The organism is Paraburkholderia sp. BR10141, from assembly GCF_056155635.1.
In genome coordinates this window covers 1-57,017 of sequence record NZ_JBMIQH010000044.1, presented here as the reverse complement: position 1 = coordinate 57,017, position 57,017 = coordinate 1, and the positions used below count along the sequence as shown (strand labels likewise).

Here is a 57,017-nt window from a genome sequence, read left to right as displayed (position 1 = left end):
TGCGCAACCGTCGACTTCTCGACGTGCGTCGCCCCCATCGTGCGCAGGTAGTACGTGGTCTTCAGACCGCGCACCCATGCGAGCTTGTAGATCTCGTCGAGCTTCTTGCCCGATGCGCCCGCCATGAAGATGTTCAGCGACTGCGCCTGGTCGATCCACTTCTGGCGACGCGATGCGGCTTCGACGAGCCACGTCGGGTCGACTTCGAACGCCGTTGCATACACAGCGCGTAGATCGGCCGGCACGCGGTCGATGCGCGAGAGCATGCCGTCGAAGTACTTCAGGTCGGCGACCATGACTTCGTCCCACAGGCCGCGCGCCTTCAGGTCGCGCACCAGGTAGTCGTTCACCACCGTGAATTCGCCCGAGAGGTTCGACTTCACATAGAGGTTCTGGAACGTCGGCTCGATGCAAGGCGACACGCCGATGATGTTCGAGATGGTCGCGGTCGGGGCGATCGCGATGCAGTTCGAATTGCGCATGCCGTGCGTCGCGATGCGCGCGCGCAGCGACGTCCAGTCCATCGATTCGCTCGAGTCGACTTCGACGTAGCCGCCGCGTGCTTCGGCGAGCAGCTTGAGCGTGTCCTGCGGGAGGATGCCGCGATCCCACAGCGAGCCGCGGTAGGTCGAGTAGCGGCCGCGCTCGGCTGCCAGCTCCGTCGACGCCCAGTACGCGTAGTAGCAGACGGCTTCCATCGAGCGGTCGGCGAACTCCACGGCTTCCTGCGAAGCAAACGGCGTGCGCAGAACGTGCAGGCAGTCCTGGAAGCCCATGATGCCCATGCCCACCGGACGGTGCTTCAGGTTCGAGTTGCGTGCCTTCGACACCGCGTAGTAGTTGATGTCGATGACGTTATCGAGCATGCGCATCGCCACGCTGATGGTGCGCTTGAGCTTGTCGTGGTCGAGCGCGAACGTGCCGTCGGCCTGTTCCACCATGTGCGCGACGAGGTTCACCGAGCCCAGGTTACACACGGCGATTTCGCTGTCGCTGGTGTTCAGCGTGATTTCCGTGCACAGGTTCGACGAGTGGACGACGCCCACGTGCTGCTGCGGCGAACGGATGTTGCACGGATCCTTGAACGTGATCCACGGGTGACCCGTTTCGAACAGCATGCCGAGCATCTTGCGCCACAGTTGCGCGGCCGGCAGCTTCTTGAACAGCTTGATCTCGCCGCGCGCGACCTTTTCTTCGTAAGCCGTGTAAGCCTGTTCGAACTCGGCGCCGAACTTGTCGTGCAGATCCGGGCAGGTCGAGGGCGAGAAGAGCGTCCAGTCGCCGCCTTCCATCACGCGCTTCATGAACAGGTCGGGAATCCAGTTCGCCGTGTTCATGTCGTGGGTGCGGCGGCGGTCGTCGCCCGTGTTCTTGCGCAGCTCGAGGAATTCTTCGATGTCGAGGTGCCACGATTCCAGGTAGGCGCACACCGCGCCCTTGCGCTTGCCGCCCTGGTTCACGGCGACAGCCGTGTCGTTCACGACCTTCAGGAACGGCACGACGCCTTGCGACTTGCCGTTGGTGCCCTTGATGTGCGAGCCGAGCGCGCGCACACGCGTCCAGTCGTTGCCCAGACCGCCGGCAAACTTCGAGAGCAGCGCGTTGTCCTTGAGCGCTTCGTAGATGCCGTCGAGGTCGTCGGCCACCGTCGTGAGGTAGCACGACGAGAGCTGCGAGCGGTGCGTGCCCGAGTTGAACAGTGTGGGCGTGGACGACATGAAGTCGAACGACGAGAGCACGTTGTAGAACTCGATCGCGCGCGCTTCGCGGTCGATCTCGTTGAGCGAGAGGCCCATCGCGACGCGCATGAAGAATGCCTGGGGCATTTCGATGCGCGTGCCGCCGACGTGCAGGAAGTAGCGGTCGTACAGCGTCTGCAGACCGAGGTAGCCGAACTGCAGGTCGCGGCTCGCGTCGAGCGCGTTGCCGAGTCGCTTGAGGTCGAACTGCTGGAGCTTGTCGTCGAGCAGGCCCGCTTCCACGCCGCGCTTGATGAACTGCGGGAAGTAGTCGGCGTAACGCACGGCCATTTCGGCTTGCGTCACTTCCTCTTCGAGAATTTCGCGACGGATCGTGTGCAGCAGGATGCGCGAGGTCACCTGGCTATACGCCGGGTCCTTTTCGATCATCGTGCGCGCAGCGAGGATGGCCGAGTCGTAGACCTGGCTCATCGGCACGCCGTCGTACAGATTCTTGACCGTCTCCGCGACGATCGGGTCGGCGTTGACCGCGTCGCCGAGACCGTCGCACGACGAGTCGATCAGCGCGCGCAGCGCCTGCATGTCGAGCGGGCGCGTCACGCCGTTGTCCGTGACGTTGATGCCGGGCGCTGCGCTCGCTGCCGTTTCCGGCGCGTTGGCGCGCTCCTGGTTGCGCTTCTCGCGATACAGCACGTAGGCGCGCGCGACGTTGTGCTCGCCGCCGCGCATCAGCGCGAGTTCGACCTGATCCTGGATGTCTTCGATGTGGAACGTGCCGCCGTTCGGACGGCTGCGCACGAGTGCGCGCACGACGTTCTGCGTGAGCTGTTCGACGAGCTCGCGAATGCGCGCAGACGCCGCGCCCTGGCCGCCGTTCACGGCGAGGAAGGCCTTCGTCATCGCGATCGCGACTTTCGAAGGTTCGAACGACACCACGCTACCGTTGCGGCGAATCACCTTGTGGTCGGCGAACTGCTGCGCGCTCGTCTGGCCGTCTTGCGGTTGGCCACCCAGCGTGTGCGCGGCGGGCGCGCCTTCATACCGGGTCGAGACGTTATCGGTCGTTTGCATGTGCAAAGCTCCTGGGTCCTGGAAAGGTGCGAAGAGAGTTCGCGGATTAAGACGGACGCCGACGTCGTGCCCCCGTGTGCACGCTCGATCGGGCAGAGAAAAAAGTCCAGCCTGGCGAGGCTGCCGGATGCGACAAGGCAGATGAATCACGGACTGCTTCGGTCTTCATCGTGGATGTCGCGATCATTGGCTGTACCTTCTCTCTCGATTACAGCCGGTGCGCCGGTTCTCTCGGCCGGCGGCACCGTACAAAGTTTCTGTTTTTTCTATGCCGGTAACGCACGCGGCGCCTTGCGAGTGAAGCGGGGCGCCGCGGTACAACACAACATATGGTGTGAAGCCTTGTTTCGGGTACCAAGTATAGTGGAAGAAACAGTACGATCAAATGGCTTTTTTTGCTGGTCCTATCTTGACAAGACCACAAGCCAAGCGGCGCGGGGCCTGGCGGCGAATGCCCCTTCGAGTGGTCTGCGAGGCGCGCGCGAAGACCCTGCGTTTGCGCGCAAAAGGTGCTTATTTCTTGTGCAGCTTGAGAGGGTTCAGCAGGCGATCGAACGTGTCACGACGCCGCGTTCGGCGCGCCGTGCCCCTGGATATAGGGGAAGCTGGCATCGGCGAGCTGCGTATCGTGTTTGAGGCGCGCCCAGTCGAAGTGCGGGCCGGGATCGGTCTTGCGCCCGGGCGCGATGTCCGAATGGCCCGCCAGCGCCTCGATCGGATAGTGCGCGACGAGCGCCTTCACGAGCGCCGCGAGCGTCGCGTATTGCGGCGCCTCGAAGGCCGTCGTGTCGCTGCCTTCCAGTTCGATGCCGATGGCGAAATCGTTACAGCGCTCGCGCCCGAAGAAGCTCGACGCGCCCGCGTGCCACGCGCGCTCGTCACACGACACGAACTGCTCGAGCGTGCCATCGCGATGAATGACGAAGTGCGCCGAGACGCGCACGCCGCGCAGGTTGGCGTCGAAGTACGGATGCGCGTCGCAGTCGAGGCGGTTGAGGAAGAGATCGGCGATCTCGGGGCCGCCGAAGACGTTGGGCGGCAGGCTGATGTTGTGGACGACGATGAGCGTCGGCACGGCGCCTGGCGGGCGGGCCTCGAAGTTGGGCGAAGGCAGTTGGCGCGCGCCGGGCACCCAGCCCTGCGCATCGACTGCGTACGCGCGCGATCCTGGCAGTCCTGGCGATCCAGCAGCGCTCATCGTGCGGGGCGATCCTGGGCCGTGGTGCGCGCGTCCCAGGCACGCGCGTGCTCGGAACTGCAGAACGAGCGCGCGCCGACGTCCACCGATTCACTGCGCGGCGCATGCACGCCACACTCGGCGCAGCGCACCATCGGCTCGGGCAGCGCAGCCTTGCCGCTCGTGCTCGCGCCGCCAGTGGCGCTTTGCGCGGCGCCCTGTCCCGGCTGCGCGCCCTGTCCCGGTTGCGCACCGGCGCGCGTCTGCGTCTGCGCACGGCGCAGCGCCTTGACGAACCACTGTCCGACCACGAACAGCAGGACGAGGAGAAGAATCTGTCTCATCGGAACACGCGACTCACACGACTCAAACCACAGGGCGGTGCAGCAGCACCTCGAAGACGAAACGGCTGCCCACATAAGCGAGCAGCAAGGCGATGAACGATGCGATCACCCAGCGCAGCGCAGCGCGGCCGCGCCAGCCGGAAATCTTGCGCGCGGTGAGCAGCGCGCCGAACATCAGCCACGAAAGAATCGCGAAGACGGTCTTGTGATCGAGCGAAAGCGGCCGGTCGATCAACTGCTCGCTGAACACGATGCCCGAGACGAGCGTGGCCGTGAGCAGCACGAAGCCCGCGCCGATCAGGCGGAACAGCAGCTTTTCCATCGTGAGTAGCGGCGGCAACGTCTCGATCCAGTTCGAGAGCCAGCCGCCGCCGCGATTGCCCGCGTTGCGCTGGAAGCCGGCGCCCTTGAGCGCATGCAGCCGGCGCTCGACGGCGAGCATCAGCACCGCATGCAACGCGGCGATCGCGAAGAGCCCGTAGGCGATGTTCGCGATGACGAAGTGCAGCTTGAACATCGGCGCGGCCGCGTAGGGCAGCACGCGCACGCCGCCGAACACGAGCGGCAGGATCGACGCGACGGCCGCCAACGGCAGCAGCAACAGACGCAGGCCGTCGAGCGAAAAGAAAAAGCTCTCGATCCAGTAGATGCCCGCGCCGAGCCAGAACATGGCCGACAACGCGAAGGCGAAGCCGAACACCATTTCGTTGGCGGGGAAGATCGTCATGTGCAGGAGCACGCCGTGCGCGGCGAGCGCGGCGAACAGCAGCGCGCGCGAAAGCGGGCCGAAGGTCCGCGCGCGCAGGACGTCGCCGCCCGCGCCGAGCGTCACCGGAACGGGAGGCACGCTGCCGAGCAGCGGCGCGGTGCCCGCGCGGCGCAGCGCGCGCCAGTCGGCGGCGCACAATCCGCCGTACAGGAGCACGGTGAGGGCATACAGTACAATATCCATGTTCGAAGTTTACTATAGGCCCCCTGGCCGCGCGCTCACCTAACGAATCGGCGACGAAACGCGGCGCATTCCCGTTTTGCGCGCGCGGGCCGGGCCGCACTGCTCACCGCCTCCCCATGCTCGACAATCTCACTCAACGGATGGCGCGCGTCGTCAAGACGCTGCGCGGCGAAGCCCGGCTGACCGAAGCCAATACGCAGGAAATGCTGCGCGAGGTGCGTCTCGCCCTGCTCGAAGCGGACGTGGCGCTGCCCGTCGTGCGCGAATTCATCGCCAAGGTGAAGGAGAAGGCGCTCGGCGAAGAAGTGATCTCCAGCCTTTCGCCGGGCCAGGCGCTCGTCGGCGTGGTGCAGCGCGAGCTGACCGCCGTGATCGGAGGCGACTACGAAGGCCGTGCCGCCGAACTCGATCTCGCCGTCACGCCGCCAGCCGTCATCCTCATGGCGGGTCTGCAGGGCGCCGGTAAGACCACCACCACCGGCAAGCTCGCCAAGCTCCTGCGCGAGAAGTACAAGAAGAAGGTCCTCACCGTTTCGTGCGACGTCTACCGCCCTGCCGCTATCGCGCAGTTGAAGACGGTGACGGAACAGGTCGGCGCCGACTTCTTCCCCTCGCAGCCGGACCAGAAGCCCGTCGAGATCGCCGCCGCCGCGGTCGACTGGGCCAAGCGCCACTATCACGACGTGCTGCTCGTCGACACGGCCGGCCGGCTCGGTATCGACGAGGCGATGATGAACGAGATCACCGCGCTGCACGCCTCGCTGAAGCCCGCCGAAACACTGTTCGTGGTCGACGCCATGCTCGGTCAGGACGCGGTCAACACCGCGAAGGCGTTCAACGACGCCCTGCCGCTCACCGGCGTCGTGCTCACCAAGCTCGACGGCGACTCGCGCGGCGGCGCGGCGCTCTCCGTGCGCCACATCACGGGCAAGCCGATCAAGTTCGTCGGCGTCGCGGAAAAGCTCGATGGCCTCGAGGTGTTCCACCCGGACCGCATGGCGAACCGTATTCTCGGCATGGGCGACATTCTCGCGCTCGTCGAGGAAGCGCAGCGCGGCGTGGACGTCCAGGCCGCGCAAAAGCTCGCCGACAAGGTCAAGAAAGGCGGCGACTTCGACCTCAACGACTTCCGCGCGCAGCTCTCGCAGATGAAGAGCATGGGCGGCCTGTCGTCGCTCATGGACAAGCTGCCCGCACAGTTCCAGCAGGCCGCCTCGGGCGCCAACATGGGCCAGGCCGAGAAGCAGATGCGCCGCATGGAAGGCATCATCAATTCGATGACGCCCGCCGAACGCGCCAAGCCCGAGCTCATCAAGGCCACGCGCAAGCGCCGCATTGCGGCGGGCGCTGGCGTGCAGGTTCAGGAAGTGAACCGCATGCTCAACCAGTACGAGCAGATGCGCACCATGATGAAGAAGCTCAAGGGCGGCAATCTGCAAAAGATGATGCGCGGCATGAAGGGCATGATGCCCGGCATGCGCTGATCTTGCGGGCCGCGCGGCGCACATCGCGCGCACGGCGGCCCCACTCGACGCGGCGCGCGACGGACCGAATGCGCGGGTTTATGCTGTAGCGCGCGCCGCCGTTATTTTCCACACTTCAATAGCTACAGCTACCTTCCCGCCAGAGTCATGAATCGCGAAGAAGCCCTGCACATTTTCCGCCACTCCGAAGAGATCGTTTCGGAGGGCGACGTCAATGCGTCGATCGGCCGGATGGCCGAAGCCATCCGCGCCGAAATCAGCGAGGACTTCCCGCTCGTGCTGTCGGTGATGGGCGGCGCCGCCGTGTTCACCGGCATGCTGCTGCCGCACCTCGACTTCCCGCTCGAGTTCGACTACATCCACCTCACGCGCTACCGCAACGCGATCAAGGGCAGCGCCGAGATGCAGTGGCGCGTGGCGCCGCGCGAGTCGGTGAAGGACCGTGTGGTGCTCGTGCTCGACGACATCCTCGACGAAGGCGAGACCATGGCCGCGATTCGCGACCGCATCATGGACATGGGCGCGAAGCGTTTCCTTTCGGCCGTGCTGTGCGAGAAGACGCTCACGAAGGCCAAGCCGCTGCATCCCGACTACTGCGGTTTTTCGGTGCCGGACCGCTACGTGTTCGGCTGCGGCATGGACGCCAAGGGTTACTGGCGCAATCTGCCGACTATCCGTGCGCTGACCGAAGGCGCGTGAAGCGCGCATCGACTGTCTGACGCACCATGAAAAAAGCAGCCCGCGGGCTGCTTTTTTGTTGCCTGCGACGCGCGCTGCACGCGGCGTCAGAGGTGATGCACGAAGGTCGCGATGCCCGCGAGGATCATCTCCACCGATATCGCCACGAGCACGAGGCCCATCAGCCGCTCGAAGGCCGTCACTACGCGCTCGCCGAGCCACTGCTGGATGCGCTCCGCCATCACCAGCACGACCGCGCAGATCACCATCGTCACGACGAGCGCGGTCATCCATTCGTAGAGTTTGCCCGGCGCCTGAGAGGTGAGCAGCATGACCGTGGCAAGCGCCGAAGGCCCGGCCAGCGCAGGAATGGCGAGCGGCACGATGAGCGGCTCGCCGCCCTTGTCGCCGCTGCCGAACGGGCCGCCCGGATGCGGAAAGATCATCCGGAGCGCGATGAGGAACAGCACGATGCCGCCGCCGATGCGCAGCGAGGTATCGGTGAGCCCCATCATGCGCAGGAAGCTGTTGCCGGCGACCATGAAGATCAGCAGGATCACGAACGCAATCGCGACCTCGCGCAGGATCACGACCGCGCGGCGCTGCTTGGCAACGCCGCGCAGGCAACTGATGAAGAGCGGAATATTCCCGAGCGGGTCGGTGATGAGGAGCAGCAGGACCGTAGCGGACAAAAAACTGTACTCCACGCTCGCAGCGCTCCTTTAACCGGGATGGATCGTCGTTAAACCGCGAGCGCCGCGCGGATCTTCTGCGCCACCGTCTGCGCGGCCTCATCGGCCGCGAGCAGCGTCGCTTCGGTATCGCGGCGGCCCTGGTACTCGATCTTGCCGTCCTTCAGGCCGCGCTCGCCGATCACGAGACGATGCGGCACGCCGATCAGCTCCCAGTCGGCGAACATCACGCCCGGGCGCTCGCCGCGGTCGTCGAGAATCACGTCGACGCCCGCTTCGAGCAGTTCGTTGTAGACGCGCTCGGCGTGCTCGCGCACGAGCTCGCTGCGGTCCATGCCCATCGGGCACACGACGACCTGGAACGGCGCGATCGACTCAGGCCAGATGATGCCCTTCTCGTCGAAGTTCTGCTCGATGGCTGCACCGAGGATACGCGTGACGCCAATGCCGTAGCAGCCCATCTGCATCGGCGCGGGCTTGCCGTTCTCGGCGAGGAACGTGGCGTTCATCGCTTCCGAGTACTTCGTGCCGAGCTGGAACACGTGGCCCACTTCGATGCCGCGGCAGATGTCGATCACACCCTTGCCGTCCGGCGAGGGATCGCCCTTCTTCACGTTGCGGATGTCGGCAACGACCGGCTCCGGCAGATCGCGGCCCCAGTTCACGCCCGTGGTGTGGAAATCGACTTCGTTCGTGCCCACTACGAAATCGCTCATGTTCGCGACCGTGCGATCGGCGATCACCTTGACCGGCTTCTTCGTGCCCAGCGGACCGAGGTAGCCGGGCGGCGTGCCGAACCACTCGACGATTTCCGCTTCGGTCGCGAAGCGGAAGCCGCTCAGGCCTTCGAGCTTGCCGACCTTGATCTCGTTCAGATCGTGGTCGCCGCGCAGCATCAGCAGCCAGATCGTGGGCTCGGCGCCTTCGTTGTCCGTCGCGAGGATGATCGACTTGATCGTGCTTTCGAGCGGGATGCCGAGAAGTTCAGCCACAGCCTCGCATTTCGCCGCGCCCGGCGTGGGCGTCTTCGTGAGCGCTTGCGTGGGGGCGCCGCGCTGCGCGATGAGCGGCAACGCTTCGGCGGCTTCGACGTTGGCCGCGAAGTCCGAGGTCGGGCAGTAGGCGATGTCGTCCTCGCCCGTTTCCGCGATCACGTGGAATTCGTGCGAGCCGCTGCCGCCGATCGAGCCGTTGTCGGCCGCGACTGCGCGGAACTGCAGGCCGAGACGCGTGAAGATGCGCACGTAGGCGTCGTACATTTTCTGGTACGAGAGCTTGAGACCTTCGACGTCCTTATCGAACGAATACGCGTCCTTCATCATGAATTCGCGCCCGCGCATCACGCCGAAACGGGGACGGATTTCGTCGCGGAACTTCGTCTGCACCTGATAGAAGTTCACCGGCAGTTGGCGATAGCTCTTGATCTGGCCGCGCGCGATGTCGGTGACGACCTCTTCGTGCGTCGGGCCCATCACGAAGTCGCTCTGCTTGCGATCCTTGAAGCGCAGCAGTTCCGGCCCGTATTGTTCCCAGCGACCCGACTCCTGCCACAGCTCGGCCGGCTGCACGGCCGGCATGAGCAGCTCGATGGCGCCGGCGCGGTTCATTTCTTCGCGCACGATCTGCTCGACCTTGCGAATCGAACGCAGACCGATCGGCAGATAGTTGTAAATGCCGCCAGCGATGCGACGGATCATGCCCGCGCGAACCATCAGCTTGTGGCTGACGATTTCCGCGTCAGCGGGCGCTTCCTTCAGGGTGCCGATAAAGAAACGGGAGGCTTTCATTCAAATTATCCAAAAGCGGCGGCCCGGTGCAGACCGCCCGAAGAAGTGACCAACGGAGGAGTTCACGAACCCGCCATTATGACAACGTGCCGCATGCCGCGCCGATGACGCGGGCCAGATGCCAGACCGATCGCGCCCCGAGACCGTTTTGCGCGGCCGCGGCCATTCGCTCAACTTTCCGGACGGCGGGTCACGGACGGCGGGTGCGTGAGGGCCGTTATCTGTTTATAATCAAAGCAATTTTAAAGGATTCGAAGGTGGTTGTATGCTGGATCGTGAGGGGTTTCGCCCGAACGTCGGCATCATCCTCTTGAACGCGCGAAACGAGGTGTTTTGGGGCAAGCGGGTTCGCGAACATTCCTGGCAGTTTCCGCAAGGGGGCATCAAGTATGGTGAAACCCCCATGCAGGCAATGTTTCGGGAGTTGCACGAAGAAACCGGTTTGCATCCGGAGCACGTCAAGATCGTCGGTCGCACACGCGACTGGTTGCGTTATGAGGTGCCGGACAAGTTCATCAAGCGCGAAGTGCGCGGCCATTATCGCGGCCAGAAACAGATCTGGTTTCTGCTGCGGATGGTCGGGCGCGACTGCGATATCTGCCTGCGGGCAACGGAGCATCCTGAGTTCGATGCGTGGCGCTGGAATGAATACTGGGTGCCGCTAGAAGCGGTCATCGAGTTCAAGCGTGACGTCTATCAACTCGCGCTGACCGAACTCTCGCGCTTCCTGCGCCGGCCCGCGCCGCGTCAGGAGCGTCTGGGCGTGCAGGCTCACGAGGTGCGCTACCCGCGCATCGTGACGTCGGCGCACGCAGACGCGGTGCACGCCGAGCCGTATGAGGCCATGCCGGAAGGCGTAGCCGCACGGACAGCGCGCACGCCGATCGAAAGCGATTGCGAGTCGGCGCAGAGTATCATCGAGCCTGCGCAGGACGAGCAGGATCAAGGGGCTTGAGCCAACGCAAAGAACGCCCGAACCGGCGGGGTCCGGCGCATCACGCGCCGGGCCCCGCCGGTTCGCATTCGCGGCGCAGTTCGTTCGTAACTGACGCCCGTGCTTCGAGGAAAACCAATTTGAAACGATTTGCTCTTGCTGCGGCATGCGCCGCAGGCGGTGTGCTGCTTGTGTCGGGACTGGCCGCGTGCTCCAGTTCCGGTCCCACGAACAAGGACGACAGCGCGTTCGTCTACCTTCTGGACCGCAAGGGCGAATGGCAGGAGAACAAGCTCGAAGGCCTGCCGCCGCTGCCGCAGGCCGGCGCGACGCTGCTGCCGTTCGATGTCTCGAACAACTCGCCGCTCAAGTTCGCCATCGACCCCGCATCGCTCACGGTCGGCACGGATGGCGTCGTGCGCTACACCATCGTCATCTCGAGCCCGAGCGGCGCGCGTAACGTGAACTACGAAGGGATTCGTTGCGACACCTACGAGTGGCGCCTCTACGCGAGCCTCGACGCCGATCACAACGGCTGGGACCAGACCGTCGCGAACAACTGGTCGCGCATCGAGAACGGCACGCTCAATGCGTACCAGTCGAGGCTCTATCAGGACTACTTCTGCGCCAACAAGATGCCGATCGCGAAGGCGTCGACCCTGATCGAGAACCTGCGCTACGGCCGCACGCAGTCGACGCTGGTGCGTTAAGCCGCGCCCCGACATGCTGTGATGGGCATGAAAAAGCCGCTGCGGCCTTTGGCCACAGCGGCTTTTTGATTTTTGGCGCTGCGCGGCTGCGCGGGAACGCTCGTCAAACCAGCACGAGATTGTCGCGGTGAATCAGTTCCGGCTCGAGCATATAGCCAAGGATGCCCTCGATCTCGCCGCTCGGATGACGCTGGATCAGCTTGGTTTCCGCGCTGCTGTAGTTGGTGAGTCCGCGCGCCACTTCCACGCCCGCGCCGTTCAGGCAAGCGATCACTTCGCCGCGCGCGAACGCACCCTGCACGCCGGTCACGCCGATGGGCAGCAGGCTCTTGCCATCCGCCGTGAGCTTCTGCACCGCACCGTCGTCGATCACGACGTGGCCGCGCACCTGCAGATGGTCGGCCATCCACTGCTTGCGCGCCGCCATGCGCGCCGTACGCGCGATGAGCTGCGTGCCGATCGCCTCGCCCGCAGCCAGACGCACGAGCACTTGCGCTTCGCGCCCGCTTGCGATCACCGTATTCGCGCCGCTATGCGCGGCGCGCTTGGCCGCGAGAATCTTGGTGAGCATGCCGCCGCGGCCGATGCTCGACCCCGCGCCGCCCGCCATTGCCTCGAGTTCCGGCTTGCCTGCATCGGCTTCCTGCACGAGCGTCGCACCCGGGTCCTTGCGCGGATCGGCCGTATAGAGGCCGCTCTGGTCGGTGAGGATGATGAGCGCGTCGCCTTCGATCAGGTTCGCGACGAGCGCGCCGAGCGTGTCGTTGTCGCCGAACTTGATTTCGTCGGTGACCACGGTGTCGTTCTCGTTGATGATCGGCACGACGCCCAGGCGCAGCAGCGTGAGCAACGTCGAGCGCGCATTGAGATAGCGTTCGCGGTCAGCCAGGTCGGCATGCGTGAGCAGGATCTGCGCAGTGCGGATATCGTGCTCGGCAAAGCGGCTCTCGTAGACCTGCGCGAGCCCCATCTGCCCGACTGCCGCGGCAGCCTGAAGCTCGTCGATCTCGCGCGGCCGCTTCGTCCAGCCGAGCCGTTGCATGCCTTCCGCGATCGCACCCGAACTCACGAGCACGACTTCCTTACCCTGCGCACGCAGCGCCGCAATCTGCGCGGCCCAGCGGCCGATTGCCGCATGATCGAGCCCGCGGCCGTCGTTGGTGACGAGGCTCGAACCGACTTTCACTACCAGACGCCGCGAATCGGCGATGACGGAACGCATGCTGCGCGGTCTCCCAAATGACTGATGACGCGTGAAGATTCCTTGGCGCGACCGGCGCGGCTCGCGCACCGGCCGGTGCGGCGAATTACTCCTGCGGCTGCTGCGCGTTCCCGCCCTGCCCCTCGCGGAAGCGCACGTCCGAGGCGAGGTCTTCGGCTTCGGCCGCACGGCGCGCGTCCGAGTGCGAGGAGACGTAGTCGTACACCGCGTAACACAGGTTTTCGCAGCCCTGCCCCGTGAGCGCGGAAATCTCGAACACGGGACCGTCCCACTCGAAGCGCTTCACGAAGTCGGCAATACGCTCGGCGCGCTCCTCCTCCGGCACCATGTCGAGCTTGTTCAGCACGAGCCAGCGCGGCTTGTCGTAGAGCGTCTCATCGTACTTGCGCAGCTCGCCGACGATCGCCTTTGCCTCCGCAACCGGATCGACGCTTTCATCGAACGGCGCGAGGTCGACCAGATGCAGCAGCAGGTTCGTGCGCTGCAGATGTCGCAGGAACTGGTGACCGAGGCCCGCGCCTTCGGCGGCGCCTTCGATCAGGCCCGGAATATCGGCGATTACGAAGCTCTTGCTCGGCCCCACGCGCACCACGCCCAGATTCGGCGCAAGCGTCGTGAACGGGTAGTCGGCGATCTTGGGCTTCGCATTCGACACCGAGGCGATGAACGTGGACTTGCCCGCGTTCGGCATGCCGAGCAGGCCGACGTCGGCCAGCACCTTCAGTTCCAGCTTGAGCATGCGGCGCTCGCCGGGCTTGCCGTCGGTCTTCTGACGCGGCGCGCGGTTCGTGGACGACTTGAAATGCAGGTTGCCGAGGCCACCCGCGCCGCCCTTCGCGACCATCACCTGCTGCTCGTGCTCGGTCAGGTCGGCGATCAGCTCGCCCGTGTCCTGGTCGGTGATGACCGTGCCCACCGGCATACGCAGCGTGATGTCGTCGCCGCCCTTGCCGTAGCAGTCGGAGCCGCGGCCGTTCTCGCCGTTGCGCGCCTGGTGCTTCTTCGTGTAGCGGTAGTCGATGAGGGTGTTGATGTTGCGGTCGCCGACAGCGTAGACGCTGCCGCCGCGCCCGCCGTCACCGCCGTCCGGCCCGCCGAACGGGACGAACTTCTCGCGTCGCATCGACGCGCTGCCATCGCCCCCATCGCCGGCGATGACTTCGATCTTCGCTTCGTCAATGAACTTCATGAGTTACTCCGTCCCGTGGATATCGATATTTTGCCCGCCATGGCCAAAAGTGGCCAACAACGCACCGCAAGTCAAACGCAAGCCCGTTACGACCCCGAAAGACTGCGGATAAATAAAAAGGCCCCGCAAACTTCGCGGGGCCTTCCTTGCGTCGCGTGCAGCCCGCTCGCGAGCGGTCTAAAGCTTGAAAGCTTAGGCCGCTGCCGGGACGACGTTGACCAGTTGCTTGTTGGCTGCGCCCTTGATCGTGAACGCGACGTGGCCGTCGACCAGCGCGTAGAGCGTGTGGTCCTTGCCGATGCCGACGTTCAGGCCGGGGTGCATGCGCGTGCCGCGCTGGCGAACGATGATGCCGCCTGCGAGGATCGCCTGGCCGCCGTACACCTTCACGCCAAGTCGTTTCGACTCTGAGTCGCGGCCGTTACGTGACGACCCGCCTGCCTTTTTGTGTGCCATTTGTTTGCTCCTTTACCTGCGTGCGCTTACGCGTTGATCGCGTCGATGCGCAGTTCGGTGTAGTTCTGGCGGTGGCCGCCATGCTTCTGGTAGTGCTTCCGGCGACGCATCTTGAAGATGGTCACTTTGGCGTGTCGGCCTTGCGACACAACGGTGGCCTTGACGGAAGCCCCACTGACCAGCGGCGTACCGAACTTAATCGATTCGCCTTCGCCCACTGCGAGAACCTGGTCGAGCGTGATTTCTGCGTCAATGTCAGCCGGTATCTGTTCTACTTTAAGTTTTTCGCCAACGGCAACCTTGTACTGCTTGCCGCCGGTTTTTATGACCGCGTACATTGAGAACCTCACTCTTCAATAATTTCGGGACACACTGCGCGCCCGAAACCTTAGATTATACATAGAGTTAGCAGCGTGGTCAAAAGGTGTGCAAGTCCATTGCGCGGGTGCGCGCGAGGGATCTGGCGCCCGTCGGACGGGCGCCAGAGCTATCCGTACGGCATAGCGCCAGCATCCATGCGGCCGTCAGGGCCGCGAGAAAATAGAGGGAGCCATCGGCAGGACGGTTGCGGAGCGTCCGGCATGCAGTCGATTCGCCTTATAATCCGCGGCACTACCCCTATTTGCCATCATGTCGTCCACCGCCACCCCATCCCCCAGCGCAGCCACCCTGCTTGCCCCCATCGCCAGTGACATGGAGCAGGTGAATCGTGTCATCCGGCAGAGCCTGGCGTCCGAGGTGATGCTGATCAACCAGATCTCCGAGTACATCATCGGCGCGGGCGGCAAGCGGCTGCGTCCGGCGCTTCTGCTGATGGTGGCCGGCGCGCTCGGCGACCACGGTACGGAGCGCCATGTGCTCGCGGCGGTCGTCGAGTTCATTCACACGGCCACGCTCCTGCACGACGACGTCGTCGACGAATCGGACCTGCGGCGCGGCCGCCAGACGGCCAACGCGCTGTTCGGCAACGCCGCCAGCGTGCTGGTCGGCGATTACCTGTATTCGCGCTCGTTCGAGATGATGGTGGGCGTCGGCAAGATGCGCGTGATGGAAATCCTGTCCGCCGCCACGACGATCATCTCCGAGGGTGAAGTCCTGCAGCTGCTGAACATGCACGACGCCGACGTGGACACCGACCGCTACATGCAGGTGATCCGCTACAAGACCGCCAAGCTTTTCGAAGCCGCGGCGCAGCTCGGCGCGGTGCTTTCGGGAGCGGATGCGCGCACCGAGGAAGCGGCCGCCGAATACGGGCGGCGCATCGGCACGGCATTCCAGATCATGGACGACTGGCTCGACTACACGGGCACGCCTGAATCGATGGGCAAGAACGCGGGCGACGACCTGCGCGAAGGTAAGCCCACTCTGCCGCTCATCTGGCTGATCGAGCACGGCACGGCCGCGGAAGCCGCGCTTGCACGCGAAGCGATCGAGCAAGGCGGCACGACGCGCTTCGACGAAATCTTCGCGGCAATCACGCGCTCGGGCGCGCTCGAGCACACGCTGCAATGCGCGCGCACCGAGGCCCAGGCCGCCGCCGACGCGATTTCAGCGTTCCCCCCTTCCATTTACAAAGATAGCCTGCTAGAATTATGTTCTTACTCAACGACGCGCCAGTCTTGAAACAGACGAAGCGAGTTGTGGAGTCCAGCAGTCAATTCGGGGTGTAGCTTAGCCTGGTAGAGCGCTACGTTCGGGACGTAGAGGCCGGAGGTTCGAATCCTCTCACCCCGACCAGAATTCGAGAAAAACCGCGCATGCATTGCGCGGTTTTTTTTTCGCCTGTATCTCCCGCACTTCCATCCTGTCCGGCAACTCGCGGCGCGTAACCGGCAACCGCCTTGTCCGTTCGGCCAACCGCCCTGGAACTGCGGTACCCCTCTGTTATAGTTTCCCCATCCGCCCCCCTCATTGTCTCGACGCGTGGACCACCTTCCCTTATGGGCGCAGATATGCGCCGTCTTCGTCCTGCTCATCTGCTCCAGTTTCTTCTCCATCTCCGAAACGGCGATGATGGCGCTCAATCGCCATCGGCTCAAATACCTCGCCAATCACGGCACGCTCGGCGCGAAGACCACCCAGAAGCTGCTCGCGCGCACCGACCTGCTGCTTTCGGTGATCCTGATCGGCAACAATCTCTTCAACACCATCATCCCGGTCCTTACGACCTCGATCGCGCTCCATACGTTCGGCCGCAATAACCTCGTGCTCTCGATCGCGACGGGCATCGTCGCGTTCCTCATCATCGTGTTCGCGGAAATCACGCCGAAGATTGTGGGCGCAACGTTTCCGGAAAAAATCGCGCTGCCCGCGAGCCTCCTGATCGCGCCGCTCATGCGTGTGACGAAGCCACTCATCTGGTTCGTCAACATGTTTGCGAACACCATCCTGCGCATCCTGCACATCAATACGCACAAGGCGCATGACCAGCGGCTTTCCACCGAGGAGTTGCGCACCATCGTGCTCGAGTCGGGCAGCTTCATGCCGACCAAGCACCGCAGCATCCTGCTCAACCTGTTCGACCTGGAGAACATCACCGTCGACGACGTGATGATTCCGCGCCGGCGCATCGAGGCGCTCGACTACGACGCCCCGCTCGAAGACATCCTGCATCAGCTCGAGACCTGCTATCACAACAAGCTGATCGTCTATCAAGGCGACATCGACCGGGTGCTCGGCGTGCTGCATGTGCGCAAGACGTTGGCCGCGCTGCATAACCAGGAATTCGAGCGCGAGACGCTGCGCGAACTGCTCGCCGAGCCGTACTTCGTGCCCACGGGCACGCCTGGATTCCAGCAACTTCAGTACTTCCAGGAAAGCCGCCATCGCATCGCGCTCGTCGTGAACGAGTACGGTGAGATGGAAGGACTCGTGACACCCGAAGACATCATCGAGGAGCTGATCGGCGAATTCACCACCTCGATGCCGCGCAGCGGCACCGGACGCGGCGGCTGGAACGACGAAGGCGAATGTATCGTGCCGGGCAGCATGCCTTTGCGCGAACTCAATCGCTGGCTTCATATCAAGCTGCCCACGGATGGGCCCAAGACGCTCAACGGCCTGATCCTCGAAGTGCTCGAAGAGATTCCCGAAGGCGACGTGTGCCTGCAGATCGGCGACGTGAAGCTCGAAGTGCTACGCAGCGACGACCAGGCCGTACGCACGGTCAAGCTCTTCAAACCCGGCGCCAAGCCGCGCCAGGGCACGCTGCAAAAGGCGAAGAAGCTGCTGCCGGGACGTTAGCCGTTCGGCCGGGTGGCGGCGCAGTGCGCCTCGCGCCATGATGAAGGCGTCATCTGTTCGAGGCGGCTTCGCGCCGGCATGTCGATGCTTTCTACTCCTTATCGTGCGCGCCCTTTCGCCGCCGCGGTTGCCGAAGGCGGTACGGGTGGTGGCTCGACGGCGCGCACATCTGCGCCTGTCTCTGTACCGCAGCTAGACGACGCACCCGCCGTTCGGCTGCTCTCCGAAACGCTGCGCGAAGCCGCGCGGCGCAACGCCTCCGATCTGCACATCGAGCCGATGGAACACGGCTGGCGCGTGCGTCTGCGCATCGACGGCGTACTGCACGAAATGGCGCGGCCGCCCGCGCATCTGCGCGATGCGTTCGTCACGCGCATCAAGGTGCTCGCCCGCATGGACATCGCCGAACGGCGCATTCCGCAGGACGGCAGGCTGCGGCTCGCACTCTCGGGGGCGTCGCAAGCCGCCGAGGACTATCGCGTGAATTCGCTGCCCACACTTCATGGCGAAAAGCTCGTCTTGCGCAGGCTCGAAGCGCTTCCCGCCGAACTGTCGCTAGCCGAACTCGGGCTCGATGAAGCGCAACAGCACGCCGTAGCCGAAGCGATCGGCGCGCCGCATGGTCTTGTCCTCGTCACGGGCCCTACCGGCAGCGGCAAGACGCTCTCGCTCTACTGTTTCCTGCAAAGGCTCAACGGCACGGCACACAATCTCTGCTCGGTGGAAGATCCCGCCGAAATCCAGCTTGCGGGCATCAATCAGGTCAACGTGCGCGAGAAGGCCGGGCTCACCTTTGCGGTGGCACTGCGTGCGCTGCTGCGCCAGGATCCCGACGTCATCATGATCGGCGAGATTCGCGACGAAGAAACCGCCAGCGTGGCCGTCAAGGCCGCGCAGACCGGCCACCTCGTCCTCTCGACCGTGCACACGAACGACGCCAGCGCGGCTTGCGCACGGCTCGTCGACATCGGCGTAGAGCCATACAACCTGGCGGGCTCGCTGCGGCTCGTCACGGCGCAACGCCTCGTGCGGCGGCTATGTCCGCAATGCCGCGTGCGCGGCGAGGCTTCGCCGGCGGCGCTCGTCGCGGCAGGCCTGACCACGCACGGCGGTAACATGATGCAGCCTTATGTCGCGCGCGGCTGCGAGGCTTGCCACGGCATCGGCTATCGCGGCCGCGTGGGAATCCACGAGGTCTTGCCGATCTCGGAAACCATACGCGACCTGATCGTCACAAGGCGCGGCGCGCACGAAATCGCTCGGGAAGCACGCAGAAGCGGTGTCGCAACCTTGCGCGACGCGGCGCTCGCGCGCGTGCGCGACGGCACCACGAGCCTCGCCGAAGCGCTTGTCGCAACGGATGCGCCATGAGCGCCGCGCACGCCCCTCAAGGCCCATCCGAGTGGCGCTTCGCGTGGCGCGGTCTCGATGCATCGGGCGCGACGAGGCGTGGCACGCTGATCGCGCTCGACGCCGCGGCGGTGCGCGACGCACTCAAGCGCGAGCGCATCACTGTGCTCGCCATCGAGCGCAGGTCGAGCGCGGGCGCGCCTAAAGCACGCCACGCGGACGTCACGTGCTTTACACGCCAGCTAGCGAGCCTCCTGCGCGCCGGCCTGCCACTTGCGAACGCGCTCGAACTGCTCGCGCTCTCGCCCGGGCCAAACGGCATGCCGCGCATTGCCGCGGCGCTCGCGCGCGACATCGCCGGCGGACTGCGCTTCGCCGACTCACTCGCGCAACATCCGGCGCGTTTCAACGCGCTGTATTGCCAGCTCGTTGCCGTCGGCGAAGCCTCGGGAGCGCTCGCCGCCGTACTTGCCCGCCTCGCCGACGACCGCGAGCGTGCCGCTGCCCAGCGCGCCAAAGTGCGCGCCGCGCTCACCTACCCCGTCGCGGTGCTGCTGCTCGCGCTTGTCATTACCGCGGCGTTGCTGGTCTGGGTCGTACCCACGTTCAAGCAGATCTTCGACGGCTTCGGCGCCGCACTGCCCGCGCCCACGCAAATCGTGCTGATGCTGTCGGCGGGCGCCGCGCGCTGGAGCGTGCCGGCCGCCGTAGCTGCAGCCACCGGCGCGCTCGCCATGCAAGCGGCCTTGCGCCGCTCGGAAACCGCGCGCATCGCTTTTGGACGCACGCTGCTGAAGCTCCCGCTTTGCGGCACGCTGCTCACAACGCTGTGCGCCGCCCGCTGGAGCCGCGCGCTCGGCACGCTCCTCGCCGCCGGCACGCCACTCGCCGACGCCTTCGATTCGCTCGCGCACGCAAGCGGCAACGCATTCTTCGATCGCGCGAGCGCAGGTATCAGCGAGCGCCTGCGGCACGGCGAGCGGCTCGCCGCAGCCATGCGCGCGGCGGGATGCTTTCCGGCCGATGTGGTTCAGCCCGTTGCGGTTGCAGAAGAATCGGGCGCGCTCGACGCGATGTTGCTCGATGTGGCCTCGCTCGCCGACCGTCAGGTCGACGAAAAGATCGCGCTCGTCTCGAGCCTGTGCGAGCCGCTCGTGATCGTCGTGCTTGGTGCGCTGGTCGGCGGCCTCGTCGTTGCGATGTATCTTCCCATCATTCAACTGGGCAACGTGGTGTAGCATCGCTGCCAGATTCCGGTTCCGTCTCATGCCCGCCCAACTCCTGTCCGCGCCCGATACCGCAACGCCGCTCGCAGCCGCTCTCGCCGGTCTGCCATTCGGCGTGCTCATGGTCTTCGCCATTGCGTTCGGGCTCGTCATCGGCAGCTTTCTCAACGTCGTCGTGCACCGGCTGCCGATCATGCTGGAGCGCGCGTGGCGCGCCGATGTGGCCGAAGCGACCGGCACGCCCGGTCCGCTCTTCGAAGAAGACGGGTTGCCCGCGCGCTACAACCTCTGGCTCCCACGCAGCGCGTGCCCGCACTGCGGCCACGTCTTGCGCGCCTGGGAAAACATCCCTGTGCTCAGTTGGCTCGCGCTGCGCGGGCGCTGCTCTCACTGTCATGCGCGCGTGAGCGTGCGCTACCCGCTCATCGAAATCGCGAGCGGGGCCTGCGCGGTCGGCGCATTGCTCGCCTTCGGGCCCACCGGCAAGGCGCTCGCCGCCTTCGCGCTGTGCGCCACGCTCATCGCCGCAAGCGCTATCGACCTCGAACACCAGATGCTGCACGACGAGATCACGCAGCCGCTGCTGTGGGCCGGGTTGCTGGTCAATTTTGCCGGCACCTTCGTCACGCTGCGCGAAGCGGTGATCGGAGCGGTTGCGGGTTATCTGGCGCTCTGGTGCGTCTATTGGGTCTTCAGGCTGTTGCGTGGCGTGGAAGGCATGGGCCACGGCGACTTCAAACTGCTCGCCGCGCTCGGCGCATGGCTCGGCTGGAGCGCGCTGCCGCAGATCGTCGTGATCGCCGCAGTGGCCGGCGCGCTCGTCGGCATCATCGCTACGTTGACGGGACGCATGCGTTTCGAAGAACCGTTGCCGTTCGGCCCGTATCTGGCCGCTGGCGCGCTCGTCACATTGTTTGCAGGCACACCGCTGTATGGCGTATTTGCGTGGGGGAACTGATCAAATGTTCGCGGTCGGATTGACGGGTGGCATCGGTAGCGGCAAGTCCACGGTTGCTGATGGCTTTGCCGCGCGCGGCGTAACGATCGTCGACACCGATCTCATCGCGCATCGCATTACCGCGCCGCACGGCGTCGCGATGGCGCAGATCGCTGCGGAATTCGGCCCTGAATTCGTCGCGCCCGACGGCTCGATGGACCGCGCGCGCATGCGCGCGCTCGTGTTCGGCGACGAGTCCGCGCGCAAGCGGCTCGAGGCCATCACGCACCCGCTGATCCGCTCCGAGACCGAACGCGAAACGCGAGAGGCCAGCGGGCCTTACGTCATCGTGGTCGTGCCCCTGCTCGTAGAGTCGGGCACCTGGAAGACGCGTGTCGATCGCGTGCTCGCCGTCGATTGCAGCGTGGAAACGCAGATCGAGCGCGTCATGCGCCGTAACGGCTTCGCACGCGAGCAAGTGCTCGCGATCATCGCGCGGCAGGCCACGCGCGAGGCACGCCTTGCGGCCGCCGACAACGTGGTGGTAAACGACAACGGCGCGACGCTCGAATCGCTCGATCAGGACGTCGACGCATTGCATCAGACGTATCTCAGGCTCGCGGCCGAAAAGGCCGGCAAGACGTAAAACGCGCCATCGGCGCGCGATTAGCGGGTCACATCGGCATAGCGCCGGGCCGGCGCGATTGCGACCGTGGTCCCACGGCATTAGAATGTCCTGCAATCCGTCACCCACCACGCCCGAGGCGAGCGCGCTTGATTCTTTACGAGTATCCCTTCAACGAGCGAATCCGAACGCTGCTGCGCCTCGAAGACCTGTTCGAGCGCTTCACGTTTTTCCTGACCCAGGAGGATCCGAGGGAACATCACGTCGCGCTCACGACGCTCTTCGAAATCGCCGAAGTCGCAGGCCGCGCCGATCTGAAGTCGGATCTCATGAAGGAACTCGAGCGGCAGCGCCAAACGCTCGCGCCGTTCCGCGGCAATCCCGGCATCGAGCAGAATGCGCTCGAAACCGTGCTGGGCGAAATCGAGCAAACGCTCGCCGGCCTCACGCAGATGCAAGGCAAGACGGGCCAGCATCTGATGGACAACGAGTGGCTCACGAGCATCCGCAGCCGCGCGATCATTCCCGGTGGCACCTGCAAGTTCGATTTGCCGTCGTATTACGCCTGGCAACAGTTGCATCCCGATCAACGCCGTCAGGACATCGCGAAATGGGTCACGCCGCTGCTGCCGCTGCGCGACGCCGCCGCCATCGTGCTGCGACTCGCGCGCGAGTCGGGCCAGGCGTCGAAGGTGATGGCGATGCAGGGCAGCTATCAGCAGATGCTGTCGGGCCGTGCGTATCAGCTCATGCAGGTACGCGTGGCACCGGAATTGCGCATGATTCCCGAAGCGAGCGCCAACAAGTACATGCTGTGGGTGCGCTTCACCGTGCAGGACGGCGATCTGCGTCCGCGAGCCGTCGATCAGGACGTGCCGTTCCAGCTCACGCTGTGCAGCCTGTGAAAGCAAACGCGTCGCCAGGCCAGACTCAACGCAAACCAAGTTCTATCGCATGACCACTGTCGTCAAATGTCCGAGCTGCGGCAAGGAAGTCCGCTGGGTGCCGGAGAACCGCTTCCGGCCGTTCTGCTCCGAGCGTTGCAAGCAAATGGATCTCGGTGCATGGGCAGCCGAAAAGTACCGTATTGGCGGCGCCGACGATGAAACGCCGCCGGAAGACGCGCCGCCCACGGATACGCGCCAATAACGATTAAAGCGCCGCGACGCGCTTGCGCCAGGCGAAAAAAAGGCCGCCGCGCGTGATGCACAGCGGCCTTTTGCATCGTGGCGGCCTCGTAGGCCGTTATTCCGCCGCAAGCCACTCCAGCACAGGAATCGTCGCAGGCAAGAGCGGCTCGACGCTCGCCGGCAGCGACTGCCAGACGAACGCCTGACCTTCGCGACCGTGCGGCTCGCCGGTCCACTCGGTCACCTTGCAGAAGTAGAGCCGTACGTAGGCGTGCGGGTAGTCGTGTTCGAGTGTGTGCCACAGGTGGCACGCCTTCACGTCGATGCCCAGTTCCTCGTGCAACTCGCGCGCGAGCGCCGCTTCGACGCTCTCGCCCGCTTCCAGCTTGCCGCCCGGAAACTCCCAGTAGCCTGCATAAGGCTTGCCTTCGGGGCGCTGGGCGAGCAGGTAGCGGCCATCGGGCTGCACCAGCACGCCCACCGCGACTTCCGTCACGGGGCGCGTCGTTGCGGAAGCGTCGTTTGCGCTGTTGGCCTCGGCGCTCATGCCTCTTGCGCCTTCTTGCCCGACCAGTCGCGTGCGAATTGCCACGCCACGCGGCCCGAACGCGAGCCGCGCTCCAGCGCCCAGACGAGTGCGTCGCCGCGCGCCGATTCGACTTCGGCGTCGTCGCAGCCGAAATGGCGCAGCCAGTGGGCGACGATCGTCAGATAGTCGTCCTGCTTGAACGGATAGAAGCTCACCCAAAGCCCGAAGCGCTCGGACAGCGAGATCTTTTCTTCCACCACTTCGCCCGGATGAATCTCGCCGTCGGGCATGTGCTTGTACGTCTCGTTGTCGCTCATGTACTCGGGCAGCAGATGACGCCGGTTCGAGGTCGCGTAGATCAGCACGTTGTCCGACTGCGCGGCCACCGAACCGTCCAGCGCCACCTTCAGCGCCTTATAGCCCGATTCGCCTTCCTCGAACGAGAGGTCGTCGCAGAACACGATGAAGCGCTCGGGGCGCGTCGAGATGAGATCGACGATATCGCCGAGGTCATGCAGATCGTCCTTGTCGACTTCGATCAGGCGCAGGCCCTGTTGCGCGTACGCGTTCAGGCAGGCCTTGATCAGCGACGACTTGCCGGTGCCGCGCGCGCCGGTGAGCAGCACGTTGTTCGCGGGCTTCTTCTGCACGAACTGGCGCGTGTTGCGGTCGATGAGATCTTTCTGCCGGTCGATGTTCTGCAGGTCGTCGAGCGAGATCAGCGAGATCGCGGGCACCGGCTGCAGGAAGCCGCGCCCCTGGCGCTTGCGCCAGCGAAACGCGACGGCCGCGTTCCAGTCGACATCGGGCGCCGACGGCGGCAACACGGCTTCGAGGCGGCCGAGCAGCGCTTCGGCGCGGGTCAGAAACTGTTCGAGCTTGTCCATGTGGTGAGCGCGCTTGAAATCAGGAGCGGTAATCCGCGTTGATGCTCACGTAGTCGTGCGAGAGGTCGCAGGTCCAGATCGTGGCCTGCGCGTCGCCGCGGCCGAGCAGCACGCGGATCAGGATCTCGCTCTTCTTCATGACGCGCTGGCCGTCTTCTTCGCGGTAGTCCGGGTTGCGACCGCCCGCTTTCGCCACGAGCACGTCGTCGAGATACAGGTCGATCTTGTCGACGTCGAGGTCCGTCACGCCGGCATAGCCGATCGCGGCGAGGATACGGCCGAGGTTGGGGTCCGATGCGTAGAACGCCGTCTTCACGAGCGGCGAATGGCCGATCGCGTAAGCGATCTGGCGGCACTCGGCCACGTCCTTGCCGCCTTCCACCTGCACGGTCATGAACTTGGTTGCGCCTTCGCCGTCGCGCACGATGAGCTGCGAGAGTTCCTGGGCGACGGCCGTCACGGCGTCGCGCAGCGCGGCGTAAGCGGGCGTGTCCGTCGACGTGATCGCGGGCAGGCTCGACTTGCCCGAGGCGATCATGATGAACGAGTCGTTGGTCGAGGTATCGCCGTCGATGGTGACGCAGTTGAACGAGCGGTCGGCCACGTACTTCACGAGTTCGTCGAGCACGGGCTGCGCAACGTTCGCGTCGAAAGCGAGGAAGCCGAGCATGGTCGCCATGTTCGGCTTGATCATGCCCGCGCCCTTGCTGATGCCCGTGAACGTGATGGTGTGGCCGTCGACCGTGACCTGGCGCGACACGGCCTTCGGCAGCGTGTCGGTCGTCATGATGGCCTGCGCGGCGTCGTACCAGTTCGCGGCCCGGCGATTCGCCAGCGCGGCGGGAAGGCCCGCCTTCAAACGGTCGATCGGCAGCGGCTCGAGGATCACGCCGGTCGAGAACGGCAGCACCTGCGAGGACTCGAGGCCGGCCAGGCGCGCGAGTTCATCGCAGGTCTCGCGGGCGTGCTTCATGCCCGGCTCGCCGGTGCCCGCGTTCGCGTTGCCGGTGTTCACCACCAGCGCACGAATGCCCTTGCCGCCCGCGCGCACCTTCGCGAGATGTTCGCGGCACACCGTCACCGGCGCGGCACAGAAGCGATTCAGCGTGAACACGCCGGCCACGCTCGCGCCTTCGTCGACGGAGATCACCAGGACGTCCTTGCGATTGGGCTTGCGAATGTTGGCTTCCGCCCAGCCGAGCGTCACGCCCGCGACCGGATGAAGTTGTGCGGGATCAATCGAGGGGAAATTGACAGCCATGGTGGCGACCTGTCGAAATGGCGATGCCGGCCAGGGCGCTGGAGCCTGGCCGGCATCGGGAATCAAAACGCAAGGCCCGCCATGGGAAGCGGGCCACCGGAATCTACGTTCAAGCCTGCGTCACGCGATCTTGCCGTGACACTGCTTGTACTTCTTGCCGCTGCCGCACGGGCACGGATCGTTGCGGCCCACCTTCGGCATTTCGCTGCCCACCGGCGGCGTATGGCTCATGGCCGCGCCCACCATTGCAGCGGCGGCGTCGGCAGCCACCGGTGCGGCAGGCGCCGGAGCCGGCGCCGCGTCGGCTTCGGCGAATTCGGCATGGCGGAACTCGACGTTCTCGACATGATGGCCCTGCTCTTCGATCTGCTCGGCCGCCTGTTCGAGCTGCTCCGGCGACTGGATCTGCACGTTCATCACGATACGCGTGACTTCGAGCTTCACGGCTTCGAGCATCGCGGCGAACAGTTCGAACGCCTCGCGCTTGTACTCCTGCTTCGGGTTCTTCTGCGCATAGCCGCGCAGATGGATGCCCTGACGCAGGTGGTCGAGCGCCGCGAGGTGTTCGCGCCAGCTGCGGTCGAGCGTTTGCAGCATGACCGAGCGCTCGAACGCGCTGAACGATTCGCGGCCCACGAGCGCCACCTTCTGCTCGTAAGCTTCGTCGCCCGCGGCGAGCACGGCCTCGAGAATTTCATCGGCATCGATCGACGACGACTCGTTGATCATCTCCTGGATCGCGAGGTCGAGCTGCCATTCGTTGCGCAGCACTTCTTCGAGTTCGGGCACGTCCCACTGCTCTTCGATACTGCCGTGCGGCACGAACTGGCGCACGATGTCGGTGATCACGCCATGACGCATCGCGCCGATCGTTTCGGTGATGTCATGCGCTTCGAGCAGTTCGTTGCGCTGCTGGTAGATCACCTTGCGCTGATCGTTCGAGACGTCGTCGTATTCGAGCAACTGCTTGCGGATGTCGAAGTTGCGCGCTTCGACCTTGCGCTGCGCCGACTCGATCGAACGCGTGACGATACCCGCCTCGATCGCCTCGCCTTCCGGCATTTTCAGGCGGTCCATGATCGCGCGCACGCGGTCGCCCGCGAAAATGCGCAGCAGCGGGTCTTCGAGCGAGAGATAGAAACGCGACGAGCCCGGGTCGCCCTGACGGCCCGCACGACCGCGCAGCTGGTTGTCGATCCGGCGCGACTCGTGACGCTCGGTGCCGATGATGTGCAGACCGCCCGCGGCCTTTACCCGATCGTGCAGCGTTTGCCACTCGTCGTGCAGTTGCTGGATGCGGCGCGCCTTTTCGTCGGCGGGAATCGCTTCGTCGGCTTCGATAAACGCTGCCTGCTTCTCCGCATTGCCGCCCAGCACGATGTCGGTACCGCGGCCTGCCATGTTGGTGGCGATGGTGACGCGCTGCGGACGGCCCGCTTCAGCGACGATCGCGGCTTCACGCGCGTGCTGCTTCGCGTTGAGCACTTCGTGCGGCAGACCGGCCTTCGTGAGCAGGTTCGAAAGCAGCTCCGAGTTTTCGATCGACGTCGTGCCGACCAACACCGGCTGACCACGCTCGTAGCATTCGCGGATATCGCGAATCACGGCGTCGTAGCGTTCATTCGCCGTCTTGTAGATCTGATCCTGCTTGTCGATCCGCTTGGGTGTCCGGTTCGTCGGGACCACCACCGTTTCGAGGCCGTAGATCTCGTTGAATTCGTACGCTTCGGTGTCGGCCGTACCCGTCATGCCCGAGAGCTTCGCGTACATGCGGAAGTAGTTCTGGAACGTGATCGAAGCGAGCGTCTGGTTCTCGCTCTGGATCTTCACGTGTTCCTTCGCTTCCACGGCCTGGTGCAGGCCGTCCGACCAGCGGCGGCCGGCCATCAGACGGCCGGTGAATTCGTCGACGATGATGACTTCGCCGTTCTGCACCACGTAGTGCTGGTCCTTGTGGAACAGCGTGTGGGCACGCAGCGCGGCGTACACATGGTGCATCAGCGTGATGTTCTGCGGCGCATAGAGGCTTTCGCCCTGGCCGATCAGGCCCCACTCGGAGAGCATGCGCTCGGCCTTCTCGTGGCCCGATTCCGTGAGGAATACCTGGCGCGCCTTTTCGTCGAGCGTGTAGTCGCCCGGCTTTTCCACGCCCGTGCCGTCGGCCTTCTCTTCGCCGATCTGCTGCTCGAGCAGCGGCGGCAGCGCGTTCATGCGCACGTAGAGTTCGGTGTGGTCTTCGGCCTGGCCCGAGATGATGAGCGGCGTACGCGCTTCGTCGATCAGGATCGAGTCCACCTCGTCGACCACCGCGAAGTTCAGCGTACGCTGCACGCGCGCCTCGGTCTCGTAGACCATGTTGTCGCGCAGGTAGTCGAAGCCGAACTCGTTGTTCGTGCCGTAGGTGATGTCCGCGGCGTACGCTTCCTGCTTCGTCGCGTGGTCCATCTGCGACAGGTTGATGCCGACGGACAAACCGAGGAAGTTGTAGAGGCGCGCCATCCATTCGGCGTCGCGCTGCGCGAGGTAGTCGTTCACCGTCACGACGTGCACACCGCGGCCCGACAGCGCATTCAGGTAGACGGGCAGTGTGGCGACGAGCGTCTTGCCTTCGCCGGTGCGCATTTCAGCGATCTTGCCGTAATGCAGCACCATGCCGCCGATCAGCTGCACGTCGAAGTGGCGCATTTTCAGCACGCGCTTGCTCGCCTCGCGGCAAACGGCGAACGCCTCGGGCAGCAGTTCGTCGAGCGATGTACCTTTGGCCACGCGCTCGCGGAACTCGGCCGTCTTCGCGCGCAGCTGCTCGTCGGTGTACTGCTCGATCTTCGGTTCGAGCGCGTTGATCGCCGCGACCGTCTTCTGATATTGCTTGATCAGGCGCTGATTGCGGCTGCCAAAGATTTTCTGTAAGAAACCGGTGGTCATCGGATCGGTGTCTGCGTCGCGGCTTCGGCCGGGATTCCTGAGGGTGGGTTCAGCGGGTTGTGCAGGGTGTGCACTACGCATCCGGACCGGCGGGACCTCGGCGGCTTTAGCCCAAAATGGTGGATTCGAATCGGGCATTTTAGCACGCGCCCTCTCACCCGCCTGTGTCAGCGCGAAGACGGCTCTGGCGCGCGCGGTGCCCACACGGACGGCCTTCCCGCCGGGCGGCGAAGGGCCGCGATGCGGCCCTGGCCGAATGGCCTGAAGGCGCTTGAATGAGCGGTGCGCAGGCTACAATGACGACATCGCAGTGCCGCCTGCGCGCTCGCCCATCCTTACGCCACATGAGCCGTTTCTCGCCGTTTTCAAGGTCCAGGGGACCACGCGCCCCCCAGCCGCTCGCCGAAGTGCTGAGCCGCACGGACGCGTTCGCGCCGCTGCGCGCCGGCGTGGAGCAGATCGCGGCGATCCAGCGCGACCTGAATGCGCTGCTGCCCGACTATCTCGCGGCGAGCGTCGAGCCCGGCTTCATCAAGGACGGCACGCTGGCCCTCTTCACTGCGCACAACGCGCTCGCCGCGCGGTTGCGGCATCTGGAGCCGCGGCTCGTGGCCGATCTGCAGGCGCGCGGCTGGGCGTTGAACAGCGTGCGCATCCGCGTGCGTCCTCAAGCCGTGAAAGATCCGGCACCGCCCAAGCAGGCGCGCATGACGCCGGTTGGCGCGGCAGCGCTTCAGGCGCTGAGCGAAACGCTCGAGGCCTCGCCGCTGCAGGCAGCCCTCGCGAAGATGGCGGCGCGCCACATGAAAAAGCGCTGATCCGGTGCGCCCAGGTCTCGCGACCGCGCTCACGAAGCCGCGCAAAAAGAAAAAGGGCAGCATATCGCTGCCCTTTTTACTGCCTATACGCTCGAAACTCAGGCGAATGCGGTCTGTGCCTCGTAGCCGAAGCCGCGCGGCGCCTTCTGCGGATCGTCGAACGTGACGATCTCGTAGGCGTCCTCATTCGCGAGCAGCTCGCGCAGCAGCGCGTTATTGAGGCCGTGGCCCGACTTGTACGCGTCGTACGCTGCCAGCAGCGGATGGCCGACCACGTACAGATCGCCGATCGCGTCGAGCATCTTGTGCTTCACGAACTCGTCGTCGTAGCGCAGGCCGTCGTTGTTCAGAATGCGGTACTCGTCCAGCACGATGGCGTTGTCCATGCTGCCGCCGCGTGCGAGGCCGAGCTCGCGCATCATCTCGACTTCGTGCGCGAAGCCGAACGTGCGGGCGCGCGCGATTTCACGCACGTACGAGGTATTCGCGAAGTCCACTTCGAGCGCCTGGCCCGTCTTGTCGACAGCCGGATGGCGGAAGTCGATCGTGAACTTGAGCTTGAAGCCGAAGTAAGGCTCGAGACGTGCGAACTTGTCGCCGTCGCGGATCTCAACGGGCTTCTTGACCTTGATGAACTTCTTCGGAGCGTTCTGCTCCTCGATACCCGCCGACTGGATCAGGAACACGAACGAAGCCGCGCTGCCGTCCATGATCGGAATTTCCTCGGCGGTCACATCCACGTAGAGGTTGTCGATGCCAAGGCCTGCGCAGGCGGACATGAGGTGCTCGATCGTCGAGACACGTGCGCCGTCTTTCTGCAGCACCGAGGCGAGGCGGGTATCGCCAATCGCCATCGCCGAGGCGGGGATGTCCACCGGCGTCGGCAAATCCACGCGCGAAAACACGATGCCCGTGTTCGGCGCCGCCGGACGGAGCGTCAGGTCGACCTTGCGCCCCGAATGCAGGCCGATGCCGACTGTCTTCACGATTGATTTGATGGTTCGCTGCTTCAACATGGTCTTCTTGCTCATTGAAAATCCCAATCGGGACTTTTTAATTCATAGCACGAATTATACTCCAGTTGCGCCGGGTCCGTCGTTTTCACCGGCGTGACAAACTGTTTCCCCGTGTTACCCAATGGGGATGGAGCGCGGGCCGATGCCCGGAACGGAGGCGTTCCCGGGGTAATCGGCCCGCTGGGCTCACGTAATGGCCTGTCACATTTACGCCGCAGGTGCACGTTGCTTCGGGGCAACGCCGCGCCCGCGAACGCGCTCATGCGCGGGTCAACGTGGCGAGTATGCTCGCAGCATCGCTCACTTCGAACTTGCCGGGTGCTTCGACGTGCAGCGTCTTGACCACGCCGTCGTCGACCACCATCGCATAGCGCTGGGAGCGGATTCCCATGCCACGCGCCGACAAATCCTGCTCCAGTCCGAGTGCACGAGTCAACGCTGCGCTGCCGTCGGCCATCATGCGTACCTTGCCCGAGGTACGCTGATCGCGTCCCCACGCGCCCATGACGAACGCGTCGTTGACGGACACGCACCAGACCTCGTCGACGCCCGCCGCGCGCAGCGCGTCGAAGTGTTCGACGTAACCCGGCACGTGCTTCGCGGAGCACGTTGGCGTGAATGCGCCCGGCAATCCGAAGATCACCACGCGCTTGCTCGCCGCTTCCTTTTGCACGTCGAAGCTGTTCGGCCCCAGCGTGCAACCCTCGCGCGCGTCTTCGACGAACTCGAAGAGGGTCGCTTCGGGCAGCGTTTCACCCTGTTTGATCATGACTCGTCCTTCGCAACGATGCGCAAGCGTGTCGCGCTGGCGTCGTGCAATGTTGGGCAACGATGTACTCCAAGGTTACACAGGAACGCCTGGCGACACCGCGCCTTTCCCCCACGCTCAACGCGTGGCGGGCAACCGTCCCTGCCGCGCATCCTCGCGGATGCGGCCTTGCTGGTCCTGCTCGCCTTCATTGCTACGCAGCGCGCTGTCTGTCTGCGGGCGAGGGCAACACGTGCCCTGCCGCAGTCAGATCGGCTCGCGCGTCAGTCCGCCTGCTTGCGCAGGAACGCCGGGATATCGTACGTGTCGACGCCCTTTTCCTGCAGCGCCTGCACGTGCGAAGCCGCGGTGTCGCGCGACGTGCGCCACACTGCCGGCGTGTCGAGCGCGCCGTAGTCGGCCGTGTTGCCGTGGCCGCTGTGCTGCGATGCGTACGAACCCGCCGGAGCCGGGATCGGCTGGTTGTCCGTGCCCGTGCGCAGCAGTTGCATCGGCGCGGCTTGCTGCTTCTTCGCAGCGCGGCCGAGGCCCGTTGCCACCACCGTCACGCGCAGTGCGTCGCCCATCGCGTCGTCGTACACCGCACCGAAGATCACCGTCGCGTCTTCTGCAGCATAGCTCTTGATGGTGTTCATCACTTCGCGCGTTTCCGACAGACGCAGCGAACGGCTCGACGTGATGTTGACCAGCACGCCGCGCGCGCCCGACAGATCGACGCCTTCGAGCAGCGGGCTCGCCACGGCCTGTTCCGCCGCGAGGCGTGCGCGATCGACGCCGGCGACCGTCGCCGTGCCCATCATCGCCTTGCCCTGCTCGCCCATCACCGTCTTCACGTCTTCGAAGTCGACGTTCACGAGACCGTCGACGTTGATGATTTCGGCGATGCCTGCGACTGCGTTGTTCAGAACGTCGTCCGCGCACTGGAAGCACTTGTCCATCTCGGCGTCATCGCCCATCACGTCGAACAGCTTGTCGTTCAGGACGACGATCAGCGAGTCGACGTGATCCTCCAGTTGCTGCGAGCCGGCTTCCGCCACGCGCATACGCTTGCCGCCTTCGAACTCGAACGGCTTGCTCACCACGCCAACGGTGAGAATGCCCATCTCCTTGGCGATCTGCGCGACGACCGGGGCTGCGCCCGTGCCGGTGCCGCCGCCCATGCCGGCGGTGATGAACACCATGTGCGCGCCGCGCAGTGCGTCGGCGATGCGCTCACGGGCTTCTTCTGCTGCCGCGCGGCCCATCTCCGGCTTCGCACCGGCGCCGAGGCCCGTGTTGCCGAGTTGAATCACGGCCGATGCACGCGAGCGCGAGAGCGCCTGTGCGTCCGTGTTCATCACGATGAAATCGACGCCTTGCACGCCGCGGTTGATCATGTGCTGCACGGCATTGCCGCCCGCACCACCAACGCCTACCACCTTGATGATGGTGCCGTTGGTTTCGGTTTCCAGCATCTGGAATTCCATGTTGCCTCCGTCAAGAAAAAGATTCCGCTCCTCGGCCGTTATCCAGTGGAAGATCGGGCAACCTTCCACTGCGCGCTAGCCGCCGTCACCAGCGCGATTTTCGAAGCTTGTACTTCGCCTTCTGTCCTGCGACTTCTGTCGTCAGAAGTTGCCGAGGAACCAGTCCTTCATGCGTGAAAAGACCTGGCCCATCGACCCCGACTGCACTGCAACCTTGCGCCCGCGCATACGCTGCGAGCGGCCTTCGACGAGCAGGCCCATCGCCGTCGAGTAGCGCGGATTGCGCACCACGTCGGCCAGACCGCCCGCGTATTCCGGCACGCCGATGCGCACCGGCTTCAGGAAAATGTCCTCGCCCAGCTCCACCATGCCCGGCATCATCGCGGCGCCGCCCGTCAGCACGACACCCGAGCTCAACAGTTCTTCGTAGCCCGACTCGCGCACCACCTGCTGCACGAGCGAAAAAAGCTCTTCCACGCGCGGCTCGATCACGGCGGCAAGCGCCTGGCGCGACAGCGTGCGCGGACCGCGCTCGCCCAGCCCCGGCACTTCGATCATCTCGTCCGGATCGGCGAGCGCCTGCTTCGCGATGCCGTAGCTCACCTTGATGTCTTCCGCGTCGGGCGTGGGCGTGCGCAGCGCCATGGCGATGTCGCTCGTCACCTGGTCGCCCGCGATCGGAATCACCGCGGTATGGCGAATCGCGCCTTCGCTGAAGATCGCGATGTCGGTCGTGCCGCCGCCGACGTCGACGAGCACCACGCCCAGTTCCTTCTCGTCCTCGGTCAGCACCGCCAGCGACGAAGCGAGCGGCTGCAGGATGAGGTCGTTCACTTCGAGACCGCAGCGGCGCACGCACTTCACGATGTTCTGCGCCGCGCTCACCGCGCCCGTCACGATATGCACCTTCACTTCCAGACGGATGCCGCTCATGCCGATCGGCTCGCGCACATCTTCCTGGCCGTCGATGATGAATTCCTGCGTGAGGATATGCAGCACCTGCTGGTCGGTCGGGATGTTGATCGCCTTCGCCGTTTCGATCACGCGCGCGACGTCCGCCTGCGTGACCTCCTTCTCCTTGATGGCAACCATGCCGCTCGAGTTGAAGCTGCGAATGTGGCTGCCCGCAATACCGGTGAATACGTTAGTGATCTTGCAGTCGGCCATGAGTTCCGCTTCTTCGAGCGCTCGCTGGATAGACTGCACAGTGGCCTCGATGTTCACCACCACGCCCTTCTTGAGACCTTTCGATTCGCTCTGGCCGAGACCGATCACTTCGTAGTGGCCTTCGCCCTTCAATTCGGCGACGACGGCCACCACCTTCGACGTCCCGATGTCGAGGCTGACCAGCAGATCCTTATAGTCTTTACTCATATCGTGCTCGTTGCGTGTGATGTCCTGTTACTTCTTGCCCGGAGCGGGCGTGTCACTGATGAAGCGCATACCGGCCGCCCTTATCGCAAACCCGTTCGGATAACGCAGGTCCGCGTATTCGATTGCTTTGCCCCAACGTTGCGTCACCGCCGACCATGCCGCGATGAGGCGGTGCGAACGCTCGCTCAGTGTGTCGGCGTTGCGCTCGCGGCCCAGCTCCACCTGCATGCCGTTCGAGAGCTTCACCGTCCATGCGTAACGCGGCGAGAGCGTCACTTCGTCGGGCGTGAGCCCGAGCGGCGCGAACCACTTCTCCAGGTCGCGGTAGCGCGCAACCACCTCGGGCGCGGTGCCGTCGGGGCCGTCGAACGCGGGCAACTCTTCGTCGAGTTCGCCCTGGTTCGCCGTGAACAGCTCGCCGTCCGTGCTCACGAGCTGATCGCTGCCCCACGTGCCCAGCGGTTTGTACTCTTCGAGCGTGACAGCCAATGCGTTGGGCCACACGCGGCGCACGCTCGCATGACGCACCCACGGCATCTGCTCGAACGCGGCACGCGCCGTATCGAGATCGACCGTGAAGAAGTTGCCCTTCAGCCGGCCGACCACGCTCGCACGCACGGTGGGCGAGTTGATGTGCTCGGTATCGCCCTCGATGCGGATCTCTCGCAGCGCGAAGTTCGGACGCTGCACGAGCCAGTAGCAGCCCGCCGCCAGCAGCGCGAGCGCGAGCAGCGCGTGCAACGCGTTGGCGGCAAGGTTGAGCTGGCGTACGTTATTCCACATTTCGAGATTGTCGGTTCACTTCCGGTTCGGCAATTCGTCAGTCAGAGATTAATCAGGGGTTCAATCTTTTAGCGTCTGTGCCAGCACGCGCACCACCAGATCGCGATACTCGATGCCTACCGAGCGCGCGGCCTTCGGCGGCAGCGAGTGATCGGTCATGCCCGGCGCCGTGTTCACTTCGAGGAAGTACGCGTTGCCTGCGCCGTCCATCATGAAATCGGCGCGGCCCCAGTCGGTGCAGCCGAGCACGTCGAATGCGCGGCGCGCGAGCTTCTTCAGTTCCGCCTCTTTCTCCGGCGCGACGCCGCAGGGAATCAGATACTGCGTCGTGTCGAGGATGTACTTCGCGTCGTAGTCGTAGAACTCACCCGCCGGCACGATCTTGATGATCGGCAGATCGAGGTCGCCCGCGATGCACGCGGTGTACTCGCCGCCGCCTTCGATGCTCTTTTCCACCAGCACGATCTTGTCGAACTTCGCGGCTTCTTCGAGCGCCGGCACGAGTTGGCTTTCCGCCTTCACCTTGATCACGGCCACGCTCGAGCCTTCGCTCGCGGGCTTCACGAAGAGCGGCAGGCCGAGCTTCGCGACGATCTGCGGCGCGCGCGCCGCGTAGTCGTCGCCGCGCAACACCGCTTCGAACGGCGGCGTGGGAATGCCGAGCTGCTGCCACACGAGCTTGCTGCGGAACTTGTCGAGCCCGAGCGCGGAGCCGAGCACGCCCGTGCCCGTATAGCGAATGCCGTAAAAGTCGAGCGCGCCCTGGATCTGGCCGTTCTCGCCGTAGCCGCCGTGCAGCGCGTTGAACGCGCGCACGAAACCTTCGTCCTTGAGCGCGGAAAGCGGGCGCTCGGACGGGTCGAACGGATGCGCGTCGATGCCGGCGCTCTGCAGCGCCTGCAGCACCAGCGTGCCCGACTTGAGCGATACCTCCCGCTCAGCGGACACGCCGCCGTACAGCACCGCGACCTTGCCAAATTGTTTCGGATCGATACTGCTCATGTCACTCACGCCTTCTGTTCCTGTTGGGCGATTCGACCCGGCACGCCGCCGATCGAACCCGCGCCCATCGTAATCACCACATCGCCGTCGCGCACGACAGCTGCGAGCGCCTCCGGCACTTCATCCACGGTCTCGACGAACACCGGCTCGACCTTGCCCGCCACGCGAATCGCGCGTGCGAGCGCGCGGCCATCGGCTGCGACGATCGGCGCTTCGCCGGCCGCATAGACATCGGTCAGCACGAGCGCATCGACGGTCGACAGCACGCGCACGAAGTCTTCGAAACAGTCGCGCGTACGCGTATAGCGGTGCGGCTGGAACGCCAGCACGAGACGGCGCTCGGGAAACGCGCCGCGCGCCGCTGCGATCGTCGCGGCCATTTCCACCGGGTGATGGCCATAGTCGTCGATCAACGTCCAGGCGCCGCCGCCGTTGACGGGAATCTCGCCATAGCGCTGAAAACGACGGCCTACGCCGTTGAATTCCGCGAGCGCGCGTTGAATATCGGCGTCCTTCACTTCGAGTTCGGTCGCGATCGCGATCGCGGCGAGCGCGTTCTGCACGTTGTGCGTGCCCGGCAGATTCAGCACGATGTCGAGCGACGGCGCGTCTTCGCGCATCACCGTGAAGTACATCTTGCCTTCTCGGGCAATCACGTTGACCGCGCGCACCTGCGCGTCGGACGCGAAGCCGTAACGGATGATCGGCTTCGAGACGAACGGCAGAATCTCCTTCACGTTCGGGTCGTCCACGCACAGCACCGCAATACCATAGAACGGCAGGCGATGCGTGAACTCGATGAACGCCTGCTTCAGGCGCGCGAAGTCGTGCCCGTAGGTGTCCATGTGATCGGCGTCGATGTTCGTAATGACTTCGATCACCGGAAACAGGTTCAGGAACGATGCGTCCGATTCGTCGGCTTCCGCCACGATGAAATCGCCCGTGCCGAGGCGCGCGTTCGCGCCCGCACTGATCAGGCGGCCGCCGATCACGAAGGTCGGATCGAGCCCGCCCGCGGCCAGCACGCTCGCCACGAGCGAGGTCGTGGTGGTCTTGCCGTGCGTGCCTGCAATTGCGATGCCCTGCTTCAGACGCATCAGTTCCGCGAGCATCACGGCGCGCGGCACGATGGGAATGCGGCGATGGCGTGCCGCGAGCACTTCGGGGTTGTCGCTGCGCACCGCGGTCGAAACGACCACGGCATTCGCGCCTTCGATGTTTTCTTCGGCATGGCCGATCGCGATGCGCGCGCCGAGCGCGGCGAGTCGATCGGTGACCCCGTTCTTCGCGAGGTCCGAGCCGCTTACCTGATAGCCGAGGTTGACGAGCACTTCGGCGATGCCGCTCATGCCCGCGCCGCCGATGCCAACGAAATGGATATGTTTGACGATGTGTTTCATTGCTTTCCTCCCGCACTTACGCCCGCCACAGCCGCGCAGATGCGCGCGACCTGATCGGCGGCGTCGGGTTTCGCGAGCGCGCGAGCGCGCCCGGCCATTTCCGCCAGCGATGTTCTGGTCTGATGCCGCAACCAGTCGGCGAGTCCTTCCGCCGTCAGGTCGCGTTGTTGCACCACGAGCGCTGCGTCCTTGTCGGCAAGGAACGCGGCGTTGGTGGTCTGGTGGTCGTCCACGGCGTAGGGAAACGGCACAAAGCATGCCGCCACGCCCACGGCCGCGATTTCGGCCACCGTCATTGCGCCCGAACGGCAGACCACGAGATCCGCGTTGCGGTAGGCGCTCGCCATGTCGTCGATGAACGGCACGAGCTGTACCGTGTCATTCAGTTCGAGTCCGGCGTCGAGATAGTTTTGACGCAAGGCGTCGATGTGCTTCGCGCCCGCCTGATGCACGATATGCGGACACTCTTGCGGCGCGAGCAGCGACAGCGCGCGCGGCACCACTTCGTTGAGCGCCGTGGCGCCGAGACTGCCGCCCACTACGAGCACGCGCAGCGGACCGCTGCGCGCGGCGTAGCGCGCCGCCGGCGCGTCGACGTGTTCGAGCGCCTCGCGGATCGGGTTGCCGGTCCACTCGGCATTCGGCAAGGCGCCCGGAAACGCCACGAGCACGCGCCTGGCCAGTTTCGCGAGCACCTTGTTCGCGAGACCCGCAATCGAATTCTGTTCATGCAGCACGAGCGGACGGCCCGAAAGCGCGCTCATCACGCCCGCCGGGAACGTGATGTAACCGCCCATGCCGAGCACGACGTCGGGCTTCACGCGGCGCAACGCCGCGAGGCTCTGCGTGCAGGCGCGCAGCAGGTTCAGCGGCAGCATCAGCTTGGTCTTGATACCCTTGCCGCGCACGCCGCCAAAGCGCACGTATTCCATCGTGATGCCGTGCTTCGGAACGAGCGTCGCTTCCATGCCTGCGGGATTGCCGAGCCACACCACGCGCCAGCCCCACTGCTCCATGCGATGCGCGACGGCAAGGCCCGGGAACACGTGTCCCCCGGTGCCGCCGGCCATCACCATGAGCGTGCGCGTTGCTGCGGTCATACCTTGCCTCCGCGCATCAAGACCCGGTTCTCGTAGTCCACACGCAACAGCAGCGCCACCGCGATGCAGTTCAGCAAGATGCCCGAGCCGCCATAGCTCACGAGCGGCAGCGTGAGACCCTTGGTCGGCAACAGCCCCAGGTTCACGCCCATGTTGATGAAGGCCTGCGCGCCGAACCACACGCCGAGTCCCTTGGCGACGAGACCCGCAAACGTGCGGTCGAGCGCGAGCGCCTGGCGGCCGATCTCGAACGAGCGGCGCACGATCCAGTAGAACAGCAGGATCACGACGAGGACGCCGACGAAACCGAGTTCCTCGCCGATGACGGCGAGAATGAAGTCGGTGTGCGCTTCCGGCAGATAGTTGAGCTTTTCGACGCTGCCGCCAAGACCCACGCCGAACCACTCGCCGCGACCGAACGCGATGAGCGAGTGCGTGAGCTGGTACGCCTTGCCCTGCGCGTAGCGGTCGTCCCACGGATCGAGGTACGCGAAGATCCGCTCGCGGCGCCACGGCGACGCCCACACGAGCAGCGTGAAGGTGCCCACTGCCGTGGCCACGAGGCCGCCGAACAGCTTGCCGTTCACGCCGCCGAGGAACAGCACGCCCATGGCGATCGCGGCGATCACCATGAATGCGCCCATGTCAGGCTCGAGCAGCAGCAGCGCGCCGACCACGCCCACAGCGAATGCCATCGGCAGGAAGCCTTTCGCGAAGCTATGCATGTATTCCTGCTTGCGCACCGTGTAGTTCGCAGCGTAGATCGTCACGGCGAGCTTCATGATTTCCGACGGCTGCATGTTCGTGACGCCGAGCGGAATCCAGCGACGCGCGCCGTTCACGCCCTTGCCGATGTGCGGAATCAGCACGACCACGAGCATGGCGAGCGAGATGAGAAAGAGCTTGGGCGCGTAACGCTCCCACGTCGAAACGGGAATACGGAACGCAACGAGCGCCGCAACGGTCGCGATCGCGAGCGAAACGAGGTGGCGCACGAGGAACGCCCAGTCGCGGTACGAGGCGTACTTGGGCGAATCAGGCATGGCGATCGAGGCGGAGTACACCATCACCACGCCGAGGCCCAGAAGCGCGATGACGGCCCACAGCAGCGAGTGGTCGTAGTCGAGCATGCGCGAGCGTCCGGGACGCACGCCGTTGACGACGCTCGCAAGACCGCCCGAGCGCGCGCCGCCGCTCGACGAGCCGCCGGCCTGGCCGTTTTCGCGCGAGAGGCGCGCACCGAATCGCTCGGACCAGCTCATATCATCGTCCCCCGTTCTGCAGCGATTGCTTCTACGGTGTCGTGGAACACGGCTGCGCGATGGGCGTAGTTGCGGAACATGTCGAGGCTCGCGCAAGCGGGCGAAAGCAGCACGACGTCACCGGGTTGCGCGAGCGCCGTCGCCGCGCGCGTGGCTTCTTCGAGCGTGGCGTGGTCGCTCATCGCGATGCCGGTTTCTTCGAGCGCCGCGCGGATCTTCGACGCGTCGCGGCCGATCAGCATCACGGCGCGGCACCAGCGCGCAACCGGCGCGACGAGCGGATCGAAGTCCTGGCCCTTGCCGTCGCCGCCGGCGATCAGCACCGTGCGCTGCGCGAGGCCGTCGAGCGCTGCCACCGTCGCGCCGACGTTCGTGCCCTTGCTGTCGTCCACGTAGTCGATGCCGTCGATCGATGCGATCAGCTCCACGCGATGCGGCTCGCCGCGATACTCGCGCAGGCCGTGCAGAAGCGGCGCGGGCGCGAGATCGATCGCGCGCGTGAGCGCGAACGCCGCGAGCGCGTTGGCCGCATTGTGCAGACCGCGAATGCGCAGGGCGTCGGCGGGCATGAGGCGCTTCATGCCGAGATTCACGGGCGCCGCTTCCTGCTGCTTGCGGCGACGCGGAGACACAGGCACGTCGGCCGCATCGAGATCGTGCGCCTGCACGAGCCACTGCATGCCGTTCTCGCGCAACAGACCCAGGTCGCCGTCGTTCTCGGGTTCGTTCAGGCCGAAGGTCACGACCTTCGCGTCGCCGCTCGCCTTCACGCTCGCGAGCGACATGACGCGGGCGTCGTCGCGGTTGAGCACGCGCGTCGTGCGCGGCCCGAAGATGCGGCCCTTCGCGGCCGCATAGGCGTCGAGGCCGCCGTGCCAGTCGAGATGGTCCTGCGTGATGTTGAGGACGGCCGCGGCGTCCGGCTCGAACGTGTGCGCCGTCTCCAGCTGGAAGCTCGACAGTTCGAGCACCCAGACGTCGGGCAGCGCGGTGTTGTCGATGGCTTCGGCGAGCTTGTCGAGCATGGCCGGGCTGATGTTGCCCGCCACCGCGACGCGCTTGCCCGCGCGCTCGCAAAGCATGCCTGTGAGGCTCGTCGTGGTGGTCTTGCCGTTCGTGCCGGTGATGGCGAGCACCTTCGGTGCGTAGCCGCTCTCGCCGAGATGGCGCAGCGCCTGCGCGAAGAGTTCGAGCTCGCCCCACACTTCGATGCCGCGCTCGCGCGCCGCCGCGATCAGCGGCACGAGATCTTCTGCGAGCGGCGAGAGGCCCGGGCTGATTGCGACGAGCTCCACGCCGTCGAGCAGCGCCGTCGTGAACGGACCGCCGACGAAATCGGCGTCGATGCCGCGCGCGGCGAGTTCGGGAAGATTGGGCGGCGCTTCGCGCGTGTCGGCAATGCGCAGGCGGCAACCATGCCGCGCGCACCAACGCGCCATCGCGAGACCCGATTCCCCGAGTCCCAGCACGAGCACCATCGGCTTTTGCCGATCCCGAAACTTCTCGCCGAACATCGCTTGCTTCCCTTGCTTACTTAGAGGCTCAACGCAGCTTGAGCGTGGACAGACCGATCAGACACAGCATCAGCGTGATGACCCAGAAACGCACGACAACCTGCGTTTCCTTCCAGCCAGACAGCTCGAAATGGTGATGCAGCGGCGCCATCTTGAAGATGCGGCGCCCTTCGCCGTAACGCTTCTTCGTGTACTTGAACCAGGTGACCTGCAGCATCACCGAGAGCGTCTCCGCAACGAAAATGCCGCCCATGATGAAGAGCACGATTTCCTGACGCACGATCACCGCAATGGTTCCCAGCGCGCCGCCGAGCGCGAGCGCGCCCACGTCGCCCATAAACACTTGCGCTGGATACGTGTTGAACCAGAGGAACGCGAGCCCTGCCCCGCCCATCGCCGAACAGAAGATGAGCAGTTCGCCGGCTCCGGCAATATGCGGAAAGAGCAGATACTTCGAGTAGACCGAGCTGCCCATCACGTAGGCGAACACGCCGAGCGACGCGCCAACGAGCACGACCGGCATGATCACGAGACCGTCGAGGCCGTCGGTGAGGTTCACGGCGTTGCTCGCGCCGACGATCACGAAGTACGTGAGCGCGATGAAGCCCCACACGCCGAGCGGATAGCTGATCGACTTGAGGAACGGCAGCAGCAAGTCGGCGCGCGCGGGCAGGCCCATCGACAGGCCGCTACGCACCCACGCCGTGAAGAGATCGAACACGCGCACGTTGCTCGCTTCGGACACACTGAACGCGAGGTACACCGCCGCGAACAGACCGATCACCGACTGCCAGAAGTACTTCTCGCGCGAAGACATGCCGCGCGGGTCCTTGTAGACGACCTTGCGATAGTCGTCGACCCAGCCGATCGCGCCGAAGCCGAACGTGACGAGCATCACGATCCAGATGAAGCGGTTCGTAAGATCGCCCCACAGCAAGGTGGAAACCGCGATGCCCAGCAGAATGAGCACGCCGCCCATGGTGGGCGTGCCGGACTTCACGAGGTGAGTTTGCGGGCCGTCCGTGCGCACGGCCTGGCCGACCTTCATTGCGGTGAGCTTGCGGATCACCCACGGGCCGAGGAAAAGCCCGATCGCCATCGCGGTGATGGTGGCCATCACCGCACGGAACGTCAGATAACTGAACACGCGCAAGAAGCTTGCGTCATTCTGCAGCCATTGCGCCAGCGCCAGTAGCATGCCTTGTATTCCTTCGTATTTCAGTGCGCACCGGACTTCGCGTCCGGCGCAGGGTTTTGCGGATTCGTGAGTGCCGCTACTACGCGCTCCATCTGCATGAAGCGCGAGCCTTTCACGAGAATCGTTGCGCCCGCGCCGTAACCGGCACCAGCCAGTGCGCGCACGAGTTCGCTCACGTCGGCGGCATGCAGCGCCTGCGCGCCGAACGCCGTCGCGCTGTCACGCGCTGCGTCGCCGAGCGTGTAGAGCGCGTCGATGCCGCGTTCCTTCGCGTAAGCGCCCACCTCGCGGTGAAAGGCGGGACCGTCGTCGCCGACTTCGCCCATGTCTCCGAGCACCAGCACGCGCGGCGACGTGCGCGAAGCCAGCACGTCGATCGCTGCACGCACCGAGTCGGGATTCGCGTTGTAGGTGTCGTCGATCACCGTCGCGCCCGTCAGCTCGCCAAGCGCCGCGCGCTTCACCTGCAAGCGGCCCTTCACCGGCTCGAACGCCTCGAGCCCGCGGCCGATCGCTTCGAGCGAGACGCCCGACGCAATCGCCGCCGCCGTGGCCGCGAGCGCGTTGTGCGCGTTGTGTGCGCCCAGCACCTTCAACTCCACTTCGAGATGGCCTTCCGGCGTCGCGATCGCGAGACGGTTGCCCGCGAGCCTGTCGACGAGCTTGCCGGTGACTGCCGCTTGAACCGCACGCGTATCGGTATGCAGCGCGAAGTCGAGGATGCGCGAACCCGTCGCCGCCACGCGCCAGATGCTCGCGTAGGCATCGTCGGCGGGAAACACCGCGACGCCCGTGGGCTTGAGCGTGTGAATCACGCTCGCATGCTCGAGCGCGACGGCTTCCACCGTCGCCATGAATTCCTGATGTTCGCGCTGCGCGTTGTTCACCACCGCGACCGTCGGCTCGGCGAATTTCGCCAGCAACTCGGTCTCGCCAGGATGATTCATGCCGAGTTCGACCACCGCCAGCCGATGAGCGCCGCTCAAACGCAGCAACGTTAACGGCACGCCGATGTCGTTATTGAGGTTTCCAGTGGTCGCGAGACGCAAATTTTCTCCAACGGCCGCCGCGAAGATCGACGCGATCATTTCCTTGACCGTCGTTTTGCCGTTACTGCCCGTCACGGCGACGAGCGGCATCGAGAAGCGGCGGCGCCAGCCGAGCGCGAGCGCGCCGAGCGCCTTGCGCGTGTCGTCCACGCGCAGCGCGGGGATGCGCCAGTCGCCGGGGCTGCGCGAAACGAGCGCCGCGCTCACCTGGCGGTTCGCGACCTCGCCGAGAAAGTCGTGCGCGTCGAAGCGGTCGCCCTTGAGCGCGACGAAGAGATCGCCGGGGCCCGTGGTGCGGCTGTCGGTCGAAATGCGCTCGAACGTGGCGTTCTCGTCGCCGAGTACGCTCGCGCCGGGAATCAGCGCCGCGGCTTCCCGCAGGGAAAGCATCGTCATTCACCACCTCCGCGCCCGTGCGTGGCACGGGCGGCGAGTGCAAGCCGCGCGTGGTCCTGATCGGAGAACGCGCGCTTCTTGCCCATGATTTCCTGGGTCGCCTCGTGGCCTTTGCCGGCCAGCACGACGACGTCTTCGCGCGCCGCGCCGCGCACCGCCTGCAGGATCGCACTCGCGCGATCCTCGATGCGGCGCGCCTTCGCGGCGTCGCGCATGCCTTGCGCGATCTGCTCGATGATCGCGGCCGGCGACTCGCTGCGCGGGTTGTCGCTCGTCACGACGACCTGGTCGGCGAGGCGTTCCGCGATCGCGCCCATGAGCGGGCGCTTGGTCGCGTCGCGATCGCCGCCGCAGCCGAACATGCAGACGAGCTGGCCGCCGCGTGCGGCCGCCATCGGGCGCAGCGCTTCGAGCGTTTTTTCGAGCGCGTCCGGCGTATGCGCGTAATCGATCACGATGAGCGGCTCGTCGTGATCGGCGCGGCCGCCAAGACGCTCCATGCGGCCGTTCACCGGCTGCAGCTTCGAGATCTCGTTGAGCGCCGCGACGAGCGGCACGTTCGCCGCAAGCAGCGCGCCGAGCACGCCGAGCAGATTGCTCACGTTGAAGAGGCCGAGAACATGCGCCTCGACTTGCGCCTCGCCCCAATCCGACGTTTCCAGATGAAACGCCGTGCCGGTGGCGGTCGCGCGCACGTCGTTCGCGCGCAGCCACGCGTCGGCGACGGGTGCGTCGGCGGCGGGCGTCGCCACGCCATACGCAATCGTGCGAGCCGTGCCGCGCGTCGCGGCGATCAGGCGGCGGCCCGCTGCGTCGTCGGTGTTGATGATCGCGGCGCGCAGGCCCGGCCATGCAAACAGACGCGCCTTCGCGGCCTCGTAGGCCTCGAACGTGTGGTGATAGTCGAGATGGTCTTGCGTGAGATTCGTGAAGACGCCAATGTCGAACGACGTGCCGTTCACGCGGCCCTGATGCAGCGCGTGCGAGGAGACTTCCATCGCGATCGCCTGTGCGCCAGCACCGCACAATTGCGCGAGGCTGCGCTGCAACTGCGGCGCGTCGGGCGTGGTGAAGCCCGTATGCACGAGCTGACCCGGAAAGCCCGTGCCCAGCGTGCCGACGATCGCGCACTTCTGGCCGATGGCCGTCAACGCCGAGGCGATCCACTGGCTGCACGACGTCTTGCCGTTTGTTCCCGTCACGCCGACCACGAGCATGGCATCGCTCGGGTCGCCATACCAGCCGCTGGCGATTTCGCCCGCGAGCGCGTCGAGCTGCGGTACAGCCAGCGCAATCGACGCGTCGAGCTTCTCGCCCGCATACCCTTCCGGCTGATACAGCACGGCTGCAGCGCCCCGCTCGATCGCGTTGGCGATGTGCGGGCGGCTGTCCGCGCCCTCGACGGCGTAGGCGAGAAACACATCGCCCGGCTTGAGCGAGCGCGTATCGGCGTGCAGGCCCGCTTCTGGCGCGACGTGCGCGCGCAGCCATGCGAGCGCGTCCGCGATCTGCCGGTGCGCGGGATGCTGGTTGCGCGTGGCGCTCATCGGACGACTCCGGGTCGATTTTTCGCGTTGTCCGCGACGGTCATGTGATGCGCGGCTGCGGCGCTTTTCGCGGTAGGCGTGTTCGCCGCGTGCTTCACGGGCGCAGCGGGCGCGTTCGCGACGGCCGGGGCCGAGGCGGCGGCGCTGTTATCCTCGACGACGAGCTGCTTCACCGGCATATCCGGCGGAACGTTGAGCGAGCGCAGCGTATCGCCGACGATGCCCGAGAACACCGGACCCGACACGGCACCGCCGAAGTGGCTGCCGGCCGTCGGTTCGTCGACCGTGACGGCCACGACGATGCGCGGATTCGGCATCGGCGCCATGCCGACGAACGACGCGCGGTATTTCGAATGATCGTAGCCGTGCGGGCCGTGCTTGTACGCCGTACCGGACTTGCCGCCCACGCGGTAGCCGGGCACGGCGGCGTCGGGCGAAGTGCCGTCCTTCGACACCACGCTCTCCAGCATCGTGCGCACTTCACGCGCCGTGGTCGGCGCGAAGACCTGGGTGCCCTGCACCGGCTGCGTGTCGCCGGGGTGGCGGAAGATCGTGACCGGCAGAATCTGGCCGTCGTGCGCGATCGCCGTGTACGCGCGCGCGAGCTGGAACAGCGAAACGGAGAGGCCGTAGCCGTAGGACATCGTCGCCTGCTCGATGCGGCGCCAGCTTTTCCACGGACGCAAACGGCCCGCCGCCGCGCCGGGGAACCCGACCTTCGGCGCCTGACCGAGACCGATGCTGGTGTACATGTCCCACATTTCTTCGGGCTTGAGCGTCATCGCGATCTTGGTCGCGCCGATGTTGCTCGACTTCTGGATCACGCCGCCCACCGTCAGCACGCCAAAACCGGCGTCGTCGGTGATGGTCGCACCGTCGAGGGTGAAGTGGCCCGCGCCCGTATCCACCAGTGTACTCGGCGAGACGCGGTGCAGATCCAGCGCAAGCGACACCGTGAAGGGCTTCATGATCGAACCCGGCTCGAACACGTCGGTGAGGATGCGGTTGCGAAGCTGCTCGCCCGTGAGATGCGAGCGGTCGTTCGGGTTGTAGGTCGGATAATTCACGAGCGCGAGCACTTCGCCCGTGCGCACGTCCACCACCACCGCAGCGCCGGCCTTGGCCCTGAACTTCTCGACGGCAGCCTTCAGGTTCGAATAGGCGATGTACTGAATCTTGCTGTCGATCGACAGTTCGACGTCCTTGCCATCGTGGGGCACGACCGTCTCGTCGACGTCCTCGACGATGTGGCCCATGCGGTCCTTGATGACGTGGCGAATGCCCGGCACGCCCGCGAGCACCTTCTGGTCCGACAGCTCGACGCCTTCCTGGCCCTCGTCCTCGACGTTGGTGAAGCCGATCAAGTGCGCGGTGACGTCGCCTTCCGGATAGAAGCGCTTGTATTCGTTGCGCTGGTAAATACCCGGAATGTCGAGCGCCGTCACTTTCTGCGCGACGTCGAGCGGCACCTGGCGCTTCACATAGACGAAGGTCTTGTCTTCGTGGAGCTTCGCACGCAACTCTTTCGTGTTCATGCCGAGCAGCGCGCCGAGCTGGTTGAGCTTGTCGGCGCCGAGATCGTCGGGCACGGCTTCGGGAATCGCCCAGATCGCGCGCACGGGCAGGCTCGTGGCGAGCACGAGGCCGTTACGGTCGAGAATCTTGCCGCGCGTGGCCGGTAACTCGATCGTGCGCTGGTAGCGGCTTTCGCCCTGCTTCTGATAGAACGCGTTGCCTGGCCCCTGAATCCAGAATGCGCGCGCGGCAAGCGCGACGAACGCCATGAAGAGCAGGAATACGACGAGCTTCGAGCGCCACATCGGCAGGCGCACGGAGAGAATGGGGTTGGCGCTGAAGGCAACGCTCTTGCGGCGATTGTCCTTTTTCATCGCGTGCCTCCGCGGCGGGCAGGCGTAGGCGCGGCGCCCTGCGGGGGCGCCGAGGTCGGCACGGGTGCGTCGACGGCGGTTGCGCTGCCGGGCGCGAGCGTCAGATATTGCGTGCGTCCGGTCGTGACGGGCTGCATCTTGAGCGAGTCGGTGGCGATCTGTTCGATGCGCGACGTTCTCGACAGCGCGCTCTGCTGATATTGAAGCTGTGCGTAGTCCTGCTGAAGCTGATGCTCCTGCGACTGCGCACGTTGCAACTGGATGAAGATCTGGCGCTGCTGATTGGTGGCGTTCACGACGGAAAGCGCGCACCCCATGACGACGATCAGCAGGAAGATGTTCAGACGATTCATGGCGTGACGCGCTCCGCGGTGCGCATCACGGCCGAGCGGGCGCGCGGATTCGCGGCGACTTCTTCGTCGCTCGCGAATACGCGGCCGAGCAGCTTGAGCGGCGGGCTCGGCAGGTCGACGGCGCGGATCGGCAAGCGGCGATCGACCGCCGGCGCGCTTGCGTGCGCCTGCATGAACCGCTTGACGATCCGGTCTTCGAGCGAATGAAAGCTGATGACCACCAGCCGCCCCCCCTGTTCCAGCAACGACAGTGCTGCTTCTAGAACGACCTGCAGCTCCGCAAGCTCTTGATTGACGTGAATCCGTATAGCTTGAAAGGTGCGGGTTGCCGGGTCCTTACCCTTCTCACGGGTTTTGACGACGTTAGCCACGATTTGGGCAAGCTCGCCCGTGCTGTCGAGAGGCCCGAGACGGTCGGACTCTGCCCGGCGAGCAACAAGCGCCTTTGCAATCTGAAAAGCAAACCGTTCTTCCCCATAATCCCGAATTACCTCCGTCAGTTCCTGCAACGTGGCCCGAGCGAGCCAGTCAGCGGCGGACTCGCCGCGCGTCGGGTCCATCCGCATGTCGAGCGGGCCATCCGCGCGGAAACTGAAACCGCGCTGCGGATCGTCGAACTGCGGCGACGACACGCCAAGGTCCAGCAATATTCCCGACACACGCCCTACCCCGCGCGACGCGAGCTCGTCGCGCAGCGAAGCAAAACTCTCATGCACGATCGAGAACCGCGCGTCGTTCACGGTTTGCGCCGTCGCGATCGCCAGCGGGTCCTTGTCGAACGCGATCAGGCGCCCGGCCTCGCCGAGACGCCCGAGGATCGCGCGACTGTGCCCGCCGCGACCGAACGTGCCGTCCACATAGACGCCGTCCGCGCGCGTGACCAGCGCGTTCACCGCTTCGTCTAGCAGCACCGTGCGATGCTGCAGTCCCTGTCCCATCGCAGATGCCATAGCGTTTTGAACCGCGATCAGAACGTGAAATTTTTCAAGGCGTCGGGCATGCCCTGCGCCATCGCCGCCTGTTCCTTGGCGGCGTAGGTCTGCGCATCCCACAACTCAAAATGACTACCCATGCCGAGCAGCATGACTTCCTTTTCCATTCCTGCCGCCAGACGCAATTCAGGTGAGACGAGCACGCGGCCAGCACTATCGACATCGACGTCGGACGCATTGCCCAGAAAAATACGGCGCCACCAGTGCGCGTCCATCGGCAACGCGGCGACCTTCGAGCGGAACACTTCCCATTCGGGGCGCGGAAATAGCAACAGGCAGCCGTCCGGGTGCTTGGTGATCGTCACCCGTCCTTCTGCCTGTTGTTGCAGCGCTTCCCGATAGCGAGACGGAATCGACATCCGTCCTTTCGCATCGAGTGTTAGCGCCGACGCCCCCTGGAACAATTTGCTCCCCCTTATGCGGCGCTTTTGGCCGCCCGCCTAAATCCCGGAAAATCTACCTGAATACGCGCCTGAAATCACACAAAAATACACTTTCTCACACTGTCTCCCACTTTAGAGGAACGCCCAACGAGGGTCAAGGGAGACCGGACGTTTTTTGACGAAATTTATCCGCTAGAACAAGGACTTAGCGGCACTTGTTGAAGTCGCGACAAAAGCCAAAAACCGTTATGAATGAATGAGCTAACGCAGGTTCTGAAGGTGATACGTGAAAAGCGCGGCGATAAACGGCCTACGGAGGGATCGAGCGGGGGGCTTGCGGGGATTAAAACCGGGGGCTGAAAGCTCTGAAAGATTAATCCGAGTATGGACCGACAGCGATTGCCGGCCCATACGCATTAATCAGATGTAGTAGGCGGTTCGCGTCATCACTTTCGATGCTACACGCATTAGCGAACGCACCGGCAAAGGCAATTCGACTCCGCCCAGATCGGCGGCCGATTTTGCGTGCGAGATTTCGTCGGCGCGCATTTGCTCGACGACCGCGCGCGACTCGAGATCGGCGGGCGGCAAGCTGTCGAGGTGGCTGTCGAGATGATGCTCGACCTGGCGCTCGGTTTCGGCCATGAAGCCGAGGCTCACCTTGTCACCCAGGCGGCCGGCGGCGAAGCCGATCGCGAGCGCGCCTGCGTACCAGAGCGGATTGAGCAGGCTCGGACGCGAGTCGAGCGCCTGTAGCCGGCGCGAGGTCCACGCGAGGTGGTCCTCTTCCTCGCGCGCGGCTTGCTCGAAGGCCGCCCTGAGCGAGGGCGAGCGCGCCGAGATTTTCTGCGCCTGATACAGCGCCTGCGCGCACACTTCGCCGACGTGATTGACGCGCATGAGGCCGGCGGCGTGCGTGCGCTCGGCAGGCGTGAGTTCGCTGCCGGCTGGTACGGCATCGCCCTCGGGCGTCACTTCGATGGTCACGGGGGAAGGCTGCGGCATCGGACGCGTCATGCGCGACACGCCGGTGAGAGAGCGCAGGCCCCGGTCGAATTCGGTAATCAAGTCATCTAGCGTCATCCAGCCTCCCTTTCATTTCGTTGGCGAGCCGGATTGGTCGCTCGCCCGGACTGCCCTTTCACCACTACACAAACTCACGGACATCCGTCAATCCGGGGCAGCGCCGATAGATAGCTGCATATTCTAGACCATGTTGTGTAAACGAAACAGGTACTTAGCGAGGCCCAGGCTTTTCCTTTGTGACTGTTAACCCTTTTGTTACATTACGTGCAACTTCTCGCGAAGTTAGAAGGACAGGACCCCGCACTATAAAAAACCGGTCCCGTTAAAAGACGCAAAAGATTCGCAAACACTGGAGATCATTCAATGAAGAAGTCGCTTCTCGCGCTGGCTGCGCTGGGCGCGTTCGCGGGCGTTGCTCACGCCCAGAGCAGCGTCACGCTGTATGGCATCATCGACGAAGGTTTCAACATCAACACGAATTCGGGTGGCAAGCACCTGTACAACCTGTCGAGCGGCGTGATGCAAGGCAGCCGTTTCGGCCTGCGCGGCGCTGAAGACCTCGGCGGCGGCCTGAAGGCAGTCTTCGTGTTGGAAAACGGCTTTGACGTGAACACCGGCAAGCTCGGCCAGGGCGGCCTGATGTTCGGTCGTCAGGCTTACGTTGGTCTCTCGAGCTCGCAGTTCGGCACGGTCACGCTGGGTCGCCAGTACGACTCCGTCGTCGACTACGTCGGCCCGCTCGAAGCAGGCGATCAGTGGGGTGGCTACATCGCTGCTCACCCGCAGGATCTGGACAACTTCAACAACGCCTACCGTACGAACAACACGGTCAAGTTCACCAGCGCCAACTACGCTGGCCTGACGTTCGGCGGCACGTACAGCTTCGGCGGCCAGGCAGGCGACTTCTCGGCGAACCAGATCTGGTCGTTGGGCGCTGGCTACAACAACGGTCCCCTCGTCCTCGGCGTTGGATACTTGAACGCACGCACGCCGAACGCTACCGGCGGCCTGTTCAACAACGGCGGCACCGCCTCGCCGCAGACGGGTGTAAAGGGTGTTACGGGCACTTCGTTCAATCCGGTGTACGGCGGCTTCGCATCGGCCAACACGTACCAGGTCATCGGCGCAGGCGGCGCATACACGTTCGGCGCAGCAACGCTCGGCCTGACGTACTCGAACGTCAGCTTCCGCAACCTCGGCCAGACGTCGACCTCGCTGTTCCAACGCGGCACGAATGCCAACTTCAACAACGTCGAAGCGAACATCAAGTACCAGTTCACGCCGGCCCTGCTGGCAGGCTTCGCGTTCGACTTCACGGACGGCAGCAGCGTCACGCGTGCGAACGGCACGAGCGAAAGCGGCGCGAAGTACTTCCAGTACGCACTGGGCACGGACTACTTCCTGTCGAAGCGCACGGACGTCTACCTGATCGGCGTGTACCAGCACGCTACGGGCTCCGACTCGACGGGCAACACCGCTGTCGCGTCGATCAACGGCCTGACGCCGTCGAGCACGAACAACGTGTTCACGGCTCGCGTTGGTATCCGTCACAAGTTCTAAGAAGAACAGTCGCTGTAATCTCGAAGGCGCCTCCGGGCGCCTTTTTTCTTGGGTGCGTTTTGTCGTTTCGCCACAGTGCACACGACAAAAAAGCAGCCTGCCCTCGACGGGCAGGCCGCTCTTCGCTTTTGACTCGCTGGACTTTCGCTTCGCTCTTGCGTTTTCAGGCGCGACCGTCGCGCAGCTCGCGGCGCAGGATCTTGCCGACGTTGCTCTTGGGCAGATCGTTGCGGAACTCGATGATCTTCGGCCGCTTGTAGCCGGTGAGCTGCGTCTTGCAGTACTCGAACACGTCCTTGTCGGTGAGCGCCGGGTCCTTCTTGACGATATAGAGCTTCACCGCCTCGCCCGAATTCTGGTCCGGCACGCCCACCGCCGCCACTTCGAACACGCCCGGCAGCTTGGCCACGACATCCTCGACCTCGTTCGGATACACATTGAAGCCCGAGACCAGAATCATGTCCTTCTTGCGGTCGACGAGCTTGATGTAGCCGCGCGCGTTGATGAGACCGATGTCGCCCGACTTGAAGTAGCCGTCCGGCGTCATGACCTTCGCCGTTTCTTCGGGCCGCTGCCAGTAGCCCGCCATCACCTGCGGCCCACGGATGCAGATCTCGCCCGCCTCGCCGATCGGCAGTTCGTTGCCGGCGTCGTCGCGAATCGAGATTTCAGTGGAAGGCAGCGGCAAGCCGATCGTGCCGGTGTATTCCGTCGCCGTGACCGGATTGCAGGTCACGCTGGGTGAGGTTTCCGAAAGGCCGTAGCCTTCGACGATCGGCGTATGCGTGCGCTCGTACCAGCGCTTGGCCACCGCTTCCTGCACCGCCATGCCGCCGCCGTTCGCAACGAGCAGGTGCGTGAAGTCCAGATTGCCGAATTCCGGATGGTTGAGCATCGCGTTGTAGAGCGTATTCACCGCGGGGAAACACGTGATCGAGTACCCGCGCAGCTCTTTGATCATGCCCGCGATATCGCGCGGATTCGGAATCAGGATCGCGAGACCGCCGGTGCGCAGCGTCAGCAGCCCGCAAACGGTCAGGGCGAACACGTGATAAAGAGGCAGCGCCGCGACCGTCACCGGTTGCGTACCGGACGGCAATTTCGCCAGCGCGGGCTCGGTCCATGCCGCCGACTGCAGCACGTTGGCGATCAGGTTGCGATGCAGCAGCGTCGCCCCCTTGGCCACACCGGTCGTGCCGCCCGTGTACTGCAGGAAGGCGACGTCCTCGGGCGTCTGTTCGACGCGCTTGAAGCCAGTGCGCGCACCTTCGGCGAGCGCGTCGTTGAAGCGCACGTGGCCGGGCAGGTTCCAGGCAGGCACCATCTTCTTCACGCTTCGCACGACAAAGTTGACGATGAAGCCCTTCGCGCCAAGGAGGTCGCCCATCGCCGCGACCAGCACGTGCTTCACGCGCGTATTGGCGACGACCGCGCTTACGGTTCCGGCAAAATTCTCGAGGACGACGATCGCCTCGGCTCCGCTGTCCTTCAACTGGTGTTCGAGTTCGCGCGGCGTGTAGAGCGGATTGACGTTCACGACGACATACCCCGCGCGCAGCACTGCGGCGAGCGCGACCGGATACTGGAGCACGTTGGGCATCATGAGCGCGATGCGCGCACCACGTGCGATGCCGCGCGACTGGAACCACGCGGCCAGACGCTGGGAGAGCTGGTCCAGCTCGCCGTAGGTGATCGTCTTGCCCATGCAGGCGAAAGCGGGCTTTGCACGGAATTCGCTGAAGCTCTCCTCGAGCAGCGCAGTGATGGACGCGTAACGGCTTGCGTCGATTTCAGCGGGAACGCCGGGCGGGTACGATTTCAGCCAGACTTTTTCCATGCAGCGTCTCCTCCTTGATTTTTCGAATGGTCGTGCTAAAAAATTGGATCGTAGCATGGCGACCCAGCTTTTATGTCAGCAAATCAGCGAGTTAGAAAGGCCCCTCGAACGCACGTTGCGGGGCGGCTAGCGGTAGCTTGAGGCGCTTTCAGGCGCGCTCGACCTCGACGAGGCAGTCATAGAAAGTCGCTGAGCCGCCAAGATCGGTAAGCGCCTGGCTCGTCACTTCGTTGGCGTTGCGGCCATCCGGCGCAAGCTTCTTCCACCAGATCGACAGGCCGACCACGAGACCGCTGCGCGCCCGATCGGTCACACGCGCCCGCGCGCGCATCGAGCCGCGGTCGTTGAACACGCGAACCTCGTCGCCGTCAGCAATCTCGCGGCGGGCGGCGTCGGCCGGATGGAGGTCCACGTGCGGCTCCCCTTCGGTCGCGCGCAAGCTTTCCACGTTCACGAAGGTGCTGTTCAGGAAGTTGCGCGCAGGCGGCGAGATCATCGCGAGCGGATAACGCGCGGCGAGTTCGGGCGCGCCGTCCGTCGACTCGTGCGGCGGCAGGTAATCGGGCAGCGGATCGAGCCCGGCCTTCGCAAGCGCCTCGCTATGGAACTCGCACTTGCCCGTCGGCGTGCGAAAACCGCCGTTCGCAAACGGCGCTTCGGCGATGTTCAGCTTCAGCCAGCCTTCGCGCTTGAGCGCCGCCCAGTCGGCGCCGCCCAGTGCGGGATCGTTCCAGTCGAATGCATGGGCCGCCACGTCTTCATCGCTTTCGAACAGCGCCGGCTCTGTCAGACCCATCGCGCGTGCGATGCAGCGGAAGATTTCGGTATTCGGCCGCGCCTCGCCAACGGGCGCGATGGCCGGCAAGTTCGCCATGACGTGCGTGTGGCCGTACGACTTGTGGACGTCGAGATGTTCGAGCTGGGTCGTGGCCGGCAGCAGTAGATCGGCGTAATCGGCGGTGTCGGTCTGGAACTGCTCGAGCACGATCGTAAAGAGGTCCTCGCGCGCGAAGCCAGCCGCGACCTTCGCCGACTCGGGCGCAACCGCAACGGGATTCGAGTTGTAGACGACGATCGCTTCGACCTTCGGCCCGAATGCGGCGTCGCCTTCGTGCGTGAGCGCGTTGCCAATCTGGTTCATGTTGACGATGCGCGGCTGATGCTGCGGCCAGCCCGGGATCAGATCCGGACGCTGGAGCGCGTTCGCATCGACGGGCGCCCAGCCAGACGACGAAAGCAGCACGCCGCCCGCGCGCTCGCGCCATGCACCGGTCAACGCGGGCAGGCAGGCGATGGCACGCACGGCGTTGCCGCCGCCGCGCACGCGCTGCAGGCCATAGTTCATGCGAATTGCCGCCTTGCGCGTCGAGGCGTAGAGGCGCGCGAGATCGACGACTGCCTGCTCCTCGATGCCGCAGATCGCGGCGACACGTGCGGGCGTATAGGTCAGCGCACGCGCCTTCAGCGCGTCGAAGCCGTGCGTGTGGGCCGCAATGTAATCGTGATCGAGACGGTCCTCGGTGATCAGTACGTGCATCATGCCGAGCGCGAGTGCGCCGTCCGTGCCGGGCTTGAGCGCAATGTGCTGATGGCACTTTTCGGCCGTCAGCGAGCGATAGGGGTCGATCGCGATCAGCTTCGCGCCGTTGCGTTTCGCTTCCTGCGCGCGGGTCCAGAAGTGCAGGTTCGACGCAATAGGGTTGGCGCCCCAGATCAGGATCACTTCGCTTTCCGCGAAATACTCGGTGAGCATGCCGAGGCTCGAGCCGAACGTATAACGCAGGCCGGCGGCGCCTGCCGCCGCGCAGATCGCGCGATCGAGACGCGATGCGCCGAGCTTGTGGAAGAAGCGCTGGGCGATGCTATCGCCCTGAACGAGTCCCATCGTGCCGGCATAGCTGTACGGCAGGATCGCTTCGGGCGCGCGCCGCGCGATTTCGCTGAGGCGTTCGGCTGCGATGCGACAGGCTTCCTCCCAGCTGATCGGCTCGAAACGCCCTTCCCCCTTGCGCCCCACACGCTTCATCGGCTGCGTCAAACGTTTCGGATGATGGACGCGCTCCGCATAGCGGGTCACCTTCGTGCACAGCACGCCTTGCGTGGGCGGGTGGTCGGGGTCGCCGCTCACCTTGATCGCCCGGCCATTTTCGACGCTCACGCGCATCGCGCAGGTATCGGGACAATCGTGCGGGCAAACTGCACGGGCAAATTCGGCTGGGGCGTTCATCGGAAATCCGTGGGTGAGGCGTTTTGTCGTAAAAGCGATTTTATTATGTTCGGGGTGCGAGCCCTGTACGCACCCTGTCGGTTGGCGCGAAAAAAAAGGTTCGGCGTAGAATGGTCCGTCTAGACCCGGCCTATTTTGGAGACGAAGGCCGGGCGACCACTTTTCGAGCACCGTCCGCCATGAAACTGATCCCGGAAATCCAGGCCGCCCAAGGCGAAATTCAGGGCCTCCGACGAACGATCCACGCGCATCCCGAACTTCGCTACGAAGAAACCCAAACCTCCGACCTCGTTGCGGCAAAGCTCACGGAATGGGGCATTGAAGTGCATCGCGGCATGGGCCAAACCGGCGTTGTCGGCGTGCTCAAACGCGGCACCGGCAAACGGATGGTCGGATTACGCGCCGATATGGACGCGTTGCCGATCCAGGAACTCAATACGTTCGACCATCGCTCGCGCAACGAAGGCAAGATGCACGCGTGCGGCCACGACGGCCATACCGCGATGCTGCTTGGCGCGGCGCAATATCTCGCGCGGCACGGACAGTTCGACGGCACGATCGTCTTCATTTTCCAGCCCGCCGAAGAAGGCGGCGCCGGCGCGAAAGCCATGATCGAAGATGGCCTCTTCAAACAATTTCCTGTGGACGCCGTATTCGGCATTCATAACTGGCCGGGCATGCCAGCCGGCTACTTCGGCGTGACCGAAGGGCCGATTATGGCCTCGAGCAACGAATTCCGCATTGAAATCAAGGGTGTAGGTTCGCACGCCGCGTTACCGCACAACGGCCGCGATCCGGTCTTCACGGCGGTGCAGATCGCGAACGGGTTGCAGAGCATCATCACGCGCAACAAGAAGCCGCTCGATACGGCCGTGCTCTCGATCACGCAGATTCATGCGGGCGACGCGGTCAACGTGGTACCGAATACGGCGTGGATCGCGGGAACGGTGCGTACCTTCACGACGGAAACGCTGGATCTGATCGAATCGCGACTGCGCAAGATCGCCGAGAGCACAGCTGATGCGTACGACTGCTCGGTCGACATCACCTTCCATCGCAACTATCCGCCGACGGTGAACAGCAGCGCGGAGGCGCAATTCGCCGCGGAGGTCATGCGCGAGGTTGTCGGCGCCGATCACGTCGATGCGAACGTCGAACCGACCATGGGCGCCGAGGACTTCTCGTTCATGCTGCTGGAGAAACCGGGCTGCTACGCGTTTCTCGGCAACGGCGAAGGCGGTCACCGTGATGCAGGGCACGGCGCAGGCCCTTGCATGCTGCACAACGCGAGCTATGACTTCAACGATCAACTGCTGCCGGTTGGTTCGTCGTTTTGGGTGCATCTGGCGACGAAATTTCTGGCGCAGCAGTAATTCGAGGCACCAACGCAAAAAGCCGTCCATTGGACGGCTTTTTTGTTTTCTGCATCTGAAGAAGCGCAAACGCCAGAACCCCGGTTCTCTTTCGGAGACACCGGGGTTCTGGACTTGCTGCATAAGGAGCCTGACGATTACCTACTTTCACACGGGCAATCCGCACTATCATCG

At 64.7% G+C, this 57,017-nt stretch carries 48 protein-coding genes, 1 tRNA gene and 1 pseudogene (1 of these 50 running past the window's edge); 16 read left to right on the top strand and 34 right to left on the bottom strand.

Annotated elements, in window-relative coordinates:
* The 4 genes from ACOJB8_RS36180 to ACOJB8_RS36165 form a co-directional block, all read right to left on the bottom strand.
* Positions 1–2,771, bottom strand: partial view of a ribonucleoside-diphosphate reductase subunit alpha gene (locus tag ACOJB8_RS36180; protein ID WP_475016948.1) — the 5' portion only. The gene continues 220 nt to the left of window position 1, outside the view; 2,771 of the gene's 2,991 nt are visible here — the first part of the coding sequence; it begins with the start codon at positions 2,769–2,771; the stop codon falls past the left edge of the window.
* A gap of 559 nt (positions 2,772–3,330) precedes the next feature.
* On the bottom strand, positions 3,331–3,969 hold the full coding sequence (gene ampD / locus ACOJB8_RS36175; protein WP_475016946.1) for a 1,6-anhydro-N-acetylmuramyl-L-alanine amidase AmpD: 639 nt from the start codon (positions 3,967–3,969) through the stop codon (positions 3,331–3,333).
* Entirely contained in the window at positions 3,966–4,292 is a 327-nt protein-coding gene (locus ACOJB8_RS36170) for a PP0621 family protein (RefSeq protein WP_475016944.1), read from the bottom strand. Before ACOJB8_RS36170 ends, ampD begins: the two co-directional genes overlap by 4 nt.
* Positions 4,293–4,314: 22 nt before the next feature.
* On the bottom strand, positions 4,315–5,244 hold the full coding sequence (locus ACOJB8_RS36165) for a cytochrome C assembly family protein (protein WP_475016942.1): 930 nt from the start codon (positions 5,242–5,244) through the stop codon (positions 4,315–4,317).
* 116 nt (positions 5,245–5,360) lie between these two features.
* On the opposite strand from ACOJB8_RS36165, the gene ffh reads away from it, so the two are divergent.
* Positions 5,361–6,728, top strand: coding sequence for a signal recognition particle protein (ffh, locus tag ACOJB8_RS36160; protein WP_069268510.1), 1,368 nt, complete (start codon positions 5,361–5,363; stop codon positions 6,726–6,728).
* A 147-nt stretch (positions 6,729–6,875) separates the two neighbouring features.
* Positions 6,876–7,427 carry a hypoxanthine-guanine phosphoribosyltransferase gene (locus ACOJB8_RS36155; protein WP_028207817.1) on the top strand — a complete coding sequence of 184 codons (552 nt, stop codon included), beginning with the start codon at positions 6,876–6,878 and terminating at the stop codon, positions 7,425–7,427.
* Positions 7,428–7,513: 86 nt separating this feature from the next.
* Here the strand turns inward: ACOJB8_RS36155 and ACOJB8_RS36150 are convergent, their stop codons facing one another.
* On the bottom strand, positions 7,514–8,113 hold the full coding sequence (locus tag ACOJB8_RS36150; RefSeq protein ID WP_475016940.1) for a MarC family protein: 600 nt from the start codon (positions 8,111–8,113) through the stop codon (positions 7,514–7,516).
* A 35-nt stretch (positions 8,114–8,148) separates the two neighbouring features.
* Positions 8,149–9,885 (bottom strand): proline--tRNA ligase, encoded by a 1,737-nt coding sequence (locus tag ACOJB8_RS36145; RefSeq protein ID WP_406954267.1) that lies wholly within the window; start codon positions 9,883–9,885, stop codon positions 8,149–8,151.
* A gap of 265 nt (positions 9,886–10,150) precedes the next feature.
* On the opposite strand from ACOJB8_RS36145, the pseudogene ACOJB8_RS36140 reads away from it, so the two are divergent.
* Positions 10,151–10,684: pseudogene (locus tag ACOJB8_RS36140) on the top strand (RNA pyrophosphohydrolase); the annotation flags it as partial.
* Between the two features lie 275 nt (positions 10,685–10,959).
* Positions 10,960–11,529: a CNP1-like family protein gene (locus ACOJB8_RS36135; protein ID WP_342948386.1), complete on the top strand. Its 570-nt coding sequence runs from the start codon at positions 10,960–10,962 to the stop codon at positions 11,527–11,529.
* Between the two features lie 103 nt (positions 11,530–11,632).
* Here ACOJB8_RS36135 and proB read toward each other — a convergent pair whose 3' ends face one another.
* From proB to rplU, 4 genes are all read right to left on the bottom strand, one after another.
* Entirely contained in the window at positions 11,633–12,751 is a 1,119-nt protein-coding gene (proB, locus tag ACOJB8_RS36130) for a glutamate 5-kinase (RefSeq protein ID WP_342924461.1), read from the bottom strand.
* Positions 12,752–12,836: 85 nt separating this feature from the next.
* Entirely contained in the window at positions 12,837–13,940 is a 1,104-nt protein-coding gene (cgtA, locus tag ACOJB8_RS36125; RefSeq protein ID WP_069268504.1) for an Obg family GTPase CgtA, read from the bottom strand.
* 192 nt (positions 13,941–14,132) lie between these two features.
* Entirely contained in the window at positions 14,133–14,396 is a 264-nt protein-coding gene (rpmA, locus tag ACOJB8_RS36120; RefSeq protein ID WP_028207811.1) for a 50S ribosomal protein L27, read from the bottom strand.
* Between the two features lie 26 nt (positions 14,397–14,422).
* Positions 14,423–14,734, bottom strand: coding sequence for a 50S ribosomal protein L21 (rplU, locus tag ACOJB8_RS36115; protein ID WP_007180329.1), 312 nt, complete (start codon positions 14,732–14,734; stop codon positions 14,423–14,425).
* A 292-nt stretch (positions 14,735–15,026) separates the two neighbouring features.
* Between rplU and ACOJB8_RS36110 the strand changes: the two genes are divergently transcribed.
* From ACOJB8_RS36110 to ACOJB8_RS36070, 9 genes are all read left to right on the top strand, one after another.
* Positions 15,027–16,019, top strand: a complete 993-nt coding sequence (locus ACOJB8_RS36110; protein WP_069268503.1) for a polyprenyl synthetase family protein — start codon at positions 15,027–15,029, stop codon at positions 16,017–16,019.
* 37 nt (positions 16,020–16,056) lie between these two features.
* Positions 16,057–16,133 (top strand) — tRNA-Pro (locus ACOJB8_RS36105).
* Between the two features lie 186 nt (positions 16,134–16,319).
* Positions 16,320–17,639, top strand: coding sequence for an HlyC/CorC family transporter (locus ACOJB8_RS36100; RefSeq protein ID WP_083245610.1), 1,320 nt, complete (start codon positions 16,320–16,322; stop codon positions 17,637–17,639).
* A gap of 84 nt (positions 17,640–17,723) precedes the next feature.
* Positions 17,724–19,010, top strand: a complete 1,287-nt coding sequence (locus tag ACOJB8_RS36095; RefSeq protein ID WP_342948385.1) for a GspE/PulE family protein — start codon at positions 17,724–17,726, stop codon at positions 19,008–19,010.
* Positions 19,007–20,227: a type II secretion system F family protein gene (locus ACOJB8_RS36090; RefSeq protein WP_368605974.1), complete on the top strand. Its 1,221-nt coding sequence runs from the start codon at positions 19,007–19,009 to the stop codon at positions 20,225–20,227. The genes ACOJB8_RS36095 and ACOJB8_RS36090 overlap by 4 nt, the downstream gene beginning before the upstream one ends.
* Before the next feature lie 28 nt (positions 20,228–20,255).
* Positions 20,256–21,173 carry a prepilin peptidase gene (locus ACOJB8_RS36085; protein WP_368605973.1) on the top strand — a complete coding sequence of 306 codons (918 nt, stop codon included), beginning with the start codon at positions 20,256–20,258 and terminating at the stop codon, positions 21,171–21,173.
* Between the two features lie 4 nt (positions 21,174–21,177).
* Positions 21,178–21,798: a dephospho-CoA kinase gene (gene coaE, locus ACOJB8_RS36080; protein ID WP_368729395.1), complete on the top strand. Its 621-nt coding sequence runs from the start codon at positions 21,178–21,180 to the stop codon at positions 21,796–21,798.
* A gap of 128 nt (positions 21,799–21,926) precedes the next feature.
* Positions 21,927–22,682, top strand: coding sequence for a cell division protein ZapD (zapD, locus tag ACOJB8_RS36075; RefSeq protein ID WP_028207804.1), 756 nt, complete (start codon positions 21,927–21,929; stop codon positions 22,680–22,682).
* Positions 22,683–22,731: 49 nt separating this feature from the next.
* A complete protein-coding gene (locus ACOJB8_RS36070) occupies positions 22,732–22,926 on the top strand; it encodes a DNA gyrase inhibitor YacG (RefSeq protein WP_069268498.1) in 195 nt (64 codons plus the stop codon).
* A gap of 96 nt (positions 22,927–23,022) precedes the next feature.
* Here ACOJB8_RS36070 and mutT read toward each other — a convergent pair whose 3' ends face one another.
* The 4 genes from mutT to secA all read right to left on the bottom strand — a co-directional run bounded on the left by mutT (position 23,023) and on the right by secA (position 28,509).
* The gene (gene mutT / locus ACOJB8_RS36065; protein ID WP_069268497.1) at positions 23,023–23,454 is read right to left on the bottom strand and encodes an 8-oxo-dGTP diphosphatase MutT; all 432 of its coding nucleotides are present in this window, start codon (positions 23,452–23,454) and stop codon (positions 23,023–23,025) included.
* Positions 23,451–24,323: an ATP-binding protein gene (locus tag ACOJB8_RS36060; RefSeq protein ID WP_069268496.1), complete on the bottom strand. Its 873-nt coding sequence runs from the start codon at positions 24,321–24,323 to the stop codon at positions 23,451–23,453. The genes mutT and ACOJB8_RS36060 overlap by 4 nt, the downstream gene beginning before the upstream one ends.
* 19 nt (positions 24,324–24,342) lie before the next feature.
* On the bottom strand, positions 24,343–25,584 hold the full coding sequence (gene argJ, locus ACOJB8_RS36055) for a bifunctional glutamate N-acetyltransferase/amino-acid acetyltransferase ArgJ (protein WP_368615866.1): 1,242 nt from the start codon (positions 25,582–25,584) through the stop codon (positions 24,343–24,345).
* A gap of 120 nt (positions 25,585–25,704) precedes the next feature.
* Entirely contained in the window at positions 25,705–28,509 is a 2,805-nt protein-coding gene (secA, locus tag ACOJB8_RS36050; protein WP_475016935.1) for a preprotein translocase subunit SecA, read from the bottom strand.
* Positions 28,510–28,853: 344 nt separating this feature from the next.
* Between secA and ACOJB8_RS36045 the strand changes: the two genes are divergently transcribed.
* Positions 28,854–29,327, top strand: coding sequence for a DciA family protein (locus ACOJB8_RS36045; protein ID WP_069268493.1), 474 nt, complete (start codon positions 28,854–28,856; stop codon positions 29,325–29,327).
* 98 nt (positions 29,328–29,425) lie between these two features.
* Here ACOJB8_RS36045 and lpxC read toward each other — a convergent pair whose 3' ends face one another.
* From lpxC to coq7, 18 genes are all read right to left on the bottom strand, one after another.
* Entirely contained in the window at positions 29,426–30,343 is a 918-nt protein-coding gene (gene lpxC / locus ACOJB8_RS36040) for a UDP-3-O-acyl-N-acetylglucosamine deacetylase (RefSeq protein WP_028207797.1), read from the bottom strand.
* A gap of 259 nt (positions 30,344–30,602) precedes the next feature.
* On the bottom strand, positions 30,603–31,112 hold the full coding sequence (locus tag ACOJB8_RS36035; RefSeq protein WP_475016933.1) for a redoxin family protein: 510 nt from the start codon (positions 31,110–31,112) through the stop codon (positions 30,603–30,605).
* 263 nt (positions 31,113–31,375) lie between these two features.
* A complete protein-coding gene (ftsZ, locus tag ACOJB8_RS36030) occupies positions 31,376–32,578 on the bottom strand; it encodes a cell division protein FtsZ (protein WP_475016931.1) in 1,203 nt (400 codons plus the stop codon).
* A 141-nt stretch (positions 32,579–32,719) separates the two neighbouring features.
* On the bottom strand, positions 32,720–33,952 hold the full coding sequence (ftsA, locus tag ACOJB8_RS36025) for a cell division protein FtsA (RefSeq protein ID WP_042270315.1): 1,233 nt from the start codon (positions 33,950–33,952) through the stop codon (positions 32,720–32,722).
* 27 nt (positions 33,953–33,979) lie between these two features.
* Complete coding sequence (locus ACOJB8_RS36020; RefSeq protein WP_069268491.1) at positions 33,980–34,735, bottom strand: cell division protein FtsQ/DivIB; 756 nt, start codon at positions 34,733–34,735, stop codon at positions 33,980–33,982.
* A gap of 60 nt (positions 34,736–34,795) precedes the next feature.
* A complete protein-coding gene (locus tag ACOJB8_RS36015; RefSeq protein WP_324158721.1) occupies positions 34,796–35,737 on the bottom strand; it encodes a D-alanine--D-alanine ligase in 942 nt (313 codons plus the stop codon).
* A gap of 5 nt (positions 35,738–35,742) precedes the next feature.
* Positions 35,743–37,137, bottom strand: a complete 1,395-nt coding sequence (murC, locus tag ACOJB8_RS36010; RefSeq protein WP_069268489.1) for a UDP-N-acetylmuramate--L-alanine ligase — start codon at positions 37,135–37,137, stop codon at positions 35,743–35,745.
* Positions 37,134–38,237 carry an undecaprenyldiphospho-muramoylpentapeptide beta-N-acetylglucosaminyltransferase gene (gene murG / locus ACOJB8_RS36005; protein WP_368615863.1) on the bottom strand — a complete coding sequence of 368 codons (1,104 nt, stop codon included), beginning with the start codon at positions 38,235–38,237 and terminating at the stop codon, positions 37,134–37,136. Before murG ends, murC begins: the two co-directional genes overlap by 4 nt.
* Positions 38,234–39,499 (bottom strand): putative lipid II flippase FtsW, encoded by a 1,266-nt coding sequence (gene ftsW / locus ACOJB8_RS36000; RefSeq protein ID WP_368605969.1) that lies wholly within the window; start codon positions 39,497–39,499, stop codon positions 38,234–38,236. Before ftsW ends, murG begins: the two co-directional genes overlap by 4 nt.
* A complete protein-coding gene (murD, locus tag ACOJB8_RS35995; RefSeq protein WP_342948379.1) occupies positions 39,496–41,013 on the bottom strand; it encodes a UDP-N-acetylmuramoyl-L-alanine--D-glutamate ligase in 1,518 nt (505 codons plus the stop codon). Before murD ends, ftsW begins: the two co-directional genes overlap by 4 nt.
* Before the next feature lie 28 nt (positions 41,014–41,041).
* Positions 41,042–42,211 carry a phospho-N-acetylmuramoyl-pentapeptide-transferase gene (mraY, locus tag ACOJB8_RS35990; RefSeq protein ID WP_069268485.1) on the bottom strand — a complete coding sequence of 390 codons (1,170 nt, stop codon included), beginning with the start codon at positions 42,209–42,211 and terminating at the stop codon, positions 41,042–41,044.
* A gap of 20 nt (positions 42,212–42,231) precedes the next feature.
* Complete coding sequence (locus ACOJB8_RS35985; protein ID WP_368605967.1) at positions 42,232–43,656, bottom strand: UDP-N-acetylmuramoyl-tripeptide--D-alanyl-D-alanine ligase; 1,425 nt, start codon at positions 43,654–43,656, stop codon at positions 42,232–42,234.
* Positions 43,653–45,203: a UDP-N-acetylmuramoyl-L-alanyl-D-glutamate--2,6-diaminopimelate ligase gene (locus ACOJB8_RS35980; RefSeq protein ID WP_475016928.1), complete on the bottom strand. Its 1,551-nt coding sequence runs from the start codon at positions 45,201–45,203 to the stop codon at positions 43,653–43,655. Before ACOJB8_RS35980 ends, ACOJB8_RS35985 begins: the two co-directional genes overlap by 4 nt.
* Positions 45,200–47,092, bottom strand: a complete 1,893-nt coding sequence (locus ACOJB8_RS35975; RefSeq protein ID WP_069268482.1) for a peptidoglycan D,D-transpeptidase FtsI family protein — start codon at positions 47,090–47,092, stop codon at positions 45,200–45,202. The genes ACOJB8_RS35980 and ACOJB8_RS35975 overlap by 4 nt, the downstream gene beginning before the upstream one ends.
* The gene (ftsL, locus tag ACOJB8_RS35970; RefSeq protein WP_028207784.1) at positions 47,089–47,445 is read right to left on the bottom strand and encodes a cell division protein FtsL; all 357 of its coding nucleotides are present in this window, start codon (positions 47,443–47,445) and stop codon (positions 47,089–47,091) included. The genes ACOJB8_RS35975 and ftsL overlap by 4 nt, the downstream gene beginning before the upstream one ends.
* Positions 47,442–48,395 (bottom strand): 16S rRNA (cytosine(1402)-N(4))-methyltransferase RsmH, encoded by a 954-nt coding sequence (rsmH, locus tag ACOJB8_RS35965; protein ID WP_069268481.1) that lies wholly within the window; start codon positions 48,393–48,395, stop codon positions 47,442–47,444. Before rsmH ends, ftsL begins: the two co-directional genes overlap by 4 nt.
* 17 nt (positions 48,396–48,412) lie before the next feature.
* On the bottom strand, positions 48,413–48,841 hold the full coding sequence (mraZ, locus tag ACOJB8_RS35960) for a division/cell wall cluster transcriptional repressor MraZ (protein WP_028207782.1): 429 nt from the start codon (positions 48,839–48,841) through the stop codon (positions 48,413–48,415).
* A 399-nt stretch (positions 48,842–49,240) separates the two neighbouring features.
* A complete protein-coding gene (coq7, locus tag ACOJB8_RS35955) occupies positions 49,241–49,903 on the bottom strand; it encodes a 2-polyprenyl-3-methyl-6-methoxy-1,4-benzoquinone monooxygenase (protein ID WP_069268480.1) in 663 nt (220 codons plus the stop codon).
* A 306-nt stretch (positions 49,904–50,209) separates the two neighbouring features.
* Here coq7 and ACOJB8_RS35950 point away from each other — a divergent pair, with 306 nt between their 5' ends.
* Positions 50,210–51,406, top strand: a complete 1,197-nt coding sequence (locus tag ACOJB8_RS35950; protein ID WP_342948376.1) for a porin — start codon at positions 50,210–50,212, stop codon at positions 51,404–51,406.
* Positions 51,407–51,569: 163 nt separating this feature from the next.
* Here the strand turns inward: ACOJB8_RS35950 and ACOJB8_RS35945 are convergent, their stop codons facing one another.
* Both ACOJB8_RS35945 and ACOJB8_RS35940 read right to left on the bottom strand, forming a co-directional pair.
* Positions 51,570–53,243: a long-chain fatty acid--CoA ligase gene (locus ACOJB8_RS35945; protein ID WP_069268478.1), complete on the bottom strand. Its 1,674-nt coding sequence runs from the start codon at positions 53,241–53,243 to the stop codon at positions 51,570–51,572.
* Positions 53,244–53,391: 148 nt separating this feature from the next.
* Positions 53,392–55,470 carry a molybdopterin-containing oxidoreductase family protein gene (locus ACOJB8_RS35940; protein ID WP_475016925.1) on the bottom strand — a complete coding sequence of 693 codons (2,079 nt, stop codon included), beginning with the start codon at positions 55,468–55,470 and terminating at the stop codon, positions 53,392–53,394.
* A gap of 179 nt (positions 55,471–55,649) precedes the next feature.
* On the opposite strand from ACOJB8_RS35940, the gene ACOJB8_RS35935 reads away from it, so the two are divergent.
* Complete coding sequence (locus ACOJB8_RS35935; RefSeq protein WP_069268476.1) at positions 55,650–56,843, top strand: M20 aminoacylase family protein; 1,194 nt, start codon at positions 55,650–55,652, stop codon at positions 56,841–56,843.
* Positions 56,844–57,017 lie beyond the last annotated feature (174 nt).

What these genes read in the sequence shown, in the direction of transcription:
- ampD (WP_475016946.1), bottom strand. Translation starts at nt 3,969, where the DNA reads ATGAGCGCTGCTGGATCGCCAGGACTGCCAGGATCGCGCGCGTACGCA.
- ACOJB8_RS36170 (WP_475016944.1), bottom strand. Translation starts at nt 4,292, where the DNA reads ATGAGACAGATTCTTCTCCTCGTCCTGCTGTTCGTGGTCGGACAGTGG.
- ACOJB8_RS36165 (WP_475016942.1), bottom strand. Translation starts at nt 5,244, where the DNA reads ATGGATATTGTACTGTATGCCCTCACCGTGCTCCTGTACGGCGGATTG.
- ffh (WP_069268510.1), top strand. Translation starts at nt 5,361, where the DNA reads ATGCTCGACAATCTCACTCAACGGATGGCGCGCGTCGTCAAGACGCTG.
- ACOJB8_RS36155 (WP_028207817.1), top strand. Translation starts at nt 6,876, where the DNA reads ATGAATCGCGAAGAAGCCCTGCACATTTTCCGCCACTCCGAAGAGATC.
- ACOJB8_RS36145 (WP_406954267.1), bottom strand. Translation starts at nt 9,885, where the DNA reads ATGAAAGCCTCCCGTTTCTTTATCGGCACCCTGAAGGAAGCGCCCGCT.
- proB (WP_342924461.1), bottom strand. Translation starts at nt 12,751, where the DNA reads ATGCGTTCCGTCATCGCCGATTCGCGGCGTCTGGTAGTGAAAGTCGGT.
- cgtA (WP_069268504.1), bottom strand. Translation starts at nt 13,940, where the DNA reads ATGAAGTTCATTGACGAAGCGAAGATCGAAGTCATCGCCGGCGATGGG.
- rpmA (WP_028207811.1), bottom strand. Translation starts at nt 14,396, where the DNA reads ATGGCACACAAAAAGGCAGGCGGGTCGTCACGTAACGGCCGCGACTCA.
- rplU (WP_007180329.1), bottom strand. Translation starts at nt 14,734, where the DNA reads ATGTACGCGGTCATAAAAACCGGCGGCAAGCAGTACAAGGTTGCCGTT.
- ACOJB8_RS36110 (WP_069268503.1), top strand. Translation starts at nt 15,027, where the DNA reads ATGTCGTCCACCGCCACCCCATCCCCCAGCGCAGCCACCCTGCTTGCC.
- ACOJB8_RS36095 (WP_342948385.1), top strand. Translation starts at nt 17,724, where the DNA reads ATGCTTTCTACTCCTTATCGTGCGCGCCCTTTCGCCGCCGCGGTTGCC.
- ACOJB8_RS36090 (WP_368605974.1), top strand. Translation starts at nt 19,007, where the DNA reads ATGAGCGCCGCGCACGCCCCTCAAGGCCCATCCGAGTGGCGCTTCGCG.
- ACOJB8_RS36085 (WP_368605973.1), top strand. Translation starts at nt 20,256, where the DNA reads ATGCCCGCCCAACTCCTGTCCGCGCCCGATACCGCAACGCCGCTCGCA.
- coaE (WP_368729395.1), top strand. Translation starts at nt 21,178, where the DNA reads ATGTTCGCGGTCGGATTGACGGGTGGCATCGGTAGCGGCAAGTCCACG.
- ACOJB8_RS36070 (WP_069268498.1), top strand. Translation starts at nt 22,732, where the DNA reads ATGACCACTGTCGTCAAATGTCCGAGCTGCGGCAAGGAAGTCCGCTGG.
- mutT (WP_069268497.1), bottom strand. Translation starts at nt 23,454, where the DNA reads ATGAGCGCCGAGGCCAACAGCGCAAACGACGCTTCCGCAACGACGCGC.
- ACOJB8_RS36060 (WP_069268496.1), bottom strand. Translation starts at nt 24,323, where the DNA reads ATGGACAAGCTCGAACAGTTTCTGACCCGCGCCGAAGCGCTGCTCGGC.
- argJ (WP_368615866.1), bottom strand. Translation starts at nt 25,584, where the DNA reads ATGGCTGTCAATTTCCCCTCGATTGATCCCGCACAACTTCATCCGGTC.
- secA (WP_475016935.1), bottom strand. Translation starts at nt 28,509, where the DNA reads ATGACCACCGGTTTCTTACAGAAAATCTTTGGCAGCCGCAATCAGCGC.
- ACOJB8_RS36045 (WP_069268493.1), top strand. Translation starts at nt 28,854, where the DNA reads ATGAGCCGTTTCTCGCCGTTTTCAAGGTCCAGGGGACCACGCGCCCCC.
- lpxC (WP_028207797.1), bottom strand. Translation starts at nt 30,343, where the DNA reads ATGTTGAAGCAGCGAACCATCAAATCAATCGTGAAGACAGTCGGCATC.
- ACOJB8_RS36035 (WP_475016933.1), bottom strand. Translation starts at nt 31,112, where the DNA reads ATGATCAAACAGGGTGAAACGCTGCCCGAAGCGACCCTCTTCGAGTTC.
- ftsZ (WP_475016931.1), bottom strand. Translation starts at nt 32,578, where the DNA reads ATGGAATTCCAGATGCTGGAAACCGAAACCAACGGCACCATCATCAAG.
- ftsA (WP_042270315.1), bottom strand. Translation starts at nt 33,952, where the DNA reads ATGAGTAAAGACTATAAGGATCTGCTGGTCAGCCTCGACATCGGGACG.
- ACOJB8_RS36020 (WP_069268491.1), bottom strand. Translation starts at nt 34,735, where the DNA reads ATGTGGAATAACGTACGCCAGCTCAACCTTGCCGCCAACGCGTTGCAC.
- ACOJB8_RS36015 (WP_324158721.1), bottom strand. Translation starts at nt 35,737, where the DNA reads ATGAGCAGTATCGATCCGAAACAATTTGGCAAGGTCGCGGTGCTGTAC.
- murC (WP_069268489.1), bottom strand. Translation starts at nt 37,137, where the DNA reads ATGAAACACATCGTCAAACATATCCATTTCGTTGGCATCGGCGGCGCG.
- murG (WP_368615863.1), bottom strand. Translation starts at nt 38,237, where the DNA reads ATGACCGCAGCAACGCGCACGCTCATGGTGATGGCCGGCGGCACCGGG.
- ftsW (WP_368605969.1), bottom strand. Translation starts at nt 39,499, where the DNA reads ATGAGCTGGTCCGAGCGATTCGGTGCGCGCCTCTCGCGCGAAAACGGC.
- murD (WP_342948379.1), bottom strand. Translation starts at nt 41,013, where the DNA reads ATGTTCGGCGAGAAGTTTCGGGATCGGCAAAAGCCGATGGTGCTCGTG.
- mraY (WP_069268485.1), bottom strand. Translation starts at nt 42,211, where the DNA reads ATGCTACTGGCGCTGGCGCAATGGCTGCAGAATGACGCAAGCTTCTTG.
- ACOJB8_RS35985 (WP_368605967.1), bottom strand. Translation starts at nt 43,656, where the DNA reads ATGACGATGCTTTCCCTGCGGGAAGCCGCGGCGCTGATTCCCGGCGCG.
- ACOJB8_RS35980 (WP_475016928.1), bottom strand. Translation starts at nt 45,203, where the DNA reads ATGAGCGCCACGCGCAACCAGCATCCCGCGCACCGGCAGATCGCGGAC.
- ACOJB8_RS35975 (WP_069268482.1), bottom strand. Translation starts at nt 47,092, where the DNA reads ATGAAAAAGGACAATCGCCGCAAGAGCGTTGCCTTCAGCGCCAACCCC.
- ftsL (WP_028207784.1), bottom strand. Translation starts at nt 47,445, where the DNA reads ATGAATCGTCTGAACATCTTCCTGCTGATCGTCGTCATGGGGTGCGCG.
- rsmH (WP_069268481.1), bottom strand. Translation starts at nt 48,395, where the DNA reads ATGGCATCTGCGATGGGACAGGGACTGCAGCATCGCACGGTGCTGCTA.
- coq7 (WP_069268480.1), bottom strand. Translation starts at nt 49,903, where the DNA reads ATGACGCTAGATGACTTGATTACCGAATTCGACCGGGGCCTGCGCTCT.
- ACOJB8_RS35950 (WP_342948376.1), top strand. Translation starts at nt 50,210, where the DNA reads ATGAAGAAGTCGCTTCTCGCGCTGGCTGCGCTGGGCGCGTTCGCGGGC.
- ACOJB8_RS35945 (WP_069268478.1), bottom strand. Translation starts at nt 53,243, where the DNA reads ATGGAAAAAGTCTGGCTGAAATCGTACCCGCCCGGCGTTCCCGCTGAA.
- ACOJB8_RS35940 (WP_475016925.1), bottom strand. Translation starts at nt 55,470, where the DNA reads ATGAACGCCCCAGCCGAATTTGCCCGTGCAGTTTGCCCGCACGATTGT.
- ACOJB8_RS35935 (WP_069268476.1), top strand. Translation starts at nt 55,650, where the DNA reads ATGAAACTGATCCCGGAAATCCAGGCCGCCCAAGGCGAAATTCAGGGC.